Raw genomic sequence first — 57671 nt, forward strand, 5'->3', positions numbered from 1 at the left:
TTAACTCCGCGACCTTGGGTTACACCAACATTTCAACGCTATCGCCGCAATTAATTGATCGTATCGAAGTGGTAAAAGGCCCTCGTGCCGCGCTTTGGGGCAGTGACGCCATCGGTGGTGTTATCCAAATATTTACCAAGCAATACGGTCAAGATGAAGGCTCACTGGCTTTCTCTGCTGGCAGTCATGGTTTTACTCAGGGCAGCGCGGCTATTGGTCTCGGTAATGAGCAACACCGTGTTAGCATTGCCGTTAACGCCGAGCAAAGTGATGGTTTTAACGTATACCAAAGCGACCCATTACCATACGATATTGACGAGCCAGATGAAGACGGTTACGACAAGTTATCGGCAAGCGTCAACGCCAATAGCAAGCTCAATAACAACTGGACAATCAATGCCGTGGCACTGGTTGAATCGGGTTCAAATGAGTACGATGCCAGCTACCCAGATAGCCCGTGCTGGGATGACCCGACCCAAACCTGCCCGGTGTTTTACGCCAATGAGCAAGCCCACGATAACGTCGCAGCCAAGCTAAGCGCCCAATACCAAACTGATCACTTTAGCTCAGAGCTAAGCTACGGCATCAGCCAAGATAAAGCTACGACCTTTGGTAATGGCATTGACAAAGCCATGGGCGACCAAATCAAGACGAAACGCGACCAGATCAGCTTTATCAACCAGTTAGCAGTAACGAATAACATCGGCTTTACCTTAGGTTTTGATTACTACAACGAAAAGGTATCAACCAACACCGATAAAGACGTATGGACAGACGGCTTTCAAAGCTGGGCGCAAGACGAACGTGATGTGAGTGCAGTATTTGCACAAACCAATAGCGTATTAGGAGCCTGGCTGTTTGAGGTGGCACTTCGTTATGACAATATTGAAAACATTGGTGATGAAACCACCTATAACCTAAGCCTTGGTTACCAACTGACGAAAAACACCTTGTTTTCGATTAGCCAAGCCACTGCGTTCAAAACGCCATCGTTCAACGATTTGTACTGGCCGGGAGCGGGAAACCCAAACCTAGCCCCTGAATATGTTGATAATACCGAATTATTGCTACGTCACCGTTTTGCTTACCAGCGTTTTGATGGCCAGGTGGAAGTGGTGTACTTTAAATCTGACATTAATAACCTAATTGCTTGGGCGCCAAATGCGTTTGGAGTATGGCAACCGGCAAATGTGATGCAAGCCGATATCGAAGGGTATGAGGTGTCATTAAACATTAACACCGGCGTACTATCACACACGTTGAATTACGCTGATATTGACGCCGAAAACACCGCTAGCAAAACAGCCTTGTTACGCCGTCCGCAAGAAACGGCGAGCTATCAGCTCAGTTATGATTGGCACGCGCTAACAACAACGTTGGTCGCTAACTATCATGGCACGTCACTCGATTCAGCTGGCGAACTTGACTCATACGTGGTCGTTGATATCGCTGCCAACTACGCTTTATCTGAGCAGTTAACGCTAAACGCTAAAGTAAACAACCTACTAGATCAACAATACCAAAGCGTGCAGAATTACATTGCAGATGGCATTAACTACAAGGTTGGCGTGAGTTACCAGTTCTAACACTGGTTTGAGGCTGTTTAATACTTACCTGATACAGGGGAATTTCTGATAAAGCGGGCTCTTATTGAGCTTGCTTTTTTAACACGCTCGGTTACTCTACACTCATTCAAACCTTGCTAACCATAAAGCGATAATAACGCATGATAGACTTTCGTAGTGATACCGTAACTCGGCCCACCGATGCCATGAAACAAGCCATGATCAACGCGCCGCTTGGCGATGATGTTTATGGTGATGATCCAAGCGTCAATGCCCTAGAGCAGCGCCTCGCAGATATGACCGGTTTTGAGGCGGCCATGATTGTTAATTCTGGCACCCAGTCAAACCTTTGTGCGTTATTAGCCCATTGCGCACGTGGTGACGAATACATCACCGGCCAAGGCTACCATACCTATCTCTACGAAGCAGGCGGCGCTGCTGTTCTCGGCTCGATAGTGCCACAGCCAATAGCTGTTCAGGCATCGGGTGAGCTGGCATTAGAAGACATTGCGGCAGTACTCAAAGAAAACGATCAGCACTTTGCCATGCGTCGCTTACTAAGCCTTGAAAATACCCATTGCGGTAAAGTGATACCGCTTGACTATTTTCAACACGCACGCACCTTTGCCGATGAGCACGGTTTCGCAATTCATTTAGATGGTGCTCGTATTTTTAACGCGGTTGTCGAACTTGGCATCGAATTAAAAGATATATGCCAATACGTCGATTCGATTTCCATTTGTTTCTCAAAAGGCTTAGGCACGCCGATGGGCTCGGTATTGTGTGGCTCTAAAGCGCTAATACAACGCGCCAGACGACTGCGAAAAATGGTCGGTGGCGGTACCCGTCAAGCGGGCATGATTGCTAGCGCGATGGATTACGCCCTTGACCATCATATTAGCCGTCTAAAAGACGACCACACACATGCCAAATTGTTTGCCTCACTTATAAAAGACGTTGAGGGTTTTGCAGTAACGGCCGTAAATACCAATATGGTTTATGTCGATATCGATCCTGCGCTTAACAGCGAACTGTTAAAGCAACTGTTAAAAGCCGAAGGTATTTTGGTATCTGGGGGACGCTCTTGGCGTATTGTGACTCATCTTGATATTAGCGAAGCCGATATTATCTACACCGTTGAAACCATCAAAGACTGCCTTAGTTTGATGCAACAAGCCAAAGTATAAAAACTTTTTTGCTGTGTGAATTCAACGGTTGAATGCAACGCTGATAACACAAAAAACGCCCCTGTGTATCAATCACTCAGGGGCGTTTTTATTATCAATTATTGTTATGATCGGGTCTGTTGACCTATAACCCTACTACTGCTGGAATCGGTATACCGAACCAATGTTAAGGATTTGGGTTAACTCATCCAGTGCGCTGCGCGACTCTACCAATAATTGCGGATCACGCAAGTCATCGAAGGTTAAGGTGTCGCGATAGTGCTTGTTCACCCAACCAGTTAATGTATCAAACAAACCATCAGACATAATGCAATTTGGATTAACCGCGTTAAGTTCAGCTTCAGTTAACGCAACACGTAAGCGCAAGCACGCTGGGCCACCGCCATTTTTCATGCTTTCATTCACATCAAAATACTTCACTTGTTTAATCGGTGTATTTTGAGTCACTAAGTCATCTAAATAAGTTTTTACGCTCGCATTTTCATAACAATGCATCGGCGCAATAATGGCCATTTCACCTGATGGTAACGTAATGATTTGCGTATTAAATAAGTAGGTATTAACACAATCGTTAACGCTCACTTGTTCATCACTGACTTTGATAAAGTGTAAATCACCCTCGCCAAACTTAGTGCGCACCTCATTTAAAAACGCATCAGTATTTAAAAACGCTTGCTCATGGTAGAACAACACATTTTGGTTACCTACCGAGATCACGTCATTGTGGAATACACCTTGGTCAATCACATCGGGATTTTGCTGTACATATACCACTTTATCGTCGTTTAAGCCGTGCAACCTTGCAACAGCGCGACTGGCTTCAAGGGTTTGCCGTGCAGGGTACTTTTTCGGCGCCGGTTTGCTGCCATTAAATGCGTACTTACCAAAGGTAAATATTTCAACGCCTTGCTCGCCGTAGGCATCGCACAATCGGGTATGGTTAGCAGCGCCTTCATCACCAAAGTGATCATTATCATTTAAATGCAGGTGGTGGTGAAAGTGATTCGCATCTGTAAACACACTTTTCAAAATATTGCCGGTTGTTTCTGGCTCAAGAGAACGGTGGAATTTATTGGTTAGATTCGCCGGTGTGAAATGCACCTTACCATCGTCAGTATCCGCTGATGGTGACACCGTACCGGCATTAGCGGTCCACATACTTGACGCACTGCAACACGCCGATAGCACACTTGGTGCTTCTTTGTGGGCTTGTTCGAGTACGCTTGCATCGGTTCCCGAAAAGCCTAATCGACGTAATGAAAAAATATCAGGACGCTCTTGTGGTGCAAACACCCCTTGCACCATCCCCATGTCGTGCAATGCCTTCATTTTTTTGAGACCTTGCAAAGCGGCATTTTTAGGGCTGGAGATATCGTTGGCATTTAACTTTGAGGCAACATTACCTTCAGACAACCCCGCATAGTTGTGCGTTGGTCCCACTAACCCATCAAAGTTTGCTTCAAAACTTTTCATAAATCCCCTTGAACTTTTTGATTGTAATGGCGCTATTTTAGCGATTTTTAAGCGTGAGTAAATGGCTAAACAAGCAACAAGACGACATCCGTTAATTAATTGTTAACTTTTCATTGACAAACGAGAGTCAGTGCTTTAGATATAAATGAACTAATAGCAAATATTCATTAGGCGATGGGCAAACAAATTCTATTCATTATTCTCGTGGTTGTCTTGGTAGTGTTACCAAGGCACAAGGGTTTATTGAATCGCTAACATATCGCATAAACATTCACATAAACCCTCCGAGTAAGCTCCGAGGGTTTTATTTTTTTTAGGGCAAAAAAATTTTAAGGCGGCACTATGAGCAACGAATCGCTATACTCTGGCGCACAATTATTAACCAAATCATTGGCCGAACTGAATGTTGAATTTATTTTCGGCTACCCGGGTGGGTCGGTTCTCGACATTTACGATGCCATTTTTCAGCAAGACAAAGTTAGCCATATCCTGGTTCGCCACGAACAAGCCGCTACCCATATGGCAGATGGTTACACCCGCGCAACCGGTAAAACCGGTGTTGTATTGGCAACCTCAGGTCCTGGCAATACCAACTGTATCACCGGTATAGCCAATGCTTATATGGACTCCATTCCTATGGTGATTCTTGCCGGCCAAGTACCGTCTAATCTGATTGGTGGCGATGCCTTTCAAGAAACGGATATCGTCGGTTGTTCACGCCCTATCGTCAAACACAGTTTTGCCTGTCGTGATGTAAACAGTTTGCCCAATGTGCTTGCTAAAGCATTCTATTTAGCCGAAACCGGTCGCCCAGGTCCGGTGGTGATTGAGTTGCCTAAAGATATTCTCAATCCCGATATTACCGTACCGTTTCACATGGACCGCGAGGTCAATATTCGCTCATATCATCCCACGGAAAAAGGTCATAGCAAACAAATCAAAAAGGCGGTGCGAACCATTGTCGATTCAAAACGCTTAGTTATTTACAGTGGCGGCGGTATTATCCTGTCCGATTGTGCCGATAAACTTACCGAACTAGTCGAGCGGTTAAACGCACCATGCACTAACACCTTGATGGGGTTAGGTGGCATCAGCGGCCTCCACCCGAACTTTATCGGTATGCTTGGCATGCACGGCTCGGTAGAAGCTAACAAAGCCATGGCTGGCGCCGATGTGATTTTAGCCATTGGCGCACGCTTTGATGATAGGGTTACCAACAAAGTCGAAAAGTTCTGCCCGAACGCCACCATCATTCACGTCGATATTGATCCAACATCGATATCCAAAACAGTCAACTCGCACATCCCCATTGTGGGTTATGCCGATGTGGTGATTGCGCAACTGTTAAAACAATTAGATGCGGTAGGCCATGTCCCGAATGCTGAAGACTACAGTGATTGGTGGCAGCAAATTAACCAATGGCGAGAGCTAAACAGTTTTAGTTATGAAAAGCATCCGGAAAAAATAAAGCCACAGCAAGTTATTGAAAGTATCTACAAACACACAAATGGTGATGCCTATGTCACCTCGGATGTGGGTCAACATCAAATGTTTGCGGCCCAATACTACCCGTTTAAAGAGCCCCGTAAGTGGATAAACTCCGGTGGCCTTGGCACCATGGGCTTTGGTTTTCCGGCGGCCATGGGCGTAAAAGTAGCCTTTCCTGAAGCGGATGTGGTGTGTGTGACCGGTGATGGTTCAATTCAAATGAACATACAAGAGTTGGCAACGTGCCTACAATACCAATTGCCGGTGGTGATTGTGTCTTTGAATAACCGTAGCCTTGGCATGGTGAGACAATGGCAAGATATGATCTATGGTGGTCGTCACTCGCACTCTTACATGGAATCGTTACCTGATTTTGTCAAATTAGCAGAAGCTTATGGTCATGTAGGCATTCAAGTCAACCATCCGGATGAATTGGACGAAGCCATCGCCTCAGCGATGGCAATTAAAAATCGATTGGTATTTGTAGATGTCCTTGTCGATGAAACTGAGCATGTCTACCCTATGCAAGTGCGATTCGGTGCGGTAGATGATATGTGGTTACGAAAGGGAGAAAAAGTATAATGCGTCGTATATTATCCGTATTGTTAGAGAACGAGCCTGGAGCACTGTCGCGCATTGTCGGCCTGTTTTCTCAGCGCGCGTTTAACATTGACAGTTTAAACGTCTCACCAACAGACGATCCAACCTTGTCACGCATCACGTTAACCACCTTTGGTGACGATCAAGTGCTGGAGCAAATCACCAAGCAGGTCAATAAATTGGTGGATGTCTTGCGAGTTTCCGACTTGACCGAACGGCAACACATTGAACGAGAAATTGCGTTAGTGAAAGTGCTAGCGATGAATGTCAAAACGCGCAACGAAGTTAAACGCTTAACTGACATTTTTCGTGCTGACATCATCGATGTAGGCAAACAAATTTACACCGTGCAAATCACTGGCGATGATAATAAAATTAGCTCGTTTATCGATATTATGGCCAACGAAACCGATATCATCGAAGTGGTGCGCTCGGGCGCGGTAGGTATCGCTCGCGGAGAAAAAGCATTAAGAGCATCATTTCGATAAACACCCAAAAGACACACCATAGCGGAGCCAAGGCTCCGTTTTTATCGACTATGACCATGATCATCTGCGCCGAAAAATCCGATAAAAAAGACATCAAGCGATTTTATAAACAGCAAAAGTATAACGCCAGATTTCTCGGCGACGATGCCTGCTATTTCATCAAAGACAACGAACAAATCATTGCCTGTGTCATTATATCTTATCAACACCGCTCACCATTTTTGCACGGTTTGTGTGTCGATGGCACTCATCGACATCAAGGCATAGCGAGGCAATTACTAACGCACTGTCAGCATTTGCATCAACACATCTATTGTTTTGCACAAGACTCGTTAGCAGGGCTTTATCTGAATAGTCACTTTAGCCAAGTCTCGCAAGATACCTTGCCTAACTCATTACAAACGCGGTTTACGAGTTATCTGCGTAAACAAACTAATCTTGTTGCTTTTTATCACCAATCCAACTCTTAACATGTTTTTCTTCATCGTAATGAAAGCGTACTTTCACCGGAAGTCCTTCCACCATATGCTTAGGGACGGGTGAGATATCTAAGGTAATTTTAATCATCGCTTTGCTCACATCAAACGGTCCTGTCAGTGATGGTGGTAACTGCTGTGTCATCTGTACCGGGCGATTAATTTTACCCTCGTATTTATCACCATTAGGAAACTTTATCGTTGCTGTTTGACCTATTTTCGCGTAATCCATACGTTTAGGCTGCAAATAAACAATCACTACGGGCTCAGTTAAATTACTAAGCGTTAAAATAGGCTCCCCCTCGCCTAAAAACTCTCCTTCTTCAACGAGCACCTCATTAATTAGCCCTCCCTTGGGGGCAACGAGGTTCAACATTTCACTTCTAGCTTGTGCCTCTGCTAGAGCTAATTCGATATCTAATACCGTTTTGGCTAATGGTCCATTACGATGTTGACTCACCGCAGACTCAAAGCTGATTAAAGCTTGTTGATAGCGATTTTTTGATTGAACATCCGTTTGTTCAATCAGCAAGCGGTCACTCAACGGTAATACGCCTCGTTGCTGATAATCTTTATATTTAGCACTGAGCCTTTTACTATCTCGATCGCTAGCTTTAAGACTGGCTATCTGTTGGTTATAAAGTAACTCTAGATTTTGCAAACCTTTCTGATGCAACTCTTTAAAGGTATTGTGTTTGGTTTGTAACAATGCATATTGGCGTTCTACCACTGGTGATGACAGTTCAACCAGTATATCCTTTGCTGTAACCGAGTCACCATCTCTAACCTTAATCTTTTTTACGAATACTGGTTGTGGTGCATGCAAGACAACCGGCTGAGTAGTTAAAATACCATCGGCTTGCACGAGGAGTTCATCATCTAAAAGATGCCAACCAAAAATAACCAACGGGGATAATATAAGTAGTACCAACAAATACCAGCGAAAGCGAAACGCGACCCGCTTAGCAGGTGCGTACATCACATCGAAGCCATCATTGCGAATCGGGTTTTTTTGCTTTTCAGTTTGAAATTGAATCTTCATTAGAACTTCTTACCTCGCTTTAAAACCCACCAAGGCGCCATGTTGCTTTCTTCGTGACTACGCCTTAATACTTCATTAAGAACCGCTATTGCGGTAAAAATCCGAACAATAAAGGTGTAGATAGGAAAAGGCATTAGCGTTATATAACCAATGATTTTTAGATCTTGTTCTCGTCGTTCAGAGATTGCTACGATAAAAATAAAAAAAGTAATGTAGCTGATGATGAGATAAGCGAGGTATTGAACAATGAACATGGCTATTGCGAATTCATAGCTAAACGTTACTAAAACCCAAATGTTGAAAATAACCACTAAGATGGGGATCAACACGTTTTGTAACACTCCATAAACCACGGTGAATATAAACGTCTTCCATCCCAAGAGATCTGGACTAAATGCGTAAGGGTGCTTACGTAAATAAAGGAATAATAAATCGCCATCCCAGCGCATTCTCTGCCAAAAAAGCTCTTTCCATGTTTTAGGTACGTCCGTATGCCCTATAGCTCTGGCTGCAAACGGAATACGCATTTGAGGATAACGACGCATGTACTGTTTAATGCGCATGGTTAAATCAAGATCTTCAGCCGTATGAGTATCCCAACCTCCTATTTGTTGCAAAAACTCGCGACGAAATGCTCCAAAAGCTCCCGATACGTTGTTAATAAGATTCCATTCGGCAAGGCCTGTCTTACCAGCCTGGAGTGAAATCATATACTCTAGTGCTTGCATACGAGTGACCACGGAATCTTTAACATTACGGACTCGCAGAGCGCCACCGACCGCTGGCACATTAGGATCTTCGAATTCCTTAAGTATTTCGTAGACCATATTATTATCGAATGACGTATCACCATCAACGTTAATAACGATGTCCCCTTTCGCACTATACAACCCTGCATTTAGCGTACTAACCCGGCCACCACGTTGCCATTTAGGTAAGACTTCAACATCTCTATTATGATAATTCCTAGCTATCTTTATGGATTCCATAGCCGCTTGGTAAGTGTGTATGTTTTGCTTTGCACCATCGACTACGGCGATAATTTGAATTCGGCCCGAGTATATTTGTTCACACAAACTAAGTACCGTGCCCTTTATTGCATCGCCTTCACCATAACAAGTAACAATACAACTCACCTTAGGATGGAATGACAACGGCCCTCGAAGATTTCGGCGTCGGTACCAAACTAATATGCCAGAAAATACGGTAATCATAAGAGGTAATTCGAAAACAAGTAGCATAGGTAAAAATACAATCATCACATCGAGATGCTGTGATACGATGGTTATTGTCGATATCACAAAATAGATGACAGTATTTAAGTCCATACTTATCTCATCTCCGTGTAGCGCTCACCCAACCAAACATCAGAGTTTCCATCTAAACTTGAGTCGTGCAACGTTTTAATATTAACAGCAAGCTGTAACGAATTATCTGCTTGTTGCTCTACAATAGCAGCTAATTTTTGCTTAACGACTTCAAGCCCAGCATCATTAACTTTCGGTAACAGAAACAACAAGGTCTCATCATTATATTGGCACAAAACATCTGTCGTCCTTAATAATGCTCGCAACTGCTTGGAAAACGTTTCGATTTGTGCCATTAGAGCCACTGTCGATAAATTTTGACTTAGTTCCGGTAGATTAACGTATCGTAACCCCATAAACACATGTTGAACTTTGTCTCGAAGCGCCATTTTATTAAGCCAATTCAGCATCCAAGAAAACTGTTCTCTGCTAACAGGTTCACCTAACGCTTTCGCTAAATTATGAGGCTCGGTACCTGTCTTAATCTTTATATAGCCATTGTGGCCTAATGCAAAACTGAAGTATTGCTTTTGGACCAACTGTTCGATGCCGTTAGCATAGTGACAACTAAAACAATGAGCCCTTACATCCGCTTCGATAAAAAAGTTATCACAAGCATTGCAACGTTTGTTTTCGATAGGCCGATCATAATCTGTGCCGATGTGTCTAAGTTTCGTTAAACAATTTGGGCAGACCATTTCCCCTGTTCGTACAAATGTTTGCTGCTCACCGACATGTCCACAAGTAAAACAATGTAATGCCCGCTCTATTTTTAAATCAATAGAGTGGCAATCAGGGCAACAATCCACATAATTAAGTAACGATGAACCACAACTATGACATTGGCGTAGGCGATCTATGAGCTTTTCTTTGACGAGAAGACCGGCACTGCATAAACGTTCGAGCCAAAGTTCTTTACCTATACCGTCATCCCATATATCTAAAAATGGGTAAACATAAGATACATCATGGTCAGTTTGACAATGAGCCTTTAACGAGCGTTCAGCGACAGCCCAAAGGTAAATAAGCAAACGCGCTTCGAGGTTTTGCTCAGCTTCAAGTTTGCAGTCATCGAGCCGTGCTTGATATTTTTTTATAGCAATATCAATGGACGGAGGTACTAAGCCATCAACCATAGGTATTTCTGCAAAAGCCTCCGTTGTCACAAAGATAGGTATTGCAAAATGTTCGCTGTCGCTACGCAACGTTATCAACCATTGATTAACAACGCTTTTATCATCAACATCAATCACTGCTGCATGAAAAAGCTCATTTGTTAAGTCGACATCATCGTCTTCGGCTATGCGGCTAATATTCAAATCCCTGTCTATGTTAGACTGGCTACGATTACTGATTAATAAAATATTCCCCATTAAGATCGTCTCGCTCATTGTTGTTAGAGCATCAGCGCTGACTCCAGCACATTAAGCTCAACCACTCTCTAATAGATTAAAATAACCCCATCAACCAACCTAAGTTAACTTCATTTAACTATAGTGCATTTATCATTGACAACAGTACCTTGGTACCATTACCAAAAGCTAAAACACGATATTCTTTCCCTGCCAATCCAAATAACTTAATTTGCCATCAATCTCGGCTCCCTCGGTAATACCAATGCATTGTTTGGCAACAAAATCGGGGGTGAACAATTTATCTGCAGGGACGTTACCTTGAAACGGCTTTGACAATGGCGTGTCGGTTGTTCCAGGATGAAACGCTATCAGCTTTACATGTTTAGCCCGCCGTGCATACTCAACGGCAGCGGTTTTTAGCAACATATTTAACGCCGCTTTAGAGCTTCGATAACCGTACCAGCCCCCCAAACGATTATCGCTAATCGAGCCAACTCGTGCCGAAAATACGACAATACGACATGTTGGGGAGCGGCTCAAACGCGGCAAGAGAGCTTGTACAAATAAAAATGGGATCAAGGCATTAATATGCCACAATGCCATGACTTGCTTAATACCAACATCTTCAATACGCTTTTCGGGAACAATGGTATCGCTATGCAAGATCCCATTACAAATGTAGATCTGAACAATGTTTTGATACTGTGCGCCTAACCATTGATCAAGTTGCGCAAAGACCGACGCTATGCTCGATTCAGTATAGTCACAAGCGATGTGCACAAGCTTGGCGTGTTTTTTAATATCGCCTGACTGAGCCTGAAAGTTCAAGCCTTCGGCTCCCCGAGGCGAAGCACATTGGCGTGATATCAGAATAAGGTATTCATCGGGAAAGCGTTGCAGCAGGTTGTCGATAAGTGCTTGCGCAATCGTTGATGAACTGCCGATCACCATGCGTTGATTCACAAGCTTATACCATTGACGCGGATCAGCAAAACAATGATATGACAGCTCACCACCACAATACTGACGCGTTGGCGCATTTGCCGATAGGCTCGATAGGCCGCGTCACCCGTTTCGAGTGGGTAAGCTAAGTTACGTAAATTACGTTCGCTCACTAATAGCGCGACATAACACCCTGCTAATACCAACAACCCCCAGTGCCAAGCAATGAAGACAATGCTCAACAACGCACACCAGCTGACCAACATAATCACGTTACTAAATAGCAATAATCGACCTGCATCAACGGTGCCCCTGCCCACCAACGCTTCGGCCCATAAGCTGCCAGCTAAAAAACTGACGATCAGTGCACTATACGATACAAACAATAATATTGTGGTTGTATCACTCAGGATAGAATGGGACACCAGTAAAGCGAAGGCTAATCCGATAAATGGCACTGTGCCTGCCCAGCCTAAGACTAATGCGATGGAGATGTGTTTGCCCGAATTTTTCACCCATGCTCCTTGACCAAAATTAATATTATTTATGGTTTACTCGAACGACAGCACCCGCCTTAAAGCGACTCGCAATGACAAATACGGCTTGACGCTCATGTCGCTTCCCAACGCGAGTCTCCCCTTAGTATTATAAGATCGAATATCAAAAATGCGTGGCCGATGATTGATCTGGCAGCACACGCTACTCGTAAACTCATGACAAGATAACCAAGCAGAGCACGGAATGTTCTCATTAACCAACTGTTTGGAGGCTCGCATGGATCTCACCATTAAAAGTTTTGAAGGTCACATCTACTTTGCCGAAGTTGATGGCAATATTTTGGCTGATGCACATCATCAACCCGTGCGCTTTGATTCGATTAACGACATTAAAGAATATTTTCGTGGACACTCGCTCAATAGCGTTCAGTTGCAGCAATTAACCCCTTACGATGAAATGTGTGGGATGAGTGGTTCTACTGAGCCCTTGTCCATTCCGTTGAAGTGGTAGCAAAGGTAGAGCCAAATTGGCGCTAGGCAAATTGTGCAAAAGACAATTTTGATATAGATTGAAAGGTAGCTGGTGTTTGAATTTAAACACTTTTTCTGCACATCAACCTGTACGGATACGTCATGAATTTTGCCGAGTTTACGTCCAAGCGCTATTTTTCCCGTGATTTGAGTTGGCTAAATTTTAATGAGCGGGTGTTGCAAGAGGCGCAAGACAGCAGCAATCCACCAATCGAACGGTTGCGCTTTTTGGGGATATTCTCTAATAATCAGGACGAGTTTTTTCGGGTCAAAGTATCAGATCTAAAGCGCAATGCGTTACTTAAACGCGCAGAAGGTGATGTGGACGCGCTTGCCCAATACCAAGCCTTGTTTAATGAAATTCAGCAACGCGTGTTGCAATTTAATACGCGTTTCAACGAAACCTACCAAAATATTCGGCAAGATTTGTGTTACGAAGGCATTAATATCATCGACAACACCGAGCTATCGTCCTTCCATCAGCAGTGGTTACGTCAATATTTTACCGACAAAGTGTTGCGCTTTATACAGCCGCTTATCGTCAGTAAAAACATGGATTTTACCACCTGTATCGAAGATCACATTACTTACTTATTTGTCGAGCTAACCACCGTAGAACAACGTCAGTATGCCGCCATTGAAGTGCCCGTTGATGACTCGCCACGATTTGTTCTATTACCCAAAGAAAGTGATAGCACAGAGCAAAAAATCATACTGCTTGATGACATTATATGTTTTGCTCTGCCCAGTATATTCAAGGGCTTATTCCACTTTGATGAGATCCATGCCTACTCCTTTAAAATGACTCGCGACGCCGAATATTATCTTAAAGAAGACGACATCGATGATTCCATCTTGATGAAGATGTCGAAAAGCATAAAGCAACGTTTACATGCTGAGCCCGTGCGGGTTGTATGCGACCAAAACATGCCATCAAGGATGGAAAAAAAACTGAAAAAGCTGCTCGGTTTTACCTCGTATGACTCGACCTTACCGGGTAGCCGATATCGAAATTTCAAAGACTTTATTGGCTTTCCAACCGTTGGTAAAAACAAATTATGCTACCGCAAATGGGCCGCTATCGAATGCCAAAATTTTGCCACGTATGACACCGTCTTTGACGCCATTTCTCACAAAGATATTCTATTGCATTACCCTTACCACAAATTTCATCACTTTAAAGAATTTGTGCGCCAAGCGTCTTTCGATCCCAAGGTGACATCGATAAAACTCAATGTCTATCGGGTTGCCCCTAAGTCGCAAGTCATTGGCTCGTTACTCGATGCGGTTCGCAATGGCAAAAAAGTCACCGTAAACATCGAACTAAGAGCACGCTTTGATGAACGTAACAATATTGAGTGGGCTAAACGAATGACCGACGGGGGCATTAAAGTATTGTTTGGTATCCCGTCATTGAAAGTGCATTCCAAGCTGTGCCTTATTAATCGTCAAGAGCAAGGAAAAATCGTTCGATATGCGCAAATTGCCACCGGAAATTTTAATGAAAAAACCGCAAAGATATACAGTGACAGTGCCTATTTTACCAAGGATCAGCAAATCGCTGACGAAGTAAATAACGTCTTTCGATTTATCGAGCACAGCTATCGTCAATTTACCTTCAAACATTTATTGCTCTCTCCCATTAATCAGCGAGAAAAAATCAATCAACTCATAAAAACAGAGATAAAGAATGCCAAGGCCAATAAGCCTGCCGCGATCACCTTAAAATTTAATAACATTGTTGATCAACCGCTTATCGACTTACTATATAAAGCAAGCCAAGCTGGCGTGAATATTCGTTTGCAGGTGCGAGGTATGTGTTCATTACTGCCTGGTGTCGCCGGTATGAGCGACAACATTCATGTGGTCAGTATTGTCGATCGTTATTTAGAACACGCCCGGGTGATGATATTCCACGCAGGAGGGGCTCACAAAGTGTATATTTCATCCGCCGATTGGATGACTCGTAATATTGAAGATCGGGTAGAAGTAAGTGTGCCGATATACGACAATGATTTGAAAAAACAGCTGATTGATTTGGTTGAATTTGCCTTTAAAGATAATTGTAAAGCGAGAATAATCGACGCCAAGCAAACTAATCATTATGTCCCGCAACACAACAACAAGCCCTTTCGCGCGCAAAAACAATGTTATGAATATATAAAACAATTAGAGAAACCAGGCAAATAGCACCAGCTTTTTAACGCCAATTGTTTGCCATTATTGCTTGTCTCGCACTAGGCTAAAGTACATGAGTGTCTACTTAAGGAATACTCCACGATGGCAAATGACCCGTTAGAGACCCCTTCAAACGTTGATGAAAGCAGTCATGCGGCACAAACCGTAGCGGTGGTTGATTTAGGCTCAAATAGCTTTCACTTGGTGTTAGCGCGGATCATTGCTAAAGATGTACAAATTCTTCTCAGGGAAAAAATCAAAGTTCGCCTTGCGCGGGGCTTAGATGAGCAGTTGATGCTCAGTGATGAAGCCATCCAACGAGGGTTAGATACATTAAAAATATTCGCTCACACATTAAAGGGGTTTCATCCAGACGATGTCAGCATTCTTGGTACCTACACCCTGCGCGCTGCGAAAAATAGCCAACGCTTTATCGAACAAGCTAAACAAATATTGCCCTACCCCATCAAGCTTATCACTGGTCAAGAAGAGGCTCGACTGATTTATCATGGTGTGGCGCACAGTATGTATTTTACTGAAAATCGGTTGGTCATTGATATCGGCGGTGGCAGTACCGAATTTGCCTTAGGCCGTCATTTTCAACCACTGGCATTAACGAGTCGTAATATAGGCTGTGTCAATTTAAGCGAGCAGTTTTTTGCGGACGGGAAAATCAGTAAAAAGCGTTTTGAAAAAGCATTGTTGAAGGCCGAGCGACACATACAACCCATCGTAAAGCAATACAAGAGCATCGATTGGCAACACTGCGTTGGTACCTCGGGCACCGTATCAGCATTATTGCAAGCCGCTCAAGAAAACGACTTAACCGAGCACTACCTAACCCTTGAAGCATTGCTCAAACTAAAAGACAAACTGCTGTCATATCGACACGTTAATGATATTGATTTGGCGGGGATCAGTGACGATCGTAAAAGTGTCATCATCAGTGGCCTTGCCGTCATGCTTGCTGCGTTTTTGATGCTGGATATCGATCAATTGGAATATTGCGATAAAGCTCTACGTGAAGGTGCTCTGTATGAAATGGAAGACAGACTTGAACATGATGATATTCGCGAGCGAAGTGTCGACAGCCTTATCTCGCGATTGTCCGTCGACGTCGAGCATGTTCAGCGTGTTCAGCAAACAAGTCAGCATCTGCTATCACAACTTGTGAATCAGTCTCCTCTAAAAAGCATTCCCGAAGCTGAGAAAGTTTTACATTGGGCAACTAAGTTACACGAGATAGGGTTGCACATAAACTCATCAGGCAGTCACAAGCACTCTGCCTACATTGTTAGCCAATCAGAATTATCAGGCTTTGATCAAGAGCTGCAAAGATTAGTCACGACATTGGTCAGATTTCAACGGAAAAAGATAGATATTGATGAATTACCTGAGTTTACTATGTACGCGTGGTCTGACGTACGTAAATTGATGGCTATTTTTCGCATAGCAGTGCTGTTAAACCAAAAACGGCAAGATGATTTTTTACCGCAAGTCACGCTAACGATAGAGGACAATATTTGGCAACTGCTCTTTGCTAATAACTGGCTAGATGAACATGCTCTGGTTGAAGACAATTTAGTGACCGAAGTAAATCAACTAAAAAAAATAGACCTGCTATTACAGATTGCTTAGTAAATTACACTCATGACTAGGTACTTTTGCTTTGGTGTTTGTCATGTGGCAGTTTAAGTGGTTTACATAAATAACCTTTGGTGTGTGCTGAACGCGCACAATCTTTGCAAATAAACCTCGGCTTATCAACAATATGCCACAACTCGTGCAAATGACCTTCCACTTCTTTTTTCTTCCACTTACATAGTGACTTCACCATGATCTATCCTGTGCCCTTATCTACCCACAGATAAGTATAATCGCAAACCCGTATTGCGTTTAGGCAACAGGCGATTATTTAGCCGTACTGAGCAATAAGACTTTATATCGTTGCTGTTATACATACCGCACAAATCAAGTGTGTTAAAACGCAAAAAGCCGGCTATTAGCCGGCTTTTTACTTCGATAAGTGGCATCCCGTAGGGGATTCGAACCCCTGTTACCGCCGTGAAAGGGCGGTGTCCTAGGCCTCTAGACGAACGGGACGCAGAGATTGCCTACAAATCTAAGATTTGCACTCATCTAAAATAATGCTGTTAATGCACACGATGAATAAAGACAAAATATAATAACTTTGAAAAGTTATTGAAACCTAGAATAAAAATGAAGTGGCATCCCGTAGGGGATTCGAACCCCTGTTACCGCCGTGAAAGGGCGGTGTCCTAGGCCTCTAGACGAACGGGACACTGAATACGCCTGCAAACCACCGGTTTGCTATTCAGTGTAAGGTGAACATTTCATATGTGAAATGGAACAGCCTTATTCTACTGAACTCTGGCATTTAGTGTGTCTGGTGAAAACACCGGGCACTAAGAACTTGAACTTCATGTAAAAAGAGAAAGTGGCATCCCGTAGGGGATTCGAACCCCTGTTACCGCCGTGAAAGGGCGGTGTCCTAGGCCTCTAGACGAACGGGACACTGAATTATTAACACTGTAAATCGTGTTAGTAACTTCAACGTGTCTGGTGAAAACACCGGGCACTAAGAACTTAAACTTACTCTTATAGAAAAATGGCATCCCGTAGGGGATTCGAACCCCTGTTACCGCCGTGAAAGGGCGGTGTCCTAGGCCTCTAGACGAACGGGACGCAGAGATTGCCTACAAATCTAAGATTTGCATCCACCTAAAACAATGCTGTTAACGCACACGGTGAATAAAGACAAAGTATAACAACCTTTAATCAGATTGTTGAAACCTAGAATAAAAAATGAAGTGGCATCCCGTAGGGGATTCGAACCCCTGTTACCGCCGTGAAAGGGCGGTGTCCTAGGCCTCTAGACGAACGGGACACTGAATACGCCTGCAAACCACCGGTTTGCTATTCAGTGTAAGGTGAACATTTCATATGTGAAATGGAACAGCCTTATTCTACTGAACTCTGGCATTTAGTGTGTCTGGTGAAAACACCGGGCACTAAGAACTTGAACTTCATGTAAAAAGAGAAAGTGGCATCCCGTAGGGGATTCGAACCCCTGTTACCGCCGTGAAAGGGCGGTGTCCTAGGCCTCTAGACGAACGGGACACTGAATTATTAACACTGTAAATCGTGTTAGTAACTTCAACGTGTCTGGTGAAAACACCGGGCACTAAGAACTTAAACTTACTCTTATAGAAAAATGGCATCCCGTAGGGGATTCGAACCCCTGTTACCGCCGTGAAAGGGCGGTGTCCTAGGCCTCTAGACGAACGGGACGCAAAATTCATAACCAACATGGGTTACACAACTTCAACAACTCTAACGTTTAGCAAGAAATGGTGGAGCCATGCGGGATCGAACCGCAGACCTCTTCGCTGCCAGCGAAGCGCTCTCCCAGCTGAGCTATGGCCCCTCTACCACTTGCATTCAACGTTGGCCTTGGACTGTCGTTGAAAACGAGGCGAATTGTATGGACTCATCGAAAAACTGTCAACACCTTTTTTGAATTAAATTGCAAAAAAGTGCGCGTTCGTTCACTAAGTAATCGCATTGGTTATTTTCTATGTAAACTGTGCCCGTTCCAACGAGAATATCAAGGTACGTACGCCGATTTTATCTATCGCGACAGCGTTCATTATCTTGCGGATTGTTAGCGTATATTAATCGTTGAGGTACTTAGCGTATGCCCGCAAGCTTGAAATAAAACTCAAATGCGGGCAAGTATGGTTCCATAACCTGGAACTGACAGTGATTAGAGTGGTTAGCTCCACAAAACAATTCTTGGTCGTTCACATTAACCAGATCCTCCCCTTCACTATATCAAACATAACTATTGAATATTGCTCAACTGTGATTAAAATGACGGGATTTGATCAACTCAAGTGACCGTTTTGTCGTGAACATGGCGTATTTATACCAATAAAAGCCTGCAAAACGAAAACGATTTACTACACTTTGCAAATAAGCCATACAATACCGCATCTTAGCGATGCGTTGAATTAACGCTTGTATGCATAGCAAAACAAGAAACAGAATTAAGGCAATCAGGGTGCTATTTATATGCGACTACAATCGATGAACGTCGTGGCCATTGGTGGTGGACACGGTCTTGGTCGGGTACTTTCTACCCTCTCCTTCCTAGAAAACCAACTAACTGGTATCGTCGCGACAACCGATAACGGTGGCTCAACCGGTAAATTACGACGCCGCACCAGCAGTATCGCTTGGGGTGATTTGAGAAATTGTCTTACTGAACTAACCGACTCATCATCCATAGCGACCCACTTGTTTAACTTTCGCTTTGACGGCAAAGATGAACTCGCCGGACATAATCTGGGCAATTTAATTCTTTATGCGATGAATGATATCAATCTTCGCCCGATGGAGTCGATCCGTGTTGTCAGTCAACTGCTCCAGGTAAAAACCTCCGTGCATCCGATGTCAGAAACCCCGACGGATCTGCTGGCCTTTTATAAGGAAGGTCGCGTTAAGGTTGGCGAGCTGTCAGTGGATGATATGACCCGCATGCCTGAGCACATGATGCTTGCCCCACTTGTTAAGGCATTACCGCAAACCATTACTGCGATAAATGCAGCTGATGTCATCATCATCGGTCCGGGTAGCTTTTTAACGTCGGTGGTTCCGCCACTGTTGGTCAATAATATAACCAGAGCCATTAATGACTCTGATGCTAAAGTGCTTTTTATTGATAACCTTGCCAAAGAGCAAACGCCTGCCGGTCGCTTGACTATCGATGAGAAACTCGAGTGGTTAACGTACAACATAGGGTGCCAACTGATTGATGCGGTGATAACCGCAGACAGTGATGCAACCTCCAATATGGTGCCGATTATCAGCCACCCACTGGCCGCTAAAGAGTCTCGTCACGTTCACGACAAAGCACAACTTGTGGATGCCATTGAGCAAGCGATAGAACGGTTGGAACACCATCAAGGAAAAAAGCGTAAACCTTATACGTTACCTCAAAAAATGGCCGTAACCTAATGGCCGTTAGTCAAACTATACCAATAATAAACCCGCATCATGCGGGTTTATTATTTTCACGATTAAACGTTGCGTATCATCACGACGCTTGCGACTTATCATCTTGACTAATACGACTCGCGACAGCCCCCTGCTGGCCTTTATATTTCGCGTCGCTACGTTTATTGTACGGACGCATCGCCTCACCAGACATTGATTCAAAATTAAGCGCGGCAATCGTCATTTTAGGGCGCAACGCTAGTGGTAATTTTCCTGAGTTGTAAAATTCCAATACAATTTGCCCTGACCAACCCGGATCAATACGGTGGGCGGTAACGTGCACCATTAATCCTAAACGTGCGAGCGATGAGCGACCATCTAACCATCCGACAATATCAGCAGGTAGTGTGACCGATTCATACGTCACACCTAGCGCCAATTCGCCTGGATGTAAAAAGAACGCTTGGTCTTCTTCAATGTGAATTTCATCGCTCATGACGGTGTTCATAGCCGCCTGAACATCCGCCTTAGGACCACTTAAATCAATATACGGTGCGTTGTGATCTTGAAACACTCGAAATTGATGACCTAAGCGTATATCAACACTAACGCCAGATATAACCGAATCATCAGGACGTGGGGCTATTTTTATTTTTTCCTGATTCATTAAATCAATAATGTCACGATCGCATAATCTCATAGTTTTCTTCTTTCTCGTTGTATCCGTTATGCTTTTACAATAACGTCTGGGGTTTGCGGGCTGGCATTATCTAATTGATAAAACAAATTGGCCGCTACATTACAGGCTATTCTACGGTACTGAGTGGTTAATTCACCAGTTAAATTTTCAGTTATTAACGAGCGACCATTATCAGCGTATTCGCCAATTTCCATATGCAAAGGCAATTGACCGAGAATTTCGACCTTATAATCATTGGCAAGCATTTCAGCGCCACCTTGGCCAAATAAATGCGCGTGATGACCACAATTATCACACACGTGATAACTCATATTTTCCACCACACCAAGCACCGGCACTTGTACTTTATCAAACATCGCAATGCCTTTAATGGCATCTTTTAAAGCGATATCTTGCGGGGTTGTGACAATCACAGAGGCTGCAACCGGCACTTTTTGCGCCAATGTCAATTGAATGTCTCCCGTCCCCGGCGGCATATCAATGATTAAATAATCCAGCTCATGATTATCTTCACTGCGCCAACTGGTTTCATTGAGCATTTGCGCAAAAGCCGAACTGGCCATTGGTCCACGCCAAACCGTTGCGTCTTTTTCAGCAACCAAAAAGCCTATCGACATCGCGGTGATACCATGTGCAAACAAGGGCATCATGGTTTTACCGTCTGCGGAGACTGGACGTTGATTTTCAATGCCTAACATCGTTGGGATCGAAGGACCATAAATATCCGCATCGAGCACACCTACACGTGCGCCTTCAGCCTGCAAAGCAAACGCTAGGTTCACCGCCGTTGTTGACTTACCTACCCCGCCTTTACCTGAAGCAACGGCAATGATGTTTTTTACGCCATTTAAGCCATGTTGACGGACAGGCTGTATCGCCAAATCAAAGCTGATTTCAACGTCAACATCAAACTGTTCAACCACGGCGCGAGCAATATTTTCCAGCTCCGATAAACAAGCGAAGTAGGGAGTAAAATATAACACCACAGTGCTATTTTCTCGTTTGACTTGCCAATCGAGCATGGCCGCATTAATGCCTTGCTGAAATACCGCAGAAGGATAGTTTTCAATAAAAGAGGTGATCTGCAAAAGCAAATCTGCCTCCTTTTTCTTATTGCCGAATAAATTTTTCAACATAATAGCCAGCTTTTCTTATAATTTATGAGATTTCTTAATGAAAATACGCCTTAAATTTTGTACTATCCGAGGCCATATTTCTATTAAATAATTTCTAAATCAGGCAAATAGTCCAATGAGTGATAATAATCGCAAAATTTTGGTGACCAGTGCCCTACCGTACGCCAACGGTCCAATCCACTTAGGTCACCTGTTAGAATACATTCAAACCGATATTTGGGTGCGTTTTCAAAAAATGCGCGGTCACGAGGCATACTATGTTTGTGCCGATGACGCACACGGCACCCCTATCATGCTAAAAGCGCAACAACTGGGCATCACGCCAGAACAAATGATTGAGCAAGTGCGCGAAGAGCATATGGCGGACTTTGCTGATTTTCATATCGAGTTTGATAACTATCACTCAACCCACAGCGATGAAAATCGCAGCTACGCTGAGCTTATCTACAATCGTTTAAATGATAGTGGCTACATCAAACGTCGTACCATTTCACAACTCTTCGATCCTGAAAAAGAAATGTTCTTACCCGATCGTTTCGTTAAAGGTACCTGTCCTAAATGTGGTAGCGAAGATCAAAACGGTGATAACTGTGATAATTGTGGCGCGACCTACTCGCCAACCGAATTGGTAAACCCGAAATCGGTTGTGTCTGGGGCAACTCCGGTGATGAAAGACTCTGAGCACTTCTTCTTTGACTTGCCTGCTTTTGAGCAAATGCTAAAAGACTGGACCAAGTCAGGCTCTTTGCAAGAAGAAATGGCCAATAAATTAAATGAGTGGTTTGAATCCGGTCTGCAGCAGTGGGACATTAGCCGTGATGCGCCATACTTTGGCTTTGAGATCCCAAATGCACCCGGTAAGTTTTTCTATGTGTGGCTCGACGCTCCTATTGGTTACATGGGCAGCTTTAAGAACCTATGTGATAAAAAAGGCATCAACTTTGATGAGTTTTGGCAACAAGACTCAACGGCTGAGCTGTATCACTTCATTGGTAAAGACATTATTTACTTCCACTCTTTATTCTGGCCAGCGATGCTAAAAGGTGCAGGCTTTAGACAACCGACATCTGTCTACGCCCACGGTTTTGTCACCGTTAACGGCACCAAGATGAGTAAATCAAAAGGCACTTTCATAAAAGGTCGTACCTACCTTGATCACCTAAACCCTGAGTTCTTGCGTTACTATTTCGCCGCAAAATTAACCAGCCGTATTGATGACTTAGATCTTAACCTTGAAGATTTCGCACAACGCGTTAACTCTGACTTAGTGGGTAAATTGGTTAACATCGCGTCACGTTGTGCCGGTTTCATCTCAAAGAAATTTGATGGCATGCTATCAGCACGTATTGACGACCAAGAGCTAGCGGACGCCGTGATGGCCGCTGGGGATTCTATCGCAGCACATTATGAGAATCGTGAGTTCGGTAAGGCAATGCGCGAGATCATGGCACTCGCTGACCGTGTCAACGAATACATCGCAGTCAAAGAGCCTTGGGTATTGGCCAAGCAAGAAGGTAAAGAGCAAGAGGTTCAAGACGTATGCTCGATGGGTATTAACCTATTCCGTATTCTGATGATTTACTTAAAGCCTGTGTTACCAAAGCTTGCTGATAAATCATCTGCATTCTTGAACGATGAATTATTGTGGGAAGGTCACAAGCACTTATTAACCGACCACAAGATCAATAAATTTAAAGCGCTTATGCAACGTGTTGAGATGGATAAAGTAAACGCCATGGTAGAAGATTCAAAAGAAAACCTAGTTGCTGCGCAAGCAGCGCCTGTCACAGGTCCACTAGCCGATGAGCCTATTGCGCCAGAAATCACGTTCGATGACTTTGCTAAAGTTGACCTGCGCGTTGCCAAAATCGTCACGGCAGAGCACGTTGAGAAAGCGGAAAAGCTATTGCGCATTGAAGTGGACTTAGGCGGTGAAAAACGCCAAATCTTTGCCGGCATCAAATCGGCTTACCAACCAGAAGACTTAATTGGTAAGTTAACGGTTGTTGTCGCTAACCTAGCGCCACGTAAAATGCGTTTTGGTATGTCTGAAGGCATGATTATCGCAGCTGGCCCCGGTGGTAAAGATATCTTTATCTTAAACCCTGACCAAGGTGCTGAGCCTGGTATGCGCGTGATGTAACCTGTACATCAAAAAACAACGTAAAAGCGAGCTGATGATTTTATATCGTTTGAGCTCGCTTTTTTATTGTCTGTATCTAGCTCTAAAATCAGTCACCAAAAAACGGAGCAAGACCATGCCGATTAACCAGGTACATTAGGAATAATATTTTTATCATCGGTATCATCTGCAAAGCTGACCACTTGTATCGTCATGACATACTCTGTCTGAAATTCCAGTGCAGCGCCATTCGGTATATTAGGCAGACGCATACCTAGCGCCTTATACCAATCACACTAAGTTTGTGCCCAACTCAGAGTTAGGGCAGAGGTTCAGTTACAACATAGATTTCATTGATATAGTCATTCTATATTAATGAAATATAGGGCCGTAAATGGGCCTCTGGTAAACTCCCTGCAGTTGAATAATCAAGGTGTGCTACCTCTTGCTGCAAACTTGGACATAAAAAGTATAACATCGGCTACATAGACAGCATATTACGACCGTATCAAGGTGATGCATCTTGGCTCTGTTAAGCAATTTAATGACAATTACTCTGCGATACATGGATTGTTTATATCATCGAATCACTCACCACTGTCGTTTTTCGCTGAGCATGGTAGCATCAATATAAAACGTGTAACTTATTTTATAAGGCAACCCTTTGGACTCCATCACCCAAGCCGCACTTGGTGCCACCATCGCCGGAGCCGTTGCTGGCAAGCACTGCAACGGTAAAGTATTATTCGCGGGCGCCGCATTAGGCACCTTGCCTGACTTAGATGTGTTAATTGACTATGGCGATATCGTTTCCAATACCATTAAGCATCGCGGATTTAGTCATTCTTTGTTGGTGTTGCTGCCATTTTCTCTGCTACTTGCATGGTTATCGAACAAGCTAATCAACCATGAATATTGGTGCTTTAATAAGTTATTACTGCTGATTGCCAGCGTTTTGATCACCCATCCATTACTCGATTACTTTACCACCTATGGTACGCAACTGACCTGGCCAATGACCGGCTATTATGCTCGCTCTAGTATATTTATCATTGACCCTTTATATACCGTCCCCTTGCTTGTGGCGATATTTGTGTGTTGGCGCGCGCCCAATAAGGGGCGTCTTTATTGTGCTGGAGCGTTATGCCTATCCACCTTGTATGTACTGTGGAGTTTAATTGCGCAGCAGCAGATCAAACAAAGAGTAGCCATCAACTTAACGGCACTAGGTTTATCCGCTAACCCAACGCTGATAACGCCTATGCCACTAAACACGTTATTATGGCGAATCGTTATCCTTGACGGCGATCAGTACTTGGAAGGTATGGCCTCGTTACTTGATGATGGCCAAGACATACACTTTACTCGGCACCAACGAGGCGATTGGCCAATCGCTGAAGTGCCTGAATTACTTGATCAGTACCAGCTCTTTACGCGCCAATTTGTCAGTTACCGACAAGAGCAAGATAAATTGATTGTCAGTGATCTGCGTATGGGCGTTACCGGTAATTTGGCATTTCAATTTCAATTTGCTCACAAAAATGAAAACAACGAATGGCAGTTACAAACGCCAACGTCCTATCAATCGATACGCATTGATATCGACTTAAAGAAATGGTTTGAACGGATAATGGGCGACAGCAGCATCACTACGCTGTCCAAGCACGAAAAGCTATCTGGCGCAGTTCAGTGAACAATATGCGCAGTTAACAAGCAAAGGAGTCGGTTAGCTATTATGGCAAGCATATCGCTAACCGATATAGGCGGTGTAAATTCTATAAACACCGCTAGTATTGTCGTTAACCTACCACTGAATACGAATTTTGGTACCGGTTTCAACGAGGCTGAGAAATTCATCCATTTCAGCATTGGTTAACGCGATACAGCCATTGGTCCAATTTAAACGTTGGCGCCTGCGTGGATCACGCTTATCACCGTTCTTCTGGCCATGTATCATAATAAAGCCTCCAGGGCTAACGCCTTTAGTTTTTGCTCGAGCAATATCTTCGGCATTGGGGTAGCTGATATGCATGGCGCGATGAAACGCTGAGTCTTCTTTAACATAGTCGAGTACGTATTCACCTTCCGGGGTACGCCTATCACCTTCTCTGACTTTATGACCTCGAGTATTACGTCCTAAAGCAATGTGATACTTTTTTACCACTTTGTCGCCTTTAAGCAAATACATGGTACGGCTGGACTTATCAACTTTAACTAAATCTACTTTCAAATACGCTGTCTTCGCTAACGCATCTGGCGCGACAGATGCCAGAGATAGTGTTAACGTGACAACAAACACCAAGCGGGCAACAACAGAAAAACTACGACTACTCACGAGATTTCAATACACCGTATAATTGATACTTCGAACGCGGTAGTCTAATGATTTTGTTCACTGATTCAACAATTTTTACACAGCAACTGGTCCAGCGTTACAATTTGCCAATACTTATCGAGCAACACACACATCACGTTAACAAGTCGTGTACAATCTCTGTAGCAAACACCGTTTATTTTCGCCCCATCAGCGCTGTAAGGAAGTCAGCAATATGCGCATAGACATAACCCCACCCCCCAACAATAATGCCTTAAAAACACTTAGCCAAGGCATCCAACGATATAATCAAGACCATCTAGATGATGATGTGGTATTTGAGGCCGATAAACGCTTTGCTGCGTTTGTATATAATGACGAACATCAGGTCGTTGGCGGCATTCGTGCTAATGGTTTTTGGAATTACTGCATCATTGAATTGTTATGGTTGGCACCACAATGTCGTGGTACAGGCATTGGGACTCAATTGATGGCTGATGTTGAAGCGTACGCCAAACGATTAGGCTTTGCCTATATCCGTGCCGAGACTTTAGATTTTCAGGCGAAAGGATTTTACGTAAAGTGCGGTTATCGACTTTACGGTGAATTGCCTGATCACCCTAAAGGCCACACCACTTATTGTTTATTCAAGTCGCTGAAATAAAGCAACCCACATAGACCAATAGTCGATAGGTCATCAGAAATAAACAAAAGCGCCACTACGAATACCGCAGCGGCGCTTGGCGTCTAAAGAGTAATGCAAGCAATCAGCAAGATTACGCCATGTGCATTAACATATTGGTTGGCTCTTCTAGGAATGATTTCCACAAGTTACTAAAGCGAGCAATGGTGCCACCGTCAATAATGCGATGATCGCCAGACCAGCTCACTTGCATAATTGAGCGCGCTTCAACTTCACCTTTGTCATTAAAGCGCGGGAGTGTTTGCAGCTTACCTAGTGCCACAATTGCCACTTCAGGCTTATTAATGATTGGTGTTGCCACTGTGCCACCTAAGGCACCAATGTTAGAAATGCTGATAGTACCGCCTTTTAAATCATCGGTTGATACGCGCCCTTCACGTGCTGATAACGTTAAACGCGTCACCTCTTTAGCGACATCAACGATGGATAACGACTGCACATTTTTCACGTTTGGTACCAACAACCCGACTTTTGAATCAACGGCCATACCGATATTATGATCATTAAAGTACGTTAACTCGGTACAGTCATCGTTAGGTTGCGAATTCATGATTGGGAATTCTTTTAACGCCAGCGACATAGCTTTCATAAAGAACGGCATCATGGTCAGTTTGATGTCTTGCTTGGCGTACACTTCTTTTAACTCACTGCGCAGCGCAATCAACTTGGTCATGTCGATTTCTTCACAGTAGGTAAAATGTGGGATGGTGGATACTGACGCCACCATGGCTTTGGCCATTGCCGCTTTCACACCGCGGATCGGTTCAACACGAGAACCTCCGGTGGTAGCGATGTTGCTTGTTGGTGCTGTTGCCGACGGTGTTGATGCGGCCACGTCGCTGACGCCATTAGCAAAGTTACGAACATCGTCTTTAAATACGCGACCTTTAGGGCCAGAACCTGGTACTTGGTGAATATTGACACCAAGCTCTCTTGCAACTCGACGCACCGCGGGGCTCGCCAATGCTTTACCATTTTCCGAATTTTGTAGTGCCGATTGTGGCGCAGACGTGACAGCTGCTTTGTTGGCAACAGCCTGTGTAACGGGGGCTTGGGTTGGTGTCGGCTCCATTGCCGGTGCAGATACAGCTTCGCCAGCAATCTCAATAGCAAACAGTGGTTCATGAACTTTAGCAATCTCACCTTTACCATAATAGAGCTTAACGATTTTACCGGCATATTTTGCCGGAATTTGCACAAGCGCTTTATCCGTCATCACATCAACAACAGGTTGATCTTCTTCAATGATGTCACCTTCGGCGACAAGCCACTCGACAATTTCACACTCGACAATGCCTTCACCAATATCCGGTAAAATAAAGTCTTCTACTTGCGTTGCAGTCGATGCAGGTGTTAGAGCCACCTCTGGTGCCTCGGCAATGTTTTCAGTTTCTGATGTTTGCTCGCCGTTTGGCGTCATAGCAAACAACGGTGCGTGCACTTTAGCAATATCACCTTGGGCGTAATATAATTTATCAACCACACCTGAATGCATTGCCGGGATCTGTACTAAGGCTTTATCGGTCATCACATCGCATACTGGTTGATCTTCGACAATATGCTCACCTTCTGACACTAACCATTCGACAATTTCACACTCAACAATACCTTCACCAATGTCCGGTAAAATAAAATCGATACTCATTGTCTTATCCTTAGTAATTCACTGATGCCATAATGGCTTCAAATGTTTTCAGCTCATCTGGCATGTATTCTTTTTCATGCGACAGCGGGAATGGCGTGTCTAGACCGCACACGCGCGCAATAGGTGACTCAAGATGTAAGAAACATTTATCTTGAATCGTCGCAGCAATTTCACCAGCGAAACCACCCGTTAGTGGTGCCTCGTGGTTAATTAACAAACGCCCGGTCTTTTTCACCGAGTCAGCCACGGTGTCAACATCCCATGGTAAGATTGAACGTAAGTCAATCACCTCACATGAAACACCTTGTTTTTCAGCCATTTCAGCCGCTTTTTCAAGGGTTTCCATTTGTGCGCCCCAACCTAACAAAGTGATATCGGTACCTTGCTTGATGACTTCGGCTTTGCCCAATGGTAATTGGTAATCATCTTCCGGTACTTCACCAACTGATGCACGGTAGAGCTTCTTCGGTTCAAAAAATACCACAGGGTTATCATCGCGAATCGCCGCTAACAGCAAACCTTTGGCTTGATACGGGTTGCGTGGCACGACAATTTTCAAACCCGGTGTATGGGCAAAATACGCTTCAGGTGATTGAGAATGGTACAAACCACCGGCAATCCCCCCGCCATACGGCGTGCGGATCGTTAAGCGTCCAACGTTAAATTCATTACCCGAGCGGTAACGGAATTTCGCAGACTCGTTTACGATTTGATCAAACGCTGGAAAAATATAATCAGCAAATTGAATTTCAGCAATTGGTCGGCTACCTTGTGCCGCTAAGCCGTTGGCAAAACCTAAAATACCTTGTTCCACCAATGGTGTGTTGAAACAACGTTGCTTACCGTATTTTTGTTGCAAGTTTGAGGTTGCACGAAAAACACCACCAAAATGACCAACATCTTCACCAAAACACAGTGTCGAGTCGTCCTCTGCCATGGCGATATCCAACGCATTGTTGATCGCCTGCAATAAATTCATTTGCGCCATTACTTAATTCTCCCTGCCGTCACTGGGTACGCTTGTGGGTACTTCTTGATATGCTCTTTTAACTCACTCAACTGTTGCTCTAGTTGCGGTGTCGGTACGTCGTAAACGTCACTAATCAGATCTTCAATCGGCGGCTTGGCGATTTTCTCCGCCACTTTTACGGCTGCCAATATCTCCTCACGGTATTGCTCAAACAATGCCGTATCTTGAGTTTCATCCCACCAGCCTTGCGCTAGCATCCAGTTTTTCATGCGCAAAATAGGATCGTGCTCTGCATACTTGGCTTCTTCTTCTTTGGTACGGTAACCACTTGGGTCATCTGAAGTAGAGTGGGCTCCTAAGCGATACGACATGGCTTCAATTAATACCGGTTTACCTTCGCTCACAGCGTAATGACGTGCTTCTTGGGTTGCCTTTAATACCGCTAGAATGTCGTTACCATCAACGCGAATGGTCTTAATGCCGTAGCCAACACCGCGCGAAGCAATACCATTACCGGCGTATTGCTCAGTCGATGGTGTTGAAATGGCATAGCCATTGTTACGGCAGAAGAAAATGACGGGGGCTTGGTGCACCGCCGCCATATTAAGGCCTGCGTGGAAATCACCTTCTGACGCAGCACCTTCACCGATATAACAAATGGTGATGTTGTCTTTACCTTTAAGTTTTTGACCATAAGCATAGCCCGTCGCTTGTGGAACCTGAGTTGCTAGCGGTGAAGACACAGTCATGTAATGTAATTCGGAAGAGCCGTAGTGAATCGGCATTTGACGGCCTTTGCCCAAATCTTTCTCATTGGAAAACATTTGGTTCATAAAGTTTTCTAAGCTAAAACCGCGATAAATCAAAGCACCTTGTTCACGGTATTGCGCCATGATCATGTCTTCATCGTCTAATGCGGCGGCACTGCCAACAACCGCAGCTTCTTCGCCTAGAGCGGCCATATAAAAGCTCAAACGACCTTGGCGTTGTGAGGCAATCATACGCTCGTCCAACACTCGATGAAACGCCAGTGTTTTATATATTTTAGTTGCATGTGCTTGATCGAGTTCAGGCAAGGCTGCACCATCATACACTGTACCGTCTTGCTTAAGAACTTTTAAAAGTGGGATATCGACTGAAAGACCGTCGATATACTCTGGTTGATGGACAACACGGCCCTGTGGATACTTTTCGGTATTCATATGCTTCTCTTCGTTTTCCGCCGCTTTAGCATAAGCAAGCACTTATATTTCAAGCGTTTAAAACATACTTTACTGAGTTTACTATGATGCGTTTTGGGACGCGACTCAGCTCATTTTTTTGATAGGCTGAACTTTACAATCAGCTTTGCGAGCTTGCAATTTTTTGCGTAAATTTAGCCGGTATAGAACAAAGCGACTGGCAATAATGCTTTACAGTTAACCAGCCGCCGAACTTGAAGATACAGAGCAGGATGGCGCCCGCTAACTTAGCGTCGTCGGAATCACGGTAAGTAGTGCGCGTTGCCCCTTGGCCACTTTTGCGTTAGGGAAAATAATTGCTTCGCCTGCAGCACTAACGCGATGCTCCTTTTCGCCATCAGTGGCGAGTAAGTAATCCAGTGGGTAATCGGTAAAATTCAGTGCATCGTCGGCAAAGTGCAAAGCAAAGCGGTCGGTTTCTCGGTTGATGGTTTTAAATATCTTGAACAGATTGAAGTCATTTTCCACAAACGGCTTTAAAGCTAAATCTTGGCCAGCCAGCAGACGATATAACGTTTGCTGGCAAGCTACGAAGTTACCCATGTCATTTTCACCGAACGGGCGAACTTTACCAAGCTCTACAGTAAAAGCATGCGCTTGAAACTCGTTACTTGAGAAATAACTGAATGTGGTTGTCGGTGATTCTGATAACAAGATGGTATTGACACCACACGCGGCCATGATTTGTAACTGTCGTTTGTCGCGAGGCTTACCATGTAAATACGGGTAAACCGCAAACTTATCATTTTTAGAACCTCGAATGGCGGTGTGCAAATCATAATGTAAGCGAGTACGGCCAGAATCAATGCTACCGCCTTGATCGAAAAAGTCGCGAACAAAATCCTCTAACATTTTGGCGCGAATACGCTCATCGTTACATAAACCTGGACCATCACTATGAGCGCCACTAAACAAGCGATTTAAGTTTTCTTCAACAAAACGTTTGCCAATATTAATGGCGGCGGGGTTACCAAACAAAAACAACACTCGCTGTTTAAGCTCTAAATCGCCCTGAATAATGTGTTGAATTAAGCGCTGACAAATCTCAATTGGTGCCGTTTCATTGCCATGAACCGCTGACGATAACACCACATCGGTGTCGGTATCACCATCAACCGGTTCAAAACTGATCACGCCGGTATCAAGGACGCTCATCAATATTTGTCGACGACCACCGTCAAATGTTAAGTGGTGAGTAAAAGGCTCTAATGAATCGGGATGTTGGCGAGTAATAAGAAGAAAGTCACCGTGCGACAGAAGTTGTTGTTTTATAGTAGACACTGTAAATCTTGCTGTGAAAAAATGATGACCTTAGTGTAGATGATGTCTATCGTCCTAGACAAGAGCTGACAAGATAACTCAGCGCGATAACTTGGCAACAAAGCGTAACAATCATGAACAGTGAATGCTGATAAAAATACAGCTGTACAATACCCTTGTAATATCAGCAAAGAATGCATCACGGATTGTTTATCTGGCAGAAAAAAGAAAAGGACTCATATATGAGCCCTCTCCATACAGTGTTGCGAGGAGATTATAAGCCTGCTTTGTTAAATGCGGCAGATACCAGCAGCTTAGCTTCGGCAAATATGCGCTCTAAATGGGCCTGATCAATAAAACTTTCACCATATATTTTATAAATTTCTTCAGTACCCGATGGACGAGCGGCAAACCAACCATTGTCGGCCACCACTTTTACCCCACCAATGGCAGCATCATTACCTGGTGCGTGACTTAATACGGCTTTGATCGGTTCACCGGCTAAGGTATCTTGCGTGACGTCATCGGCTGATAAATTCGTTAATACCGCTTTTTGCGCCGTTGTTGCCACCGCTTCAACACGGCCGTAACACGACTCACCTAGCTCACCGGCAAGCTCAAGATACCATTGATATGGATCTTTTCCGGTTACCGCTAAAATTTCTGCCGCCAATAAGCACATCACAAAGCCGTCTTTATCGGTTGTCCAACAGCTGCCATCTTTAGCGAGAAACGATGCACCAGCACTCTCTTCACCACCAAAGCCATAACTTCCATCTTTTAGCCCATCAACAAACCATTTAAAACCAACCGGTACTTCCGACAATGGCTTATCAAGCTTTGCCGCCAAACGATCTATCAATGAACTCGACACTAACGTCTTACCTATTTTGGCTGTCTCAGGCCAAGCACGTTGGGTAAATAAATAATGAATCGCTACCGCTAAGTAATGGTTTGGATTCATCAAGCCACCCATTTTGGTGACGATACCGTGGCGGTCAAAATCTGGATCGTTGCCAACGCTGATGTCAAAATCATCTTTCATCGCAATCAGTCCGGCCATCGCATACGGTGACGAACAATCCATGCGGATTTTGCCGTCTTTATCTAGTGGCATAAAGGCAAAGCTGGCATCAACAACTGGATTGACGATCTCAATATCAAGCTTGTACATGTCTTTGATCACCGGCCAGTAGTCGATACCTGAACCACCAAGTGGGTCGACACCGATTTTCACACCCGCATCACGGATAGCATCCATATCAACAACTTGCGCCAACTCTTTAGCATAAAACTCGATAAAATCTTGCTTAGTCAGTAGTGGCGATGCCAAGGCTTGCTCAAAGGTTAATTGCTTGACGCCTGCCAAATTTTTAGCCAGCAATTCATTTGCACGCTGCTCAATTTGCTTGGTAATACCGCCTTCGGCTGGGCCACCATGCGGTGGATTATATTTTATGCCACCATCCGCTGGAGGGTTATGTGATGGGGTGATAATCAAACCATCAGCAATGCTCTCATGGTGCTTGTTATGGACAATAATTAAGCGAGAAATAACGGGCGTTGGCGTGTAACCTTGATCTTCTTGAATAACGACAGGCACACCGTTCGCAATCAAGACACTGATCGCTGAAATAAATGCCGGTTCAGACAGTGCATGCGTATCCTTACCTATAAATAGCGGCCCGGTAAAACCTTGCTGTTGACGATATTCAGCAACCGCCTGGCAAATAGCCAGTATATGTGGCTCGTTAAAGTTACGTTTAGCCGCACTGCCTCGGTGTCCTGATGTACCAAAACCTACGCGCTGTTCGGCAACGCTAACATCTGGCTTTAGTTGGTAATAATCACAGGTTAATTTGGCAATATTAATGCGATCTTCTGGTCGAGCTGGTTTGCCTGCACACTCATGTACACTCATTATTTGTCCTTAATAAAATGGGCTAATGTTATTTTGCTATCTTGCTTTTATATGGCTATCTAATAAGTCGCTATATTACAGCATCTCGCGAATACGCTCTGCGTCGCTCGCGGCATAGCCAAGCGCAACCGCGACATCGGTTAACATACGCTTTTTCTTGGTGGTGTTCGAATTGGTGATCACCCAGTACTCGCTATTTGGAATCAACTTAGGTTTAGTCGAACTACCAGCTTCACGAAGTGCTTCGTCGCTTTTGGCAAAATACAAACGATCACGACCACGAATATCCAGCACTTGCTCAAATTCGCCTTTATGGACTCGATACAGATTCGATAAAATCAATAAAAAGCGACCTACGGCACCTCGTTGTGCTGCAAGTTCTTCTTTATTAATCAAATCAAATACGTTTTGAATTTCACTTGTTTTATTTTCGCTTGATAATGGTGCCGCAGTATCACTTGCTTGCACTACTTCAACATTGTCTTGTTCGATGTCATCTGCGCGAGCAACATCGCTAACCGTTTCGTCGCTATCACTGTGCTCAGCGACAGCTTCTGCTTCTGGGCGAGTCGCGGCGACAGGCATTGTATGTTCGATATCTTGATTGCGGTCAAGTTGCAGTAGGCGACGCAAAATATCTGAGGCACTCTCACCAATAAATTTCGTGTTACCTGCGATATATTGATATAATTCGTCATCTATTTCGATGGTTTTCATGAAGTTCCCATTCTGTTATTTTTTCTGGCAAGCAAGTGATAACCGCCACCTGTTTGCCACATTATCTGGCACGTAACGAAATATCTCGGCTTCGGTACATATTTCGTCGAAAACTGCTTCGATTATAACGACCTTACTCACAACTCTCTACCCTGTAATGACGACAAATAACAGTTTTTTCTAAGGAAAAACAAATTTGCGCAGAAATTGCCAGTAAATTGTTTTAAAATGCCGGCCCAAACAGGCGAAACACTCTAAATTATGACTCAACACAGTATGCTTCATCATAAAGTCACCGGTTCTGGTGAACCTGTCGTGGTTATTCACGGTTTATTTGGCAGTATGGAAAACCTAAACATGATCAGCCGCCCTTTGGCGCAGCAGTATCAGGTAATAAGTGTTGATGTGCGAAATCATGGCAAGTCTTTTCATCATGACGAGATGACATACCCTGCAATGGCGAGCGATGTCATTGCGTTGTTAGATCATTTAAATATTGAGTCGGCAAGCTTTTTAGGCCACTCGATGGGTGGCAAAATTGCCATGACAATTGCCTTACAACACCCACAACGCATCAATAAATTGATGATTGCTGACATTGCGCCTGTAACCTACCCTCCGCACCACAATGACATCATCAACGGCCTGCAAGCAGTTGATTTACAAAACATCAACGGTCGTAAGCAAGCCGATGAACAACTTAGCCAAGCGGTAGGTGACGCGTCGGTTCGGCAATTTCTACTGAAAAATCTTGCTCAAGATGATAACGGTTATGCTTGGCGTGTTAATTTAGACGTGATCCAAGAGAAATACTCTGACATCGCAGCGGGTTTTACCGACGGTTGTTTTACTGGTGATACCTTATTCATCAAAGGTGGTGAGTCAAATTACATTACTGCGGAACACCAAGGGATTATTAGGTCTTTATTCCCGAATGCAAAAGCAAAAATAATCCAAGGCGCAGGCCATTGGCTTCATGCTGAAAAGCCGATTGCGTTTAATAAAATTGTTAGCGATTTTTTGCAATCGTAATTTTCAGATAAAAAGCATTATATGACGGTACATTTAGCCATGATCTTATGCTATAGTGCCGCCGTAATTTTGTAGGGTGAAGTATGCTTTCCGAACACTTAGAATTAATCGAGTCTATTGGCCTTAACCTATTTTTTGTTGTTATTTTCTTCTTTATTGGTATGTCGATACACGATGTGATGAAGAAAAATGATGTACCTAAAAAAGGTCGTTATGTCGTTTATTTTGTTTTATTCCTTGGATGTGCAGGCTTCATTGCCAAAGGAATCATCCAATTTATTTGGGAAAGTCAGGGAATAGGATAGAATTATGGCTAAAGAAGCAGCAGATTTGACAACCATTGATTTGTTTGTCGATGAAAAGCGTCCTGGTCGCCCACGAACAAACCCTTACCCGCGTGAAGTGCAGGTAAAGATCAACAAGCGTAATCAGGTTAAGCGTGATAAAAACAAAGGTTTAAAGCGCGTAGAGTTTAAAGTTCATCAAGATTTATTTACTCAACTTGATGACATGGCAAAAGATAAAGGCGTAAGTCGCAGTGACCTTATTGAGTCACTATTAACAGCGGCATTAACGTCTGGTAAGTAATTAACAAAAGGTTAGAAATTCATGGCAACTGTCGGTCTATTTTTTGGTAGTGATACAGGCAACACGGAAGCTGTTGCAAAGATGATCCAGAAAAAACTGGGAAAGAAAAACGTCGAAGTTAAAGATATTGCCAAAAGTACCAAAGAAGATATCGCTGAGTTCGATCTGTTGATCCTTGGCATTCCTACATGGTACTACGGTGAAAACCAATGTGATTGGGACGACTTCTTACCGGAATTGGAAGAAATTGATTTTACCGACAAACTTGTGGCTATTTTCGGCTTAGGCGATCAAGAAGATTACGCTGAGTACTTTGTTGATGCAATGGCACCACTGCGCGATATCGTTGAAGCGAAAGGCGCTATCGTAGTTGGTGGCTGGTCTACCGAAGGTTACGAATTTGAAGCGTCAAAAGCCTTGTTAGACGATAATACCTTTATTGGTTTAGCCATTGACGAAGATCGTCAACCAGAACTAACCGAAGAGCGTGTCGACGCTTGGATTGCCCAGCTAATGGATGAAATGGCATTATCGGAATTGCTAGACTAATTCGTTAGGCTTACGGTCTTATTCATCATTAAGCGCCAGTTACAGGCGCTTTTTTTATGCCTGTTATTAAACACAAAAACACCAAATGATATCGCAGACTACCACTCAATCCCCTCTGCTCAGGTCAACACAAGGCGTATTTAACCCTATGATTTATGTTGGTATTGTCCGTATATTTGAAAAAAGTACCGTTAATTAACGCTTTTATAGGTTATTGCAAAGAATTCGTAATAAAGGGTTTTAACCCGGGTCAATACTCCCTATAATCGTTGTAGTTTTACCGATAATTAAGTTGTTTATGCCTGATCAAAATGAAGAGCTAAAAAAAGCTGGACTGAAAGTCACACTGCCACGTGTGAAAATCTTGGAAATCCTCCAAAACCCAGATAATCAGCATATCAGTGCTGAAGACGTATATAAGATTTTGCTTGAGCAACACGAAGAGATTGGCTTAGCCACCGTGTATCGCGTATTAAACCAATTTGATGACGCCGGCATTGTCACCCGCCATCATTTTGAAGGCGGTAAGTCAGTGTTTGAATTATCACAAAAAGCCCATCACGATCACCTTGTGTGTTTAAAGTGTGGCAAAGTTGTTGAGTTTGAAGACGATCTCATTGAACAACGACAAATTGACATTGCCAATAAAAACAAAATCAAACTCACTAACCACAGTTTATATTTATACGGTGAGTGTGAAGACGAGCAGGCATGTGAAGCATATCGTCTCGAGAACAGTTAATCGCTCCAAGTAACCTCGATAATACATGACAGAAAAGCCACTAGAGAATATCTTAGTGGCTTTTTTAGTTTCTTATAGCGGTAAATTAAGCAGCAAAACCACGTGACAAAATGTCGCGTAGCAAAGACTGAATAACGAAAAAAGCCACACAAGGTTATCCAAGTGTGGCTTTTTTATATGCGCTTGATGACGCCGAATATATTAATCGCCGATTTTAGCCCATGTATCACGAAGACCAACGGTACGGTTAAATACCAAGTTCTCTTGTGTCGCATCTTTGTTATCTAAACAAAAATAACCTTGACGCTCAAATTGATAAGCTTGCTCTGGCTTGGCGTTTGCAAGCGCAGGCTCTACCCGTGCGCCTTTTAGAACCACTAATGATTCAGGGTTAATCACCGAATGGAAATCATCAGCGGCACCAGGGTTTGGCACAGTGAACAAGCGATCATACAAGCGAATTTCTGCCGGCAAGCTCTGCTCTGCACTCACCCAGTGAATAACACCTTTTGGTTTAGTGCCATCTTCAGGGTTTTTACCGAGCGTATCAGGGTTGTAGCTACAGTAAACGGTCGTTACCTTGCCGTTTGCGTCTTTATCACAGCGTTCGGCCGTGATCACATAAGCACCACGCAAACGTACCGACTTACCAAGCACCAAGCGCTTGTATTTTTTGTTGGCTTCTTCTCTAAAGTCTTCCGCTTCAATCAATAACTCACGACTAAACGGCACCTCTCGAGCGCCTTGGCTCTCGTCATTTGGGTGATTCTTGATGTTTAGGATTTCAACCTTATCCGCATCGTAGTTTTCAATAACAACTTTAATCGGATCAAGCACGGCCATGGCACGCGGTGCCGTGTCGTTTAAGTCTTCACGAATCGCTGACTCTAATACGCCCATCTCGATGGTGTTATCCATTTTCGTCACACCGATACGCTTACAGAACTCGCGAATTGACGCTGGTGTATATCCGCGACGACGGAAACCGGCAATGGTCGGCATCCGTGGGTCATCCCAGCCGTTAACCAGTTTTTCTGCAACTAAGTTATTTAGCTTACGCTTACTCATAACCGTGTATTCTAGGTTTAAGCGCGAAAACTCGTACTGACGCGGCGTACAGTCAATTGAAATGTTCTCAATGATCCAGTCATAAATGCGACGGTTATCTTGGAACTCTAACGTACACAGTGAATGAGTAATACCTTCAATCGCATCAGAAATACAGTGGGTAAAGTCATACATTGGATAAATGCACCACTTATCCGCGGTTTGGTGGTGATGCGCAAATTTAATGCGGTAAATCACAGGATCACGCATACACATAAAGCTCGATGCCATGTCAACTTTTGCACGCAAGCAACACTCACCTTCTTTATACTCGCCATTTTTCATTTTTTCAAAATGAGCAAGGTTTTCTTCTGGTGATGTATCACGATAAGGACTGTTTTTACCTGGCTTTTGTAAGGTACCACGGTACTCACGAATTTCATCTGGCGTTAGAAAATCAACATAAGCTAAGCCCTTTTCAATTAACTCAACCGCGTAGCCGTGCAACAGGTCAAAGTAGTCTGATGAATAACGAACCTCGCCATCCCACTCAAAGCCTAACCACTGTACGTCTTTTTGGATCGAGTTAACGTAATCAATATCCTCTTTTTCCGGGTTAGTATCATCAAAGCGCAGATTACACTTACCCTGATAATCTCTAGCAATCCCAAAGTTTAAACAAATGGACTTGGCATGACCTATGTGCAGATAACCATTTGGCTCTGGCGGAAAACGAGTTTGCACATGATCGTGCTTACCGCTCTCTAGATCAGCATCAATAATATTGGTAATAAAATTACTAGCACGGGTTGGTGTATCCGACATCTAGGAAACCTCTGAAACGATAAATATGATAAAAATTAAAAATAACGGCACATTATAACAATTAGGTTGAGAAATAAAATATCAACCCCGCAAACAATAAAAAATAACCTAACAAAATTGCGACCGAGTTGGTCTTGTTTAACTATTTTGCTTTATTGCGGTTTGCTATTAGCCGCCACAGTCGATTGCAGAAAACCATAATAAAGATAAACGCCTCTAATCGCCCATCGAATGCGTTGCCATGGTCTTGGTTAAAGGCTCAAGCTCCTGTTGCTTGCTATACTCAATCAGTCGTTTTTTCAGCTCAGCTTCTGGCACCTGTTCTTTTTGTGTGGCAATAATCCAGGTATGACCAAAGGGGTCTTGTAAAGTACCCGTTCTTGCACCATAAAATTGATTTTCTACAGCTTTCATTTGTATGGCACCTGCCACAATAGCTTGTTCAAATACTGTATCAACATCGTCAACATACAGCATCATAATCACCCCGGCATGTCCCAATGACTGTGGTGATACGTAGCCCATACGTTTATTTTCATTGGTAATAATAAATACCGAATTGCCAATTTGTAGTTCCGCATGCACGATACCGCCATCAGGAATATCAAGCCGAGTACGTACTTCGGCCGCAAAGGCTCGTTGATAAAACTCAATGGCCGTATCGGCACCAATACAAATAAGATATGGCGTAATGGAATGGTACCCTTCAGGGATTGCGCTGACAGACATAGCCGCCCCTTATAATGATTACAGACAACTAAGGTATAGGCGATTTTAACCTGAATGAACAGTTAACATGCTCTGTCCCGCTTTAGCAACAGTAAATACTGACGTTTACGCTTTTGGCCTCGGGATAAAAACGGCTGTTCAGGTAATCTGTCAGGCTATTGTCGAGACATTAGCCTTGACAGTCACCTGACAAAAACTCTTTATCGATAGTGGTTTTATTTTCACCGACAGCAACTAAACCAGGTACAGGCTCATCGTAGCCACATAACCAAGATATCGGGCTTGCCGGGCTACCGTCAACGATCATAGGTCTAAAGGAAAGTACCTTACCTTGCAAAGGCTCTGGTGCATCGTGGCCAAGCTCGATATGAAAAGCGCCATTTTCTACGGTGACACCACGAATTTTATTGGTGATAAGTTTATCTGCTTCAGGTAATCCTGCTTCTGCGTTATCGCTTGGAAAGGCCAAGTGCTTTAGATAATACTGAGTGATAGGCTCACGTAAATTACTGGCATAAGAGATAGGTTCGACAACATGTGACTTCATGATATATCCCGAGTAACTCGGCAAAGCAACAGAGGCAAGTATGCCAATGATCGCGACCACAATCATCAATTCAATTAGGGTGAATCCTTTATGATTTTTCATATTAATTGTCCTAGTCCAAAAATGGGTTGATACATCACCATAATCAAATACCCGATACTGATATATATGAATGTCTCAAAGGCGATTAATGCCCGCCTAACGTGTAATGTTAATTGCCTATCTAATTGCTCACTTTTAACGGTTAATAAACTCGGCAAGGTTGCGATAAAATTGGCATCATTAGATTGCATATGCGCCAGTGCAGGTATTAACAGCGGTTTGCCGTCAACAAGATTAAGTGGTGCCATCAATAACTGTGACATCACATTCAGTTGCTCAGAAATCTTTTTACCAAACAGCCAGTGATAAGCGCCATCCCGCTGCACTAATGCACTGTCAATGTGCGTTAATCGTCGATGCACAATCCAACTCAGCAACATAAATATTGGTATAAGCGACATAGTTACCAGGTAAACACGATCAAAGGTGTCAAGCTGAGCGGGCAACTGGGTCTCATAAATACCGTATAACTGGACAAACTCTGTTACCACAAACAGCTTAAAGAGCGTCGCTATCACAATGAATAGTATGGAAATCGTAACAAGATAATAGAATCTATCGACCCGCTTTTGCGACTCAAAGGCAATACCCGATAGTTTATTGATATCGATACTAAGGTAGGCGCGAAGGCAGCTCACTAATTTATGTTCGTCGTCAATGCTAATTAATTTCTCAAACAAGCGCCCGGCCGAGCCCGAAAGCTGTTTCTCTTCAAAAAATGGCGAAATATCGAGCGCCTCCAGCTCAGCCAACGCTTGTTGTTTTGTTCTTCCCGCCTCAAGTTGTTGACACAAATAACGGCAATTAAAGTGAAAATGTGCCCAGCTCATACTCACACCACGTTTTTATTATTATTTATAAACAGTATCTTAGTTTCAAATTTGAGGCAAGAGCGCACCAACACCGTCTATCAACTACACTTATAGAGTGCGCCGTTTCTCGCACGTTAACGTACTTTAGTTATGAATAGACAATCTTCGCTACGTGCTGCCATATTTTTTATCGCTATGAGTATCTCTACATCAAGCTTTGCCAATGTCACAGACAAGCGTTGGTACATTATCAACGATGATGTCATGGGAGGTCGGTCTGACAGTCAGATCACCACAACCGACAATAGCATCATCTTCTCAGGAACCGTGTCTTTAGAAAACGATGGTGGTTTTGCTTCGATCAGGGCTGCAATGCAATCTCCTGAAAATAGCACTAATGTGCAAATCATTATGCTTGGTGATGGCAAAACCTATCAATTACGGTTGCGTTCAAATCGCTTATACGATGGGCCGGCTTTCGTTCATGAATTTAAAACAATCAAAGGCCAGTGGCAAACTTTGATTGTTGATAAAAATGACTTTCATCTGCAATATCGGGGCCGCAAGCTCACCTCCACCGAACAAGTGGATATTGGCGATATCGAGCAGATTGGTTTTCTCATATCTGGTAAACAAGAAGGCGAGTTTTCCTTACAGATTAAAAGTATTGTTTTCTTAACGCAGATATAGATGCCATCAGCATTGCCTCTGGAGAGCTTTATAAAAACCTGGTTTATTTGTCATTCGATATTCGATCAAAAAAGCCTGACATAAAGTCAGGCTTTTGACATAAACCGTGTGGCATTCCCCCCGGTTATTACTTCAATTCTTTCACGCCCATATTAAATAACGTAAAGCTGAAGATATCGGCGTACTGCTCGATAGTTTTCGACACCGGCGTGCCTGCACCATGACCGGCATTGGTTTCAATACGGATCAATACAGGGTTAGTTCCGGCTTGTTTTGCCTGAAGCTCAGCAGCAAATTTGAATGAATGCGCTGGCACAACACGGTCATCATGATCACCTGTTGTTACCATAGTTGCAGGGTATTCAACACCTTGCTTAACATTATGAACCGGAGAATAACCAAGTAAATACTTAAACATTTCTTCGCTTTGCTCGGCGGTACCATAGTCATACGCCCAACCCGCACCAGCCGTAAAGGTATGGTAACGTAGCATATCGAGAACACCAACCGCTGGCAGCGCTACTTGCATCAAGTCTGGACGCTGTGTCATCACTGCTCCAACCAACAAACCGCCGTTTGAACCACCGCGAATCGCTAAGTGATCGCTTGATGTGTAGTTTTTATCGATTAAGTATTCTGCTGCGGCAATAAAGTCATCAAATACATTTTGCTTTTGTAGTTGCGTACCCGCATCATGCCACGCTTTACCATACTCACCACCACCACGCAGGTTTGGTACGGCATAAACACCACCTAACTCCATCCATACAGCATTCGCTACAGAGAAGCGCGGTGTTAAACTGACATTAAAACCACCGTAACCATACAAAATGGTTGGGTTTTTACCGTTCAGTTCAAGGCCTTTTTTATGAGTGATGATCATTGGCACCTTGGTGCCATCTTTTGAGGTATAAAATACTTGCTTTGACTCGTAGTTGTTGGCATCAAATTTTGCTTTTGATGGCATATATACCGCTGATTCGCCCGTTTTCACATCGAAACTGTAAATGGTCGATGGTGTGCTGTAGTTACTGAATGAATAGTATAAGGTGGTCTGCTCATCTTTACCTGACATCGCACTTGCGGTGCCAACACCCGGTAATGTCACATCACGCACTAGCTTACCATCAACATCGTATTGAGCGACTTTTGAAACCGCATCGACCATGTAATTGGCAAAAATATAACCGCCACCAACAGATGGTGATAATACATTGTCGCTTGTGGCGATAAAGTCTTGCCAGTTGCCACTTTGTGGCGCACTCGCATCAACCGTCACAACGCGTTTATTCGGCGCATCAAGGTTGGTTACGATATACAGCTTGCTGCCAATGTTATGCAACACGTAGCTGTCTGAGTCCATATTATCGACTAACGTAACCAGCTCACTGTCAGGCTTGCTCAAGTCAAGCATGTATAAGTCGTTGCCTGATGTTGAATTTGCCCCTGAAATAAATAAGTAATTGCCATCATCGGTCACAGAGCCACCGACGTAACGACGCTTTTGCGCATCACTACCACCAAACACTAACCTATCGCCACTTTGTGGTTGACCTAACTTGTGATAATACAGCTTGTGTTGATCTGTTTTTGCTGATAACTCACTGCCTTCTGGCTTATCGTAGCTTGAGTAATAAATGCCTTCATTTTTGTACCAAGATAGTCCAGAAAATTTCACATCCACCAGCATATCATCAAGTTTTTTGCCGGTTGCCGTGTCAATAAAGTACACTTTACGCCAATCACTGCCACCTTCAGAAACCGAATATGCTGCAATAGAGCCATCATGCGAGAAGCTTAGCCCGCCCAATGACGTGGTACCATCTTCACTAAAGGTGTTTGGATCTAAAAATACCGTATCTTCACCATCTTCGTTTTTGCGGTAAAGAACATACTGATTCTGCAATCCGTCATTTTTGTAGTAGTACTCTACACCACCTTCTAAAAATGGTGCGCCGACTTTTTCAAAGTTCCACATTTGCTCAAGTTTCGTTTTCACTTGCTCGCGATAAGGAATTTGCTCTAAGTAACCGAAAGTGACTTTGTTTTCGGCTTTCACCCAAGCGGCGGTTTCTTCGCTCAAGTCATCTTCTAGCCAACGATACGGATCAGCCACTTGCTGCTCAAAGTAGGTATCAATGGTGTCGCCTTTACGCGTGTCAGGATAAGCCAAGGCGCGCGCTTGTTGTTCAGCAAATTTTTGTTCACTCACTTGCTTTTCTGATGTACTGCTGTCAGCAACATTATTAGTGTTCGGCGCGTTATCTGAACACGCCGATAATAATAATGCCAACGAAGGAATAACGAGTTTTTTCATTATAATAGCTTCCATTATTTTGATTTTTCGCCAATTAGCATAAAGCTTCACAAGCAAAATGTCTAAGACTAAGCCCCTGATTGTTCATACTCATTGCAGTGCCCTTAAAAAAGCAAAACACTGGGGCATATATAACAGCAAGTTATCGTGTCCAGTAACAGCCGTCAGCAATTATGGACATCGACCATAAATAACCCTAGACAGGCTATCGACTTTATTGGCGCTTTGTGTGTTTTTCGTTCAAGCTTAAAACAACAATAACCTCAGCGTCCAATAAGTAAGTCAAACCAATGAATATAGAACAACAAATTCACTGCTACGATGCAAGCTTACCACTGACGAAAGCAAGCACCCCACCAAGCAGTTGGTATACCTGTACAGACATAGCCAAACTTGAGTCAGATAGCGTGTTTAGCAACAATTGGTTATTAGCCGCTCGTGTTGAGCAATTACAAAAACACGGAGATTATGTCGCCACAACCATCGCCAACCAGCCCGTATTGTTAGTGAAAGAGAACAACACAAAGGCGTTTTACAACGTCTGTCAGCATCATGCGGCGCAAGTCATGGCAAATGGAAGTGGGTGCACTAACGCCCTAGTTTGCCCATATCACGCGTGGCGCTATGGTTTAGATGGCAAACTAAAAAATGCACCTAGATTTTCAGGGGTTGAGCTGTTTGATGTCAGCAAAATTAGCTTAAAACCGATTCATTGCACGGTGTGGCAACATTGGGTGTTTATCAATTTCAGTCATAATCCCGTGCCTTTTGAGCAACAATTTGCAGGTTTAATTGAGCAATTTTCCAACTTATCTGTAAGCGATGTAACGTATTACAGCAGCAGTCATTATCAGCTCAACTGCAACTGGAAAGTGTATGTCGATAATTACCTCGATGGTGGCTACCACGTGCCCATTTTACATAAAGGGTTAAGCTCGGCATTGGATAATCGGCATTACCAAATTGCCAATGGTGAGCGCTATAATGTGCAGTCCTGTCCAACCAAAGTGATGGTTGATGACACTAACCCTTTTGCCAATGTTCGTAGTGGCACCGCCCGTTATTACTGGCATTACCCCAATATGATGTTCAATTTTTATGACGGGATTTTGGGCACCATGGTAGTAGAGCCGTTAGCGGTTGATAAGTGCCAAGTACAATTTGATTATTATTTTAATGATCAGCTTGAGAAAATTACTGACGCCTTTAAACAGCACAGCGTCGCAATAGCGGATAAAATTCAAGCCGAAGATGCGGGCATATGTGAGTCGGTACAGCAAGGTCTTGCCTCGAAAGGTTATGATACTGGGCGACTATCGGTAGATAAAGAAAGCGGTGAACATTTATTTCACCGCTTATTGTATAACGATTTAAGCGCGACTTGACGCATTTAGGTATCCCCAGACATAAGTCAGTTATAGCCTAGGTACAATGCGGCGTGTCGTCGCAGGCGTCACCTGTGCCGACAGCCTGATGGCACTTACCGCAAATATTCGCCTAAAAATGATTCCATTTTACGATACGCTTCGTATACATTTTTTTGCTGATAAAAACCATGTCCTTCAAAGTCTTTTAATAATGACTGATACGGATGACCGACATCATCTAAGGCCTCGGTTAGGTCATAGTAGTTATCGATTGGTACTCGCTGATCTTTTTTGCCATGAATCAGCAACAATCCGGCCTTAATTTTATCGACATGATAGACAGGCGATCTCTCTCTAACAAAGTCCTCATCATCATACCCCCATGCGGCATCAATAAATCGACGTCCAGATTTGATTCGAATCGTATCACTTTTTTCCCAACGTTCAATGTTATAAAGACCCACATAGCCTATCGCACATTGATACAAATCAGGCTCCTTAATGACGCCCATTAACGCGGCATAGCCACCGTAACTTGCACCGTAAATACAAACTTTATCTTTGTCGGCGATACCTTGCTCGATTGCCCATCTGGTTGCATCGGTCAAATCATCCTGCATTTCGCGGCCCATTTGTTTGTAGGCACCATATTGAAAGTCATTACCTCGACCACCAGAGCCACGGTAATTGACTTGCAATACCGCATAACCGCGATTCGCAAAAAATTGTGCTTCGGGATCAAAGCCCCAATCATCGCGCACGCCATATGGCCCTCCGTGGACAAGCAAAATTAACGGTGTTTTCCCGGTCGCGCCTTTAGGGCGAGTTAAATAACCGGTAATTTTTAAACCATCTCTTGCATTAAATTCAACGGGCTCCATTGACGCAAGTTGATCTTCTTTTAACCAGCTACGCAAGCGCATAAGGTATTCAAGCTTATTGGCAGATAAGTCCATCAAATAAAAGGTGCCGGGATCTTTGTCACTATAGACAGAAACTAATGCCTTTTTATTGCCTTTGGTGACATCGCTTAACGAGACAGCTTTGCCAGGGAATGCTGCCTGAAGAGACCGTAACAGCTTGGCAGAAGGATGGGTATTGTCAAGCACCGTGATTTCAGGCTGACCAAGCTCTCGCTCTACGGCGATAAGCTCCGGTTGCTCATAATCTAAACTGTAATGTAGGCGACTAAGCTCTGCGTCACCTGTTAAGTCGACTATTTTCGTCAACGACTTATCGGTTAAGCTAAATTTAAATAAGCCATTTCGTTTGCCTGTATCTGTGGGGATTAAGTACAATGATTTTTCATCTGCACTCAAACCCAGCGGTCTAAAACCACCTTCTTCTTCCTTAAAGCTATACCATAGCTGCCAATCATCCGAGCCAATAGCTTTGCCGTAAAGTTTGACATTGTCGTCATTATCTGAGCCGAGCACAGCTCGGATAGTACCATTACGTTCGGTAATAAAACTTCCATATTTAACCGGGCTTTTTTCAACCCGTTTATGGCTACCGGAGTACACATTAACTTTATATACCGTCGGTATTTGCGCATCATATAAAGTGACTAGTATGTGTTCCGAATCTGCCTGTAAGGTATTTAATAAGCTAAAACCATAAGGCATAGTGGCAGCCTGACCGGCTCGTTTAGCTTTAGGCATTAATTGCGCCGGTTTGTCACCGTCAAAGTTGGCGGCAAACATAAAGCCTGTTTGCACAGGTCTTGCTAGTGGCCCGACTTTTTTTACCATAGATGCATATATGCGTTCATCATTAAGCCAGCCAAAACTGCCAACTTCATCATTATCGTTGCTAAAGTTAAACACCTTAACTAACTTTTTGTTGTCGACTCGCATTACCACTAATTTAACTTGGCCGTTAATATCTGCGGTCGCCGCAAAATACTCGCCGGTTGGCGATAAGCGAATTGAGCGAAGTTCGGGGTATTTAAAGAATGACTCTACTGGTAACTCGTCAAACGCTCTGGCATGGTTTGCCGTAAATGCGCTAAGCAACATACTCACTAAGGCCATTGCCGTAAAAAATTTGCCCATATCGTCTGTCCCTATATCTGGTAAACTCGTATTGAATAAATCATTTGCACCGCAAATAAAAAGAGCGGCCTTAGCCGCTACTTTTTTATTTTGATGCTATTTCTTAGAATCGGTAGTTCAGATTCAAGAATGCTTCACGGCCAATACCTGCGCCACTGTATACGTAAACGTTATACCATGGGTAAGCTGTTGGACCGATTGTTGAATCTTTCGGTGCCTCTGCATCGAATAAGTTAACAACAGACAAGGTTACTCTTAAGTCTTCAGTAAAGTCGTAAGAGCCTGTCAAGTTCCAACGGATCCAAGGTGATACGCGATCCTCTTCACCTTCTTCGATTAGATACGGGTTATACACTGTGGTCGAACCCATGCGGTTAAACGACAATGCTGTACGCCACACATCTTGTGACCAGCTAAATGAACCGGTCCAAGTTGAGCGCGGTACCCAGCCACCTAAGAAAGGATCATCACGTAAATCAACCCAGTCAGAATCGGCGGTTAGTTTCTCTTCATAACTCAGCATGTGTGAGTAATTCATTGAAACACCTAAATCACCGTATGCTGTTTGCGTCGCATAATTCATGCTCGCATCGAGGTACTCTGAGCGCTCTGCCGACTGGTTAATTGGCGTTGCGTTAAATGTATCAACATACGAAATACCGGTTTCTTCATTGGTCACACGAGATAAACGGCGAGCAACGTAATCACAACGCTGTTCGTTCACATTGCCAGTATTCATGTAACACTCAAACTCATCATCAAGTAGACCTTGGATGCTCTCGGTTGTTACTTTATCTTCAAGCTCCATTTTGGTGTAATCAACGGTGAATGATAATTCATCGGTTACATCGTAAGCGATTCCGTACCAGTAAGAGCTACCCGTTTCATCTTTCAAGCCTTCCGCATCAGGGTCAATAGACTGTGCGCCGACGCGTTTAACGAATGATGAGCTACCTTCACAATCTTCACGATTAAACTCACCAGAGCCAGTCGCTTGGAATTGCTGGTAACAGCTGACGTAGTCCGTTGTTCCTGTGTAGAAACCCGTTTCGGTGTACACATAGTTCAAATCAGGTGCACGGAAGCTTTCGGTATAACCAGCACGAACAAGGATTTGCTCAACTGGACGCCACTCGACACTGGCAGATGGCGTAACACGGGTACCAATAGACGACGAGTCATTATCGTAGCTATCAACACGTGCAGCGGCATTCACCGTAAATGTATCAGTCACAGGTGCCCTAAGCTCAAGACCAAGTGCCGTACGAGTACGATCACCACCACCGTTATAACCGGTTAACTGGTACCAACCAGAACCTGTTGTATTTGGAATAGGGGCATCTTGTTGCAACAATTCATCAGGGATAAATTCGAAATCTTGTTTTTCGTATTCTGCCGCTAATGCAAACGACAATGGCCCTGCAGGCAACTGCATCAAATCACCACTTAAGTTAAAGCCTAAGCTTGTCGATGAGGTTTCGTTACCATAGGTTTGTTTGCCAAGTGCATTGGTAATAAGATGGCGGTTTTCATCGGTAATTGGCGTGTGGGTGTTATAGCGAATACCAAACGCCCCCTCACCTGTGTACCAGTTATCACCAAAGAACGATACACCACCAAATACTGGTGCAACATCACCTAAGAAGGTGTCGAAGTACTCTTGTGCTTTCCACCAAGGGCGCTCTGATTCTAGCTCGTAGTATGAGTGCGTTGCATAAGCATCCCAATAGAACTCACCCCACTCACCTTCAGCACCGAACGTTACCGTAAAGCTGGTTTCTTCATAGGTTTCATCCATGGACATTTGTAGCTCTTCTTCGGTAAAGGCACGTTGACGTACAGTCCACTCGTACCACTGACCAAAAAATGGGTTAGGTGTGATTTCATCCATGTGTAAGATTTCTTCCGAAACATACGGCGATAAACCATTGTTACTGCGCGAATCCGAGGTGTATACCATTACATCAGCAAACAATCGAACATCATCAAGTTCATAGTTACCACTGAATAGACCTGATAATTGCTCGGTTTCATTGCGGAAGTTAACATCACCAGCTGAGTTATAACCACAGAAGTTACCAGCATTTGGACGATACGAGTAAACGGTACCATTGCCAACAGCGTCACACGCCGCTTGGCCACCTGGATCTAGGTAAGTATCATCTGGTGTCCATGAATTCCAGCGACGTAAATCAAGGTTAATTCGCGAACGATACGCATCGCCATTTTCTTCTGCATAAGGGTAATCTAATTGACTGTCGTCATATTGATCATAATCAGACGCCAAAATACCGTCACGTTTTTGATACTCTAATACGGCGGTAAAGTTACCATTTTCAAACGTGCTACCGGTTAAAAGTTGTAAACGGTTGGTTGATTTTGCCGACTTAGACTCAGTAGGAGTGCCGTACATGTAATCGAGGCTGGTTTCATCCACATCTTTTTTCAAGATGATGTTAATAACACCAGCGATAGCATCTGAACCGTAAATCGCTGAGGCGCCTGACGCAAGAACTTCGATACGATCAACGGCACCAATTGGAATACTACCAAAGTTAAATACGGATGTAGCTGACTGGTAAGGCGCAGGATAATTCGCTGCACGACGACCATTTAAAAGCACTAGGGTATTACCAACACCGATACCACGTAAGTTCAGCGTTTGAACATTAGGGGTAAACAATTGGCTTTCAGGGCCTTCAAATTGGAACGCACCGTTTTGCGCCAGATTAGTTAGGGCATCAAATACCGTTACGTTGCCTTCGGCCTGCATGTCTTCGGCACTTAGTACCACAAGTTGTTGCGCACCTTCAAAATCTGCACGACTAATCCGCGAGCCAGTAACCTCAATTCTATCAATTGATTCGTTACTTTCAGCAGCTTGCTGTTCTTGCTCTTGCTCTTGTGCGAAGGCAGAACCAGCGACTAGAGTAGACAAAAGCAAAGAATGGCGAATAGCGTTAGACAGTGTTGATATTTTTGTCATTGTTATTCTTCTCTTTAAATAAATTTCTAGAAATATATCAGCCGAAGCTAAACCTTAGCCGATACCACCATGCTACACATCATTAACAATTAATCAACAACTATTCGAGAATTAATTGTGTCTATTTACGACATCGCCTCGTTTCTTAACGAAGAAGTATTTAATCAAGTTTTTCAGTGACTTGTACTGCTGCATTTTTTCGTTGATCGTAACGTAATAGCCAATACATTGGTAAACCTGCTAATAGCAAAGCCAAGCCTGACAATATTGCTTGTTGTCCGGTATTGATAATTATCCACGCAGAAAACAAGCAAGCGAATAACGATACGGTTACGCTGGCAATGGTCCGTTTATGGCTTGCTTGGTGATTCCATAACATGGTGGTGTGCGCTAGCGAACACATTAAGTAAGGTAGCAAGCTAGTCAGGGTTGATAACAAAATAACAAATGTAAATTGCGCTACTAGATCGTCGCGGTAATTCATCAGCACCAATAGCGATACCAATAACGAAGAAATAACCATGGCTCGAGCCGGTACACCATTTCGAGCCTGTTTTGCAAACAGCGACGGTAACAAGCGATCGTTTGCAGCGGCCATAGGCACTTGGCCAACGACTAAGGTCCAACCGTTAAGGGTACCAAAACACGATATCACCGCCACACCAGCGACCATGTAATACGCCCACTCACCCCATAAAATTGCCGCGGCGTCAGCAAATGGTGCATTCGATTGAGCTAATGCCTCTGGCGCTATCATACCGAGTACCGCAAACGTACTGGGAATATAAATACAAGCAGCGATAAGTGTGCCAAGCAGTGCCGCACGTGGCACATTTTTTTGTGAGTTTTCAACGTCATCGGCCGGAATATTAGCCGACTCTAAGCCTAAGAAGGCCCACATCGTCAATGCCGCAACCGATGAAATGGCAGACAGGTCACTGTCGTTAGTCAAATTAAATGGTTCAAAATGTGCAGGCTCAAGATACCACAGTCCAAATAGCGCGATGGCGATGATTGGCATCGATTTTATAATCGTCGTCGCAAGTTGCACCTTACCGGCTTCTCGAACGCCCAATAAGTTCACCGCAACCAGCAGCCAAACAAAGCTCAGGGTTGCCATCACTTGATAAGAGCTATCTGATGCCAAAATAGGTAAAAATACCGACAAGTAACTCACCAACGCCAGCGCAATCGCAGCGTTTGCGGTTATCACACAAAACCAGTAGCCCCACGCCACTAAGTAGCCCACCGTATCCCCAAACTGATATTGGCAATATTTATACGGCCCTCCTGAGCCCGATACTTTGCGTGCTAAACTGGCAAACACGTACGCCAACGATAACGAGCCCAAAGCAGAAATTAACCAACCAAATAAACTGATACCGCCAAAGTTAGCCAGTGCTGCAGGCAATAAAAAAATACCGCTACCGACCATGTTGCCAGTAACCAGCGAGGTGGTCATCCAAAACCCCAATTTTCTTTTAGCCATCACTATCCTTTTGAATTTATTTGTTTTTAGACTACCCCCCAAGAGAGCAAAGTACAACTTATAAGCAATAAGTTTACTAATAAAGAAAATTTGAGAAACTTGAGGGGAATAAAAACAATATCTTTGGCGTGATTTTACTTGGCGATCTGCTCTGTTTAATTACATCTAACAATCTTGCTGTTCGATAGCAATCAGGCAAAGAATCTGACCGCAGTGAGATGGTGATGATATTGATTTAACGATAAACGAGGCAATATGTCGTTGTCAGAGCTCTAACAACACGGCACAACCACATCCGCAATTATTATGCGACACCGTCAGAAATCGCTAACGTCTATCGTACTCGTGCAAGCAAGCTGTGATGATATAAAACGATAATGTCAGTTACAGTGACTTTTGCGCCGCAATAGGCTCAACTGGCAATAAGACATCGTCACTTACCGGTCTGGTCGCCTCTAATACTGCAATTAATGCCGTAAAACGCTGTTCAACATAAAGCGCAGCTAAACCAAAACAACCGAGCATGACCACAAAAATAGGCAACACTAACGAGTCCATGATGTAAAACTGCGTCACGATAATCGTTAATTGAATAAAAAATGCAATGATCAGGGTTCGGGTCAATACATTACCTTTCGCAACCCTGAGTAGATTCGCATGTTGTTGGTTCACTTGAAGCACAGGTATTTCCTTATTGTTGTGATTGTCGACAAATAACATACTGCACATTACCTAAAACTGTAAAGCGTCAATATAACGATTAAGCAAAGCTAAAGCACAGTTTATGCTTTTTGCTGTAAACATATCCCGCAACAACAGGCTGTTTACTCGCATCAACAGGTTTCTATAAGCAGCGCATGAAAAGACCATGTATTTTGTCACAGAGACGAATGATAAACGATGAAAGACAAACGGATAGCCAATGCTGCTAGGTAGCGAAAAATGCGGATAATAGCCCAAAACCTATAGGCCTATTTATTAGAGTCAAAGATAAGGTGATAAAGAGAACAATGGAGTCAGGCTAAAGCCCCTAAAAAGTAACCCCCCTTGATGGTTAAAGCCCGAGAAGATGAAAGCGCAGGCAAAATAACATACCTGCGCTTTAGCCACGAGCTCTGAACACTTGAATAAGCATTAACCTTGAGTAAAACCGAGGCGAACACCTAGCGTTCGATGATTCCGGGGAATTGTTTACGCTGTTATTAATCTGAGCTGTTATTGATCAGCGCTGTTTTTTGCCATTTGCTGTTTTGCTTTTTCAAGTTCAGTGACATCAAGGCCAAGCTCGTTTACCGCATCGGCAATAAGACCTGGGTTGGTCATCACTTGCATCATCACTGGCTGTAACTGCTCGGGTGGAATGCCTAAATTGGCAATAGTTTGCATCGCCATTAACGGGTTTTGCGTTAGCTCGCTAAAAATCGCCGAGATTTGCTCGTCACTAATCGATTGTTGTTTAAGTAGTTGAATAATAGGGTTCATAGAATCAATTGACCTATCTAGTGAATATTAACAAACATTATACGCTGTAATATGAGCGCTTTGAATAGTAATACGAATAACAAAAACCCGCCAATTGGCGGGTTTTTAAATCTTAACAAGTCAACGAGTTGATTACCAACCAGTCTTCTCTTTTAGTGCAACACCGATGTCAGCTAATGAACGAACGGTTTTAACACCCGCAGCTTCTAGAGCCGCGAATTTCTCATCTGCTGTACCTTTACCACCAGCGATGATAGCACCAGCATGGCCCATACGCTTACCTGGAGGCGCAGTAACACCAGCGATGTAAGAAACAACTGGCTTAGTTACATGTTCTTTAATGTACTCAGCTGCTTCTTCTTCTGCCGTACCACCGATTTCACCGATCATTACGATAGCTTCAGTTTGTGGGTCGTTTTCGAACATTTCTAGAACGTCGATGAAGTTAGTACCTGGGATAGGGTCACCACCGATACCAACACATGAAGACTGACCAAAACCAGCATCGGTAGTTTGCTTAACCGCTTCATAAGTAAGAGTACCTGAACGAGATACGATACCTACTTTACCTGGCTTGTGGATGTGACCTGGCATGATACCAATCTTACATTCGCCTGGCGTGATAACACCTGGACAGTTTGGACCGATCATGCGAACGCCAGTTTCTTCTAGCTTAACTTTAACGTCAAGCATGTCTAGCGTAGGGATACCTTCAGTGATGGTAACGATTAGCTCGATACCCGCATCGATAGCTTCTAAGATCGCATCTTTACAGAAAGGTGCTGGAACGTAGATAACAGTCGCAGTCGCGCCAGTTGCTTCAACCGCTTCACGAACCGTGTTGAATACAGGAAGACCTAAGTGCTCTTGACCGCCCTTACCTGGTGATACACCACCAACCATTTGCGTACCGTAAGCAATCGCTTGCTCAGAGTGGAAAGTACCTTGACCACCAGTGAAACCTTGACAGATTACTTTGGTATCTTTGTTAATTAATACAGACATTATTTGCCCTCCGCAGCAGCAACAACTTTCTCAGCCGCGTCAGTTAATGACTCAGCAGCAATAACGTTTACGTCAGAGCTAGCTAGAACTTCACGACCAGCTTCTGCGTTAGTACCTTCAAGACGTACAACAACTGGTACTTTAACGCCTACTTCTTTAACAGCAGCGATGATACCTTCAGCGATCATGTCACAACGAACGATACCACCGAAGATGTTTACTAGAACTGCTTTTACGTTGTCATCAGAAAGGATGATTTTGAATGCTTCAGCTACACGTTCTTTCGTTGCACCACCACCTACGTCTAGGAAGTTAGCAGGCTTACCGCCGTGTAGGTTTACGATGTCCATGGTACCCATAGCAAGACCAGCACCGTTAACCATACAACCAACGTTGCCGTCTAGCGCTACGTAGTTCAGTTCCCACTGAGCTGCGTGTGCTTCACGCTCGTCTTCTTGCGACGGATCGTGCATTTCACGGATTTTTGGTTGACGGTATAGAGCGTTTGAGTCAACGCCAATTTTGCCGTCTAGACAGTGAAGGTTACCAGCTTCTGTGATAACTAGTGGGTTGATTTCAAGTAGAGCAAAATCGTGATCGATGAACATGTTGCCAAGACCCATGAAGATCTTAACAAATTGCTTCATTTGTACTGGGTTAAGACCTAGTTTGAAGCCTAACTCACGCGCTTGGTAAGCTTGTGGACCTACTAGTGGATCGATAGCAGCTTTGTGGATCAGGTGCGGAGTTTCCTCAGCAACCGTTTCAATATCCACACCACCTTCAGTTGATGCCATGAATACAACGCGACGTGTACCACGGTCAACAACAGCACCAAGGTATAATTCGTTAGCGATGTCTGTGCAGCTTTCTACAAGAATTTTAGCAACTGGCTGACCGTTAGCGTCTGTTTGGTAAGTTACTAGGTTCTTACCTAACCAGTGTTGAGCGAACTCTTTGATTTCTTCTTTTGTTTTAACTAGCTTAACACCGCCAGCCTTACCGCGACCACCAGCGTGAACCTGAGCTTTTACAACCCACATATCACCGCCGATCTTATCGGCAGCCTCTGCAGCTTCTTGAGGGGTATCGCATGCGAAACCTTCAGAAACTGGTAAACCATATTCAGCGAATAATTGCTTCGCTTGATACTCATGCAAATTCATGGTGTTTCCCAATTGCTATTTGAAATGAACTTAGCGTAATCCATGTTCAACAACCTGTTTTTTGAACAATTTGTCGAGTAAATACACTAAACGATTATAATTTTGCCGTGATTATATAGATAAAGCATCAGGGTTTAAACCCCTGCTTGATAGATATGTATTGAATCGCAAAAATGCTAACAAATATTAACAATCGATGCATACTTATCTGCTTCATAAGCATAAACTAGGCGGTAAGCGAATCACCAGACGCTTTGTAATTAACCCTAGTAGCAAAGATAATGTTCACTACGGTGCCAAGCGCCACAATGAGTGCCAAGCGCCACAATGAGTGCCAACTATTAAGTAGCACCTAAAAATAACACCTTCTAAACCAAGACGCTTAATGTTAATGGCTGATGCCTCAACCGGTAAAAACATCAAATCCTTCATCCACCATTTTGGACTATATTTTATCTATCTTGTGTTACCAAACGTTGTCAATATTTTTTACAAACCCAACTAGACCATCCCGACAACACCAAGCAACCCCCAGTTTTTAAAGGCTTTTTATTTTTGGCACATAGCTTGCTTTACATACAGCGAGTGAATTTTATCGCAAATGTAAACAGTGCTCGATGGGTTGCCGATGCAGGCTTCAATAATACAAGGTACTTATTACCCTTTGCTTAAGTTAAAAAGAACGAGGTATACAATGTTTAAATCAATAAAAGGTATTGCGCTTGCTAGCACCGTCGGTTTATTCGCTGCAAGCGGCAGTGCCGCAGAAATCCTGATTGACGATTATTCTTTAGATCAATTTCAGGGAACGTTTTTAGGTAAAACTATTGGCTTTTTCGATGACGGTACTGGGCCCGTTGCGAACCAAGCTGGTGACGGTTCTAATAATGGTGCCATTGGTGGTTACCGTGATATCTATGTTGAACAAACGGGTGGGACTGGTAGTGTCGAGGTTGTAATTTCTGATGGTCGATTTAAAGCTAACGTAGAAGAGAACACTACAGGATTCGTTGCCATAACCTATGATGGCTCCTCTGTATTAGGTACAAATTGGCTGAATGGGGTAGATGCGGGCGGCATAATGGAGGACTTATCCGGTACAACAGGTATCTTGTTCGAAGACGTTTTTAATGATAGACCAGCGCCAGCATCAGTGAGTATTTGGACATTTAATGGAGTGGATTATACGAAACATTCATATGACTTTGAAACTTCTGCCCTCAGTGGACAAGCTGATTTAGGTGATGCTAAGTATGACGCTTTTA

General features: G+C 43.7%; 49 protein-coding genes and 8 tRNA genes (2 of these 57 cut by a window edge). 20 read left to right on the forward strand and 37 right to left on the reverse strand.

From position 1 onward, the window contains the following. Positions 1–1586: the 3' portion of a TonB-dependent receptor domain-containing protein gene (locus ACAX20_RS09970; RefSeq protein ID WP_371185890.1), read on the forward strand. 349 nt of this gene lie to the left of the window's left edge; only the last 1586 of its 1935 coding nucleotides appear in the window; the start codon falls outside the window, past its left edge; it ends in the stop codon at positions 1584–1586. Positions 1587–1726: 140 nt separating this feature from the next. Then, on the forward strand, positions 1727–2752 hold the full coding sequence (gene ltaE, locus ACAX20_RS09975) for a low-specificity L-threonine aldolase (RefSeq protein ID WP_371185892.1): 1026 nt from the start codon (positions 1727–1729) through the stop codon (positions 2750–2752). Positions 2753–2887: 135 nt separating this feature from the next. Here the strand turns inward: ltaE and astB are convergent, their stop codons facing one another. Then, positions 2888–4225, reverse strand: coding sequence for an N-succinylarginine dihydrolase (astB, locus tag ACAX20_RS09980; protein ID WP_371185894.1), 1338 nt, complete (start codon positions 4223–4225; stop codon positions 2888–2890). Positions 4226–4567: 342 nt separating this feature from the next. Between astB and ACAX20_RS09985 the strand changes: the two genes are divergently transcribed. From ACAX20_RS09985 to ACAX20_RS09995, 3 genes are read left to right on the forward strand one after another with little or no spacing between them, the layout of a single operon-like run. Further along, complete coding sequence (locus tag ACAX20_RS09985; RefSeq protein WP_371185896.1) at positions 4568–6295, forward strand: acetolactate synthase 3 large subunit; 1728 nt, start codon at positions 4568–4570, stop codon at positions 6293–6295. Beyond that, on the forward strand, positions 6295–6801 hold the full coding sequence (ilvN, locus tag ACAX20_RS09990; protein ID WP_371185898.1) for an acetolactate synthase small subunit: 507 nt from the start codon (positions 6295–6297) through the stop codon (positions 6799–6801). The genes ACAX20_RS09985 and ilvN overlap by 1 nt, the downstream gene beginning before the upstream one ends. A gap of 50 nt (positions 6802–6851) precedes the next feature. Then, positions 6852–7271 (forward strand): GNAT family N-acetyltransferase, encoded by a 420-nt coding sequence (locus ACAX20_RS09995; RefSeq protein ID WP_371185900.1) that lies wholly within the window; start codon positions 6852–6854, stop codon positions 7269–7271. Here the strand turns inward: ACAX20_RS09995 and ACAX20_RS10000 are convergent. From ACAX20_RS10000 to ACAX20_RS10020, 5 genes are all read right to left on the reverse strand, one after another. After that, entirely contained in the window at positions 7234–8319 is a 1086-nt protein-coding gene (locus tag ACAX20_RS10000; protein WP_371185902.1) for an HlyD family secretion protein, read from the reverse strand. The two genes, ACAX20_RS09995 and ACAX20_RS10000, sit on opposite strands and share 38 nt — an antisense overlap. Next, on the reverse strand, positions 8319–9647 hold the full coding sequence (locus ACAX20_RS10005; protein ID WP_371185904.1) for a glycosyltransferase: 1329 nt from the start codon (positions 9645–9647) through the stop codon (positions 8319–8321). Before ACAX20_RS10005 ends, ACAX20_RS10000 begins: the two co-directional genes overlap by 1 nt. Before the next feature lie 2 nt (positions 9648–9649). Then, on the reverse strand, positions 9650–10945 hold the full coding sequence (locus ACAX20_RS10010; protein ID WP_371185906.1) for a hypothetical protein: 1296 nt from the start codon (positions 10943–10945) through the stop codon (positions 9650–9652). Between the two features lie 222 nt (positions 10946–11167). Beyond that, positions 11168–11944: an SDR family NAD(P)-dependent oxidoreductase gene (locus ACAX20_RS10015; protein ID WP_371185907.1), complete on the reverse strand. Its 777-nt coding sequence runs from the start codon at positions 11942–11944 to the stop codon at positions 11168–11170. After that, a complete protein-coding gene (locus ACAX20_RS10020; RefSeq protein ID WP_371185908.1) occupies positions 11941–12438 on the reverse strand; it encodes a DUF3429 domain-containing protein in 498 nt (165 codons plus the stop codon). The genes ACAX20_RS10015 and ACAX20_RS10020 overlap by 4 nt, the downstream gene beginning before the upstream one ends. Before the next feature lie 259 nt (positions 12439–12697). On the opposite strand from ACAX20_RS10020, the gene ACAX20_RS10025 reads away from it, so the two are divergent. The 3 genes from ACAX20_RS10025 (at position 12698) to ppx (ending at position 16767) form a co-directional block, all read left to right on the forward strand. Next, the gene (locus tag ACAX20_RS10025; protein WP_371185909.1) at positions 12698–12931 is read left to right on the forward strand and encodes a DUF6482 family protein; all 234 of its coding nucleotides are present in this window, start codon (positions 12698–12700) and stop codon (positions 12929–12931) included. Between the two features lie 122 nt (positions 12932–13053). After that, entirely contained in the window at positions 13054–15141 is a 2088-nt protein-coding gene (ppk1, locus tag ACAX20_RS10030; RefSeq protein WP_371185910.1) for a polyphosphate kinase 1, read from the forward strand. Positions 15142–15231: 90 nt separating this feature from the next. Further along, a complete protein-coding gene (gene ppx / locus ACAX20_RS10035) occupies positions 15232–16767 on the forward strand; it encodes an exopolyphosphatase (RefSeq protein ID WP_371185911.1) in 1536 nt (511 codons plus the stop codon). Positions 16768–16783: 16 nt separating this feature from the next. Here ppx and ACAX20_RS10040 read toward each other — a convergent pair whose 3' ends face one another. From ACAX20_RS10040 to ACAX20_RS10080, 9 genes are all read right to left on the reverse strand, one after another. Further along, positions 16784–16966 carry a hypothetical protein gene (locus ACAX20_RS10040; protein ID WP_371185912.1) on the reverse strand — a complete coding sequence of 61 codons (183 nt, stop codon included), beginning with the start codon at positions 16964–16966 and terminating at the stop codon, positions 16784–16786. Between the two features lie 190 nt (positions 16967–17156). Continuing rightward, positions 17157–17232: transfer RNA gene (locus tag ACAX20_RS10045), tRNA-Glu, on the reverse strand. Between the two features lie 123 nt (positions 17233–17355). Then, positions 17356–17431, reverse strand: a tRNA-Glu gene (locus ACAX20_RS10050). A 157-nt stretch (positions 17432–17588) separates the two neighbouring features. Then, a tRNA-Glu gene (locus tag ACAX20_RS10055) sits at positions 17589–17664 on the reverse strand. 95 nt (positions 17665–17759) lie between these two features. Next, a tRNA-Glu gene (locus ACAX20_RS10060) sits at positions 17760–17835 on the reverse strand. 126 nt (positions 17836–17961) lie between these two features. After that, positions 17962–18037, reverse strand: a tRNA-Glu gene (locus tag ACAX20_RS10065). Positions 18038–18194: 157 nt separating this feature from the next. Continuing rightward, a tRNA-Glu gene (locus ACAX20_RS10070) sits at positions 18195–18270 on the reverse strand. A 95-nt stretch (positions 18271–18365) separates the two neighbouring features. Further along, positions 18366–18441: transfer RNA gene (locus tag ACAX20_RS10075), tRNA-Glu, on the reverse strand. 60 nt (positions 18442–18501) lie between these two features. After that, positions 18502–18577, reverse strand: a tRNA-Ala gene (locus ACAX20_RS10080). Between the two features lie 647 nt (positions 18578–19224). Between ACAX20_RS10080 and yvcK the strand changes: the two genes are divergently transcribed. Then, positions 19225–20169 (forward strand): uridine diphosphate-N-acetylglucosamine-binding protein YvcK, encoded by a 945-nt coding sequence (gene yvcK / locus ACAX20_RS10085; RefSeq protein ID WP_371185913.1) that lies wholly within the window; start codon positions 19225–19227, stop codon positions 20167–20169. 79 nt (positions 20170–20248) lie between these two features. Here the strand turns inward: yvcK and dcd are convergent, their stop codons facing one another. Together dcd and apbC are read right to left on the reverse strand one after the other, a co-directional pair. Beyond that, the gene (gene dcd / locus ACAX20_RS10090) at positions 20249–20848 is read right to left on the reverse strand and encodes a dCTP deaminase (protein ID WP_371185914.1); all 600 of its coding nucleotides are present in this window, start codon (positions 20846–20848) and stop codon (positions 20249–20251) included. Positions 20849–20874: 26 nt separating this feature from the next. Further along, positions 20875–21984 carry an iron-sulfur cluster carrier protein ApbC gene (apbC, locus tag ACAX20_RS10095; RefSeq protein WP_371185915.1) on the reverse strand — a complete coding sequence of 370 codons (1110 nt, stop codon included), beginning with the start codon at positions 21982–21984 and terminating at the stop codon, positions 20875–20877. Positions 21985–22099: 115 nt separating this feature from the next. Here apbC and metG point away from each other — a divergent pair, with 115 nt between their 5' ends. Next, positions 22100–24127, forward strand: coding sequence for a methionine--tRNA ligase (metG, locus tag ACAX20_RS10100; protein WP_371185916.1), 2028 nt, complete (start codon positions 22100–22102; stop codon positions 24125–24127). A gap of 122 nt (positions 24128–24249) precedes the next feature. On the opposite strand, the gene ACAX20_RS10105 is transcribed toward metG, so the two are convergent. Next, positions 24250–24378, reverse strand: coding sequence for a hypothetical protein (locus ACAX20_RS10105; protein WP_371185917.1), 129 nt, complete (start codon positions 24376–24378; stop codon positions 24250–24252). A gap of 392 nt (positions 24379–24770) precedes the next feature. On the opposite strand from ACAX20_RS10105, the gene ACAX20_RS10110 reads away from it, so the two are divergent. After that, positions 24771–25799: a metal-dependent hydrolase gene (locus ACAX20_RS10110; protein WP_371185918.1), complete on the forward strand. Its 1029-nt coding sequence runs from the start codon at positions 24771–24773 to the stop codon at positions 25797–25799. A gap of 111 nt (positions 25800–25910) precedes the next feature. Here the strand turns inward: ACAX20_RS10110 and ACAX20_RS10115 are convergent, their stop codons facing one another. After that, positions 25911–26441: a murein L,D-transpeptidase family protein gene (locus tag ACAX20_RS10115; RefSeq protein WP_371185919.1), complete on the reverse strand. Its 531-nt coding sequence runs from the start codon at positions 26439–26441 to the stop codon at positions 25911–25913. A 214-nt stretch (positions 26442–26655) separates the two neighbouring features. Between ACAX20_RS10115 and ACAX20_RS10120 the strand changes: the two genes are divergently transcribed. Then, positions 26656–27084 carry a GNAT family N-acetyltransferase gene (locus ACAX20_RS10120; RefSeq protein ID WP_371185920.1) on the forward strand — a complete coding sequence of 143 codons (429 nt, stop codon included), beginning with the start codon at positions 26656–26658 and terminating at the stop codon, positions 27082–27084. Positions 27085–27196: 112 nt separating this feature from the next. Here ACAX20_RS10120 and ACAX20_RS10125 read toward each other — a convergent pair whose 3' ends face one another. The 6 genes from ACAX20_RS10125 to seqA all read right to left on the reverse strand — a co-directional run bounded on the left by ACAX20_RS10125 (position 27197) and on the right by seqA (position 34877). After that, positions 27197–28768 carry a dihydrolipoyllysine-residue acetyltransferase gene (locus ACAX20_RS10125; RefSeq protein WP_371185921.1) on the reverse strand — a complete coding sequence of 524 codons (1572 nt, stop codon included), beginning with the start codon at positions 28766–28768 and terminating at the stop codon, positions 27197–27199. Positions 28769–28778: 10 nt separating this feature from the next. Beyond that, positions 28779–29756 carry an alpha-ketoacid dehydrogenase subunit beta gene (locus ACAX20_RS10130; protein ID WP_371185922.1) on the reverse strand — a complete coding sequence of 326 codons (978 nt, stop codon included), beginning with the start codon at positions 29754–29756 and terminating at the stop codon, positions 28779–28781. Then, on the reverse strand, positions 29756–30940 hold the full coding sequence (locus tag ACAX20_RS10135; protein WP_371185923.1) for a thiamine pyrophosphate-dependent dehydrogenase E1 component subunit alpha: 1185 nt from the start codon (positions 30938–30940) through the stop codon (positions 29756–29758). The genes ACAX20_RS10130 and ACAX20_RS10135 overlap by 1 nt, the downstream gene beginning before the upstream one ends. Positions 30941–31201: 261 nt before the next feature. Next, complete coding sequence (astE, locus tag ACAX20_RS10140) at positions 31202–32260, reverse strand: succinylglutamate desuccinylase (RefSeq protein WP_371185924.1); 1059 nt, start codon at positions 32258–32260, stop codon at positions 31202–31204. 253 nt (positions 32261–32513) lie between these two features. Further along, complete coding sequence (gene pgm / locus ACAX20_RS10145; RefSeq protein WP_371185925.1) at positions 32514–34160, reverse strand: phosphoglucomutase (alpha-D-glucose-1,6-bisphosphate-dependent); 1647 nt, start codon at positions 34158–34160, stop codon at positions 32514–32516. Between the two features lie 75 nt (positions 34161–34235). Next, positions 34236–34877 carry a replication initiation negative regulator SeqA gene (gene seqA / locus ACAX20_RS10150; RefSeq protein WP_371185926.1) on the reverse strand — a complete coding sequence of 214 codons (642 nt, stop codon included), beginning with the start codon at positions 34875–34877 and terminating at the stop codon, positions 34236–34238. A gap of 261 nt (positions 34878–35138) precedes the next feature. Here seqA and ACAX20_RS10155 point away from each other — a divergent pair, with 261 nt between their 5' ends. From ACAX20_RS10155 to fur, 5 genes are all read left to right on the forward strand, one after another. Next, entirely contained in the window at positions 35139–35909 is a 771-nt protein-coding gene (locus tag ACAX20_RS10155; protein ID WP_371185927.1) for an alpha/beta fold hydrolase, read from the forward strand. Positions 35910–35992: 83 nt separating this feature from the next. Next, positions 35993–36214 (forward strand): DUF2788 domain-containing protein, encoded by a 222-nt coding sequence (locus ACAX20_RS10160; protein ID WP_371185928.1) that lies wholly within the window; start codon positions 35993–35995, stop codon positions 36212–36214. Between the two features lie 4 nt (positions 36215–36218). Continuing rightward, positions 36219–36497: a LexA regulated protein gene (gene ybfE / locus ACAX20_RS10165; RefSeq protein WP_371185929.1), complete on the forward strand. Its 279-nt coding sequence runs from the start codon at positions 36219–36221 to the stop codon at positions 36495–36497. 21 nt (positions 36498–36518) lie between these two features. Then, a complete protein-coding gene (fldA, locus tag ACAX20_RS10170) occupies positions 36519–37046 on the forward strand; it encodes a flavodoxin FldA (RefSeq protein ID WP_371185930.1) in 528 nt (175 codons plus the stop codon). 298 nt (positions 37047–37344) lie between these two features. Next, complete coding sequence (gene fur / locus ACAX20_RS10175; protein ID WP_371185931.1) at positions 37345–37788, forward strand: ferric iron uptake transcriptional regulator; 444 nt, start codon at positions 37345–37347, stop codon at positions 37786–37788. A 201-nt stretch (positions 37789–37989) separates the two neighbouring features. Here fur and glnS read toward each other — a convergent pair whose 3' ends face one another. The 4 genes from glnS to ACAX20_RS10195 form a co-directional block, all read right to left on the reverse strand. After that, entirely contained in the window at positions 37990–39660 is a 1671-nt protein-coding gene (gene glnS / locus ACAX20_RS10180; protein ID WP_371185932.1) for a glutamine--tRNA ligase, read from the reverse strand. 216 nt (positions 39661–39876) lie between these two features. Then, complete coding sequence (locus ACAX20_RS10185; RefSeq protein ID WP_371185933.1) at positions 39877–40389, reverse strand: VOC family protein; 513 nt, start codon at positions 40387–40389, stop codon at positions 39877–39879. Positions 40390–40558: 169 nt separating this feature from the next. Beyond that, positions 40559–41038 carry a prepilin-type N-terminal cleavage/methylation domain-containing protein gene (locus tag ACAX20_RS10190; RefSeq protein WP_371185934.1) on the reverse strand — a complete coding sequence of 160 codons (480 nt, stop codon included), beginning with the start codon at positions 41036–41038 and terminating at the stop codon, positions 40559–40561. After that, positions 41035–41868, reverse strand: coding sequence for a hypothetical protein (locus ACAX20_RS10195; protein ID WP_371185935.1), 834 nt, complete (start codon positions 41866–41868; stop codon positions 41035–41037). Before ACAX20_RS10195 ends, ACAX20_RS10190 begins: the two co-directional genes overlap by 4 nt. A gap of 132 nt (positions 41869–42000) precedes the next feature. On the opposite strand from ACAX20_RS10195, the gene ACAX20_RS10200 reads away from it, so the two are divergent. Then, positions 42001–42540, forward strand: coding sequence for a CIA30 family protein (locus ACAX20_RS10200; RefSeq protein ID WP_371185936.1), 540 nt, complete (start codon positions 42001–42003; stop codon positions 42538–42540). Between the two features lie 127 nt (positions 42541–42667). Here the strand turns inward: ACAX20_RS10200 and ACAX20_RS10205 are convergent, their stop codons facing one another. Continuing rightward, entirely contained in the window at positions 42668–44857 is a 2190-nt protein-coding gene (locus tag ACAX20_RS10205) for a prolyl oligopeptidase family protein (RefSeq protein ID WP_371185937.1), read from the reverse strand. 290 nt (positions 44858–45147) lie between these two features. Between ACAX20_RS10205 and ACAX20_RS10210 the strand changes: the two genes are divergently transcribed. Next, entirely contained in the window at positions 45148–46242 is a 1095-nt protein-coding gene (locus ACAX20_RS10210; RefSeq protein ID WP_371185938.1) for an aromatic ring-hydroxylating dioxygenase subunit alpha, read from the forward strand. Positions 46243–46337: 95 nt separating this feature from the next. On the opposite strand, the gene ACAX20_RS10215 is transcribed toward ACAX20_RS10210, so the two are convergent. The 7 genes from ACAX20_RS10215 to sucC all read right to left on the reverse strand — a co-directional run bounded on the left by ACAX20_RS10215 (position 46338) and on the right by sucC (position 56406). Beyond that, positions 46338–48278 (reverse strand): alpha/beta hydrolase family protein, encoded by a 1941-nt coding sequence (locus ACAX20_RS10215; protein ID WP_371185939.1) that lies wholly within the window; start codon positions 48276–48278, stop codon positions 46338–46340. A 103-nt stretch (positions 48279–48381) separates the two neighbouring features. Further along, positions 48382–51264, reverse strand: a complete 2883-nt coding sequence (locus tag ACAX20_RS10220) for a TonB-dependent receptor plug domain-containing protein (RefSeq protein ID WP_371185940.1) — start codon at positions 51262–51264, stop codon at positions 48382–48384. A 160-nt stretch (positions 51265–51424) separates the two neighbouring features. Then, positions 51425–52753, reverse strand: a complete 1329-nt coding sequence (locus ACAX20_RS10225; RefSeq protein ID WP_371185941.1) for an amino acid permease — start codon at positions 52751–52753, stop codon at positions 51425–51427. Between the two features lie 384 nt (positions 52754–53137). After that, positions 53138–53434: a hypothetical protein gene (locus tag ACAX20_RS10230; protein ID WP_371185942.1), complete on the reverse strand. Its 297-nt coding sequence runs from the start codon at positions 53432–53434 to the stop codon at positions 53138–53140. 534 nt (positions 53435–53968) lie between these two features. Further along, complete coding sequence (locus ACAX20_RS10235; RefSeq protein WP_371185943.1) at positions 53969–54235, reverse strand: DUF2999 family protein; 267 nt, start codon at positions 54233–54235, stop codon at positions 53969–53971. A gap of 132 nt (positions 54236–54367) precedes the next feature. Beyond that, positions 54368–55240 (reverse strand): succinate--CoA ligase subunit alpha, encoded by an 873-nt coding sequence (gene sucD, locus ACAX20_RS10240; RefSeq protein WP_371185944.1) that lies wholly within the window; start codon positions 55238–55240, stop codon positions 54368–54370. Continuing rightward, positions 55240–56406, reverse strand: coding sequence for an ADP-forming succinate--CoA ligase subunit beta (sucC, locus tag ACAX20_RS10245; protein WP_371185945.1), 1167 nt, complete (start codon positions 56404–56406; stop codon positions 55240–55242). Before sucC ends, sucD begins: the two co-directional genes overlap by 1 nt. Positions 56407–57100: 694 nt before the next feature. Between sucC and ACAX20_RS10250 the strand changes: the two genes are divergently transcribed. After that, positions 57101–57671 carry the 5' portion of a PEP-CTERM sorting domain-containing protein gene (locus tag ACAX20_RS10250; RefSeq protein WP_371185946.1) on the forward strand. The gene runs 230 nt beyond the window's last position, so 571 of the gene's 801 nt are visible here — the first part of the coding sequence; the start codon lies at positions 57101–57103; its stop codon lies off the right edge, out of view.

It is taken from the genome of Thalassotalea sp. Sam97 (genome assembly GCF_041379765.1).
GTDB classification, from domain to species: domain Bacteria; phylum Pseudomonadota; class Gammaproteobacteria; order Enterobacterales; family Alteromonadaceae; genus Thalassotalea_A; species Thalassotalea_A maritima.

Coding starts and splice junctions, on each gene's coding strand:
- ltaE (WP_371185892.1), top strand. CDS start 1,727: ATGATAGACTTTCGTAGTGATACCGTAACTCGGCCCACCGATGCCATG.
- astB (WP_371185894.1), bottom strand. CDS start 4,225: ATGAAAAGTTTTGAAGCAAACTTTGATGGGTTAGTGGGACCAACGCAC.
- ACAX20_RS09985 (WP_371185896.1), top strand. CDS start 4,568: ATGAGCAACGAATCGCTATACTCTGGCGCACAATTATTAACCAAATCA.
- ilvN (WP_371185898.1), top strand. CDS start 6,295: ATGCGTCGTATATTATCCGTATTGTTAGAGAACGAGCCTGGAGCACTG.
- ACAX20_RS09995 (WP_371185900.1), top strand. CDS start 6,852: ATGACCATGATCATCTGCGCCGAAAAATCCGATAAAAAAGACATCAAG.
- ACAX20_RS10000 (WP_371185902.1), bottom strand. CDS start 8,319: ATGAAGATTCAATTTCAAACTGAAAAGCAAAAAAACCCGATTCGCAAT.
- ACAX20_RS10005 (WP_371185904.1), bottom strand. CDS start 9,647: ATGGACTTAAATACTGTCATCTATTTTGTGATATCGACAATAACCATC.
- ACAX20_RS10025 (WP_371185909.1), top strand. CDS start 12,698: ATGGATCTCACCATTAAAAGTTTTGAAGGTCACATCTACTTTGCCGAA.
- ppk1 (WP_371185910.1), top strand. CDS start 13,054: ATGAATTTTGCCGAGTTTACGTCCAAGCGCTATTTTTCCCGTGATTTG.
- ppx (WP_371185911.1), top strand. CDS start 15,232: ATGGCAAATGACCCGTTAGAGACCCCTTCAAACGTTGATGAAAGCAGT.
- ACAX20_RS10040 (WP_371185912.1), bottom strand. CDS start 16,966: ATGGTGAAGTCACTATGTAAGTGGAAGAAAAAAGAAGTGGAAGGTCAT.
- yvcK (WP_371185913.1), top strand. CDS start 19,225: ATGCGACTACAATCGATGAACGTCGTGGCCATTGGTGGTGGACACGGT.
- dcd (WP_371185914.1), bottom strand. CDS start 20,848: ATGAGATTATGCGATCGTGACATTATTGATTTAATGAATCAGGAAAAA.
- apbC (WP_371185915.1), bottom strand. CDS start 21,984: ATGTTGAAAAATTTATTCGGCAATAAGAAAAAGGAGGCAGATTTGCTT.
- metG (WP_371185916.1), top strand. CDS start 22,100: ATGAGTGATAATAATCGCAAAATTTTGGTGACCAGTGCCCTACCGTAC.
- ACAX20_RS10105 (WP_371185917.1), bottom strand. CDS start 24,378: ATGCGTCTGCCTAATATACCGAATGGCGCTGCACTGGAATTTCAGACA.
- ACAX20_RS10120 (WP_371185920.1), top strand. CDS start 26,656: ATGCGCATAGACATAACCCCACCCCCCAACAATAATGCCTTAAAAACA.
- ACAX20_RS10125 (WP_371185921.1), bottom strand. CDS start 28,768: ATGAGTATCGATTTTATTTTACCGGACATTGGTGAAGGTATTGTTGAG.
- ACAX20_RS10130 (WP_371185922.1), bottom strand. CDS start 29,756: ATGGCGCAAATGAATTTATTGCAGGCGATCAACAATGCGTTGGATATC.
- ACAX20_RS10135 (WP_371185923.1), bottom strand. CDS start 30,940: ATGAATACCGAAAAGTATCCACAGGGCCGTGTTGTCCATCAACCAGAG.
- pgm (WP_371185925.1), bottom strand. CDS start 34,160: ATGAGTGTACATGAGTGTGCAGGCAAACCAGCTCGACCAGAAGATCGC.
- seqA (WP_371185926.1), bottom strand. CDS start 34,877: ATGAAAACCATCGAAATAGATGACGAATTATATCAATATATCGCAGGT.
- ACAX20_RS10155 (WP_371185927.1), top strand. CDS start 35,139: ATGACTCAACACAGTATGCTTCATCATAAAGTCACCGGTTCTGGTGAA.
- ACAX20_RS10160 (WP_371185928.1), top strand. CDS start 35,993: ATGCTTTCCGAACACTTAGAATTAATCGAGTCTATTGGCCTTAACCTA.
- ybfE (WP_371185929.1), top strand. CDS start 36,219: ATGGCTAAAGAAGCAGCAGATTTGACAACCATTGATTTGTTTGTCGAT.
- fldA (WP_371185930.1), top strand. CDS start 36,519: ATGGCAACTGTCGGTCTATTTTTTGGTAGTGATACAGGCAACACGGAA.
- fur (WP_371185931.1), top strand. CDS start 37,345: ATGCCTGATCAAAATGAAGAGCTAAAAAAAGCTGGACTGAAAGTCACA.
- glnS (WP_371185932.1), bottom strand. CDS start 39,660: ATGTCGGATACACCAACCCGTGCTAGTAATTTTATTACCAATATTATT.
- ACAX20_RS10185 (WP_371185933.1), bottom strand. CDS start 40,389: ATGTCTGTCAGCGCAATCCCTGAAGGGTACCATTCCATTACGCCATAT.
- ACAX20_RS10190 (WP_371185934.1), bottom strand. CDS start 41,038: ATGAAAAATCATAAAGGATTCACCCTAATTGAATTGATGATTGTGGTC.
- ACAX20_RS10195 (WP_371185935.1), bottom strand. CDS start 41,868: ATGAGCTGGGCACATTTTCACTTTAATTGCCGTTATTTGTGTCAACAA.
- ACAX20_RS10200 (WP_371185936.1), top strand. CDS start 42,001: ATGAATAGACAATCTTCGCTACGTGCTGCCATATTTTTTATCGCTATG.
- ACAX20_RS10205 (WP_371185937.1), bottom strand. CDS start 44,857: ATGAAAAAACTCGTTATTCCTTCGTTGGCATTATTATTATCGGCGTGT.
- ACAX20_RS10210 (WP_371185938.1), top strand. CDS start 45,148: ATGAATATAGAACAACAAATTCACTGCTACGATGCAAGCTTACCACTG.
- ACAX20_RS10215 (WP_371185939.1), bottom strand. CDS start 48,278: ATGGGCAAATTTTTTACGGCAATGGCCTTAGTGAGTATGTTGCTTAGC.
- ACAX20_RS10220 (WP_371185940.1), bottom strand. CDS start 51,264: ATGACAAAAATATCAACACTGTCTAACGCTATTCGCCATTCTTTGCTT.
- ACAX20_RS10225 (WP_371185941.1), bottom strand. CDS start 52,753: ATGGCTAAAAGAAAATTGGGGTTTTGGATGACCACCTCGCTGGTTACT.
- ACAX20_RS10235 (WP_371185943.1), bottom strand. CDS start 54,235: ATGAACCCTATTATTCAACTACTTAAACAACAATCGATTAGTGACGAG.
- sucD (WP_371185944.1), bottom strand. CDS start 55,240: ATGTCTGTATTAATTAACAAAGATACCAAAGTAATCTGTCAAGGTTTC.
- sucC (WP_371185945.1), bottom strand. CDS start 56,406: ATGAATTTGCATGAGTATCAAGCGAAGCAATTATTCGCTGAATATGGT.